The sequence below is a fragment of the Janthinobacterium sp. PC23-8 genome, from assembly GCF_002250505.1.
Classification (GTDB): Bacteria; Pseudomonadota; Gammaproteobacteria; order Burkholderiales; family Burkholderiaceae_D; genus Janthinobacterium.
This window is the reverse complement of record NZ_NJGY01000001.1, coordinates 3,451,046-3,492,051: the sequence shown is the minus strand read 5'-3', so window position 1 is coordinate 3,492,051 and position 41,006 is coordinate 3,451,046. Positions and strand designations below refer to the sequence as shown.

Annotated in this window: 41 protein-coding genes and 1 riboswitch (1 of these 42 cut by a window edge); of the genes, 25 read left to right on the top strand and 16 right to left on the bottom strand. The window is 63.7% G+C overall.

The genetic code is table 11. The features are described 5' to 3' along the window. The 14 genes from CD932_RS28860 to CD932_RS15080 all read left to right on the top strand — a co-directional run. Window positions 1-237: hypothetical protein (locus CD932_RS28860; RefSeq protein WP_217907264.1), on the top strand; the 237-nt coding region annotated here is incomplete at its 5' end. A gap of 44 nt (window positions 238-281) precedes the next feature. Continuing rightward, window positions 282-1,319 carry a nicotinate-nucleotide--dimethylbenzimidazole phosphoribosyltransferase gene (gene cobT / locus CD932_RS15140; protein ID WP_094443355.1) on the top strand — a complete coding sequence of 346 codons (1,038 nt, stop codon included), beginning with the start codon at window positions 282-284 and terminating at the stop codon, window positions 1,317-1,319. A gap of 1 nt (window position 1,320) precedes the next feature. Continuing rightward, complete coding sequence (locus CD932_RS15135; protein ID WP_094443354.1) at window positions 1,321-2,112, top strand: adenosylcobinamide-GDP ribazoletransferase; 792 nt, start codon at window positions 1,321-1,323, stop codon at window positions 2,110-2,112. Further along, on the top strand, window positions 2,109-2,690 hold the full coding sequence (locus CD932_RS15130) for a histidine phosphatase family protein (protein WP_094443353.1): 582 nt from the start codon (window positions 2,109-2,111) through the stop codon (window positions 2,688-2,690). Before CD932_RS15135 ends, CD932_RS15130 begins: the two co-directional genes overlap by 4 nt. A gap of 17 nt (window positions 2,691-2,707) precedes the next feature. After that, a riboswitch (cobalamin riboswitch) is annotated at window positions 2,708-2,943 on the top strand. Window positions 2,944-3,025: 82 nt separating this feature from the next. Beyond that, window positions 3,026-5,020 (top strand): TonB-dependent receptor, encoded by a 1,995-nt coding sequence (locus CD932_RS15125; RefSeq protein ID WP_176460958.1) that lies wholly within the window; start codon window positions 3,026-3,028, stop codon window positions 5,018-5,020. Between the two features lie 133 nt (window positions 5,021-5,153). Continuing rightward, entirely contained in the window at window positions 5,154-6,179 is a 1,026-nt protein-coding gene (locus tag CD932_RS15120; protein ID WP_094443351.1) for an iron ABC transporter permease, read from the top strand. 7 nt (window positions 6,180-6,186) lie between these two features. Further along, window positions 6,187-6,954, top strand: coding sequence for an ABC transporter ATP-binding protein (locus CD932_RS15115; protein ID WP_094443350.1), 768 nt, complete (start codon window positions 6,187-6,189; stop codon window positions 6,952-6,954). Window position 6,955: 1 nt separating this feature from the next. Further along, window positions 6,956-7,600 (top strand): cob(I)yrinic acid a,c-diamide adenosyltransferase, encoded by a 645-nt coding sequence (gene cobO / locus CD932_RS15110; protein WP_094443349.1) that lies wholly within the window; start codon window positions 6,956-6,958, stop codon window positions 7,598-7,600. A 7-nt stretch (window positions 7,601-7,607) separates the two neighbouring features. Beyond that, window positions 7,608-8,174 (top strand): bifunctional adenosylcobinamide kinase/adenosylcobinamide-phosphate guanylyltransferase, encoded by a 567-nt coding sequence (cobU, locus tag CD932_RS15105; RefSeq protein WP_094443660.1) that lies wholly within the window; start codon window positions 7,608-7,610, stop codon window positions 8,172-8,174. Further along, a complete protein-coding gene (gene cbiB / locus CD932_RS15100; protein ID WP_094443348.1) occupies window positions 8,168-9,130 on the top strand; it encodes an adenosylcobinamide-phosphate synthase CbiB in 963 nt (320 codons plus the stop codon). The genes cobU and cbiB overlap by 7 nt, the downstream gene beginning before the upstream one ends. Beyond that, window positions 9,123-10,115 (top strand): threonine-phosphate decarboxylase CobD, encoded by a 993-nt coding sequence (gene cobD, locus CD932_RS15095; protein WP_094443659.1) that lies wholly within the window; start codon window positions 9,123-9,125, stop codon window positions 10,113-10,115. The genes cbiB and cobD overlap by 8 nt, the downstream gene beginning before the upstream one ends. Further along, window positions 10,112-11,044, top strand: coding sequence for a cobalamin-binding protein (locus CD932_RS15090; RefSeq protein WP_094443347.1), 933 nt, complete (start codon window positions 10,112-10,114; stop codon window positions 11,042-11,044). Before cobD ends, CD932_RS15090 begins: the two co-directional genes overlap by 4 nt. Continuing rightward, complete coding sequence (locus tag CD932_RS15085; protein ID WP_094443346.1) at window positions 11,041-11,838, top strand: ABC transporter substrate-binding protein; 798 nt, start codon at window positions 11,041-11,043, stop codon at window positions 11,836-11,838. The genes CD932_RS15090 and CD932_RS15085 overlap by 4 nt, the downstream gene beginning before the upstream one ends. After that, entirely contained in the window at window positions 11,835-13,286 is a 1,452-nt protein-coding gene (locus CD932_RS15080) for a cobyric acid synthase (protein WP_094443345.1), read from the top strand. Before CD932_RS15085 ends, CD932_RS15080 begins: the two co-directional genes overlap by 4 nt. On the opposite strand, the gene CD932_RS15075 is transcribed toward CD932_RS15080, so the two are convergent. Continuing rightward, entirely contained in the window at window positions 13,283-14,470 is a 1,188-nt protein-coding gene (locus CD932_RS15075) for a hypothetical protein (protein ID WP_094443344.1), read from the bottom strand. The genes CD932_RS15080 and CD932_RS15075 overlap by 4 nt on opposite strands. Before the next feature lie 213 nt (window positions 14,471-14,683). Here CD932_RS15075 and CD932_RS15070 point away from each other — a divergent pair, with 213 nt between their 5' ends. The 8 genes from CD932_RS15070 to yacG all read left to right on the top strand — a co-directional run bounded on the left by CD932_RS15070 (window position 14,684) and on the right by yacG (window position 22,474). After that, complete coding sequence (locus CD932_RS15070; RefSeq protein ID WP_094443343.1) at window positions 14,684-16,156, top strand: DHA2 family efflux MFS transporter permease subunit; 1,473 nt, start codon at window positions 14,684-14,686, stop codon at window positions 16,154-16,156. 74 nt (window positions 16,157-16,230) lie between these two features. Then, window positions 16,231-17,427: a type II secretion system F family protein gene (locus CD932_RS15065; RefSeq protein ID WP_094443342.1), complete on the top strand. Its 1,197-nt coding sequence runs from the start codon at window positions 16,231-16,233 to the stop codon at window positions 17,425-17,427. Between the two features lie 179 nt (window positions 17,428-17,606). Further along, window positions 17,607-18,191, top strand: a complete 585-nt coding sequence (locus CD932_RS15060) for a LysE family translocator (protein WP_094443341.1) — start codon at window positions 17,607-17,609, stop codon at window positions 18,189-18,191. A 10-nt stretch (window positions 18,192-18,201) separates the two neighbouring features. Beyond that, window positions 18,202-19,671, top strand: a complete 1,470-nt coding sequence (locus tag CD932_RS15055; RefSeq protein WP_094443340.1) for a PLP-dependent aminotransferase family protein — start codon at window positions 18,202-18,204, stop codon at window positions 19,669-19,671. A gap of 252 nt (window positions 19,672-19,923) precedes the next feature. Further along, window positions 19,924-20,793 (top strand): A24 family peptidase, encoded by an 870-nt coding sequence (locus CD932_RS15050; RefSeq protein WP_094443339.1) that lies wholly within the window; start codon window positions 19,924-19,926, stop codon window positions 20,791-20,793. A gap of 11 nt (window positions 20,794-20,804) precedes the next feature. Next, a complete protein-coding gene (coaE, locus tag CD932_RS15045; protein ID WP_094443338.1) occupies window positions 20,805-21,452 on the top strand; it encodes a dephospho-CoA kinase in 648 nt (215 codons plus the stop codon). Window positions 21,453-21,515: 63 nt separating this feature from the next. Then, the gene (gene zapD, locus CD932_RS15040; RefSeq protein ID WP_094443337.1) at window positions 21,516-22,271 is read left to right on the top strand and encodes a cell division protein ZapD; all 756 of its coding nucleotides are present in this window, start codon (window positions 21,516-21,518) and stop codon (window positions 22,269-22,271) included. Between the two features lie 11 nt (window positions 22,272-22,282). Continuing rightward, entirely contained in the window at window positions 22,283-22,474 is a 192-nt protein-coding gene (gene yacG, locus CD932_RS15035) for a DNA gyrase inhibitor YacG (protein ID WP_094443658.1), read from the top strand. 236 nt (window positions 22,475-22,710) lie between these two features. Here the strand turns inward: yacG and CD932_RS15030 are convergent, their stop codons facing one another. The 5 genes from CD932_RS15030 to argJ all read right to left on the bottom strand — a co-directional run bounded on the left by CD932_RS15030 (window position 22,711) and on the right by argJ (window position 25,959). After that, complete coding sequence (locus CD932_RS15030) at window positions 22,711-23,121, bottom strand: hypothetical protein (protein WP_094443336.1); 411 nt, start codon at window positions 23,119-23,121, stop codon at window positions 22,711-22,713. 2 nt (window positions 23,122-23,123) lie between these two features. Continuing rightward, window positions 23,124-23,339 carry a hypothetical protein gene (locus CD932_RS15025; protein WP_094443335.1) on the bottom strand — a complete coding sequence of 72 codons (216 nt, stop codon included), beginning with the start codon at window positions 23,337-23,339 and terminating at the stop codon, window positions 23,124-23,126. 84 nt (window positions 23,340-23,423) lie between these two features. Further along, on the bottom strand, window positions 23,424-23,846 hold the full coding sequence (locus CD932_RS15020) for an NUDIX domain-containing protein (protein ID WP_094443334.1): 423 nt from the start codon (window positions 23,844-23,846) through the stop codon (window positions 23,424-23,426). After that, on the bottom strand, window positions 23,843-24,724 hold the full coding sequence (locus CD932_RS15015) for an ATP-binding protein (RefSeq protein ID WP_094443333.1): 882 nt from the start codon (window positions 24,722-24,724) through the stop codon (window positions 23,843-23,845). Before CD932_RS15015 ends, CD932_RS15020 begins: the two co-directional genes overlap by 4 nt. Then, window positions 24,721-25,959 carry a bifunctional glutamate N-acetyltransferase/amino-acid acetyltransferase ArgJ gene (gene argJ / locus CD932_RS15010; RefSeq protein ID WP_094443332.1) on the bottom strand — a complete coding sequence of 413 codons (1,239 nt, stop codon included), beginning with the start codon at window positions 25,957-25,959 and terminating at the stop codon, window positions 24,721-24,723. Before argJ ends, CD932_RS15015 begins: the two co-directional genes overlap by 4 nt. A 225-nt stretch (window positions 25,960-26,184) precedes the next feature. Here argJ and CD932_RS15005 point away from each other — a divergent pair, with 225 nt between their 5' ends. Continuing rightward, on the top strand, window positions 26,185-27,462 hold the full coding sequence (locus CD932_RS15005) for an alpha/beta hydrolase (RefSeq protein ID WP_176460957.1): 1,278 nt from the start codon (window positions 26,185-26,187) through the stop codon (window positions 27,460-27,462). 64 nt (window positions 27,463-27,526) lie between these two features. On the opposite strand, the gene secA is transcribed toward CD932_RS15005, so the two are convergent. Beyond that, a complete protein-coding gene (gene secA, locus CD932_RS15000) occupies window positions 27,527-30,298 on the bottom strand; it encodes a preprotein translocase subunit SecA (protein ID WP_094443330.1) in 2,772 nt (923 codons plus the stop codon). 274 nt (window positions 30,299-30,572) lie between these two features. On the opposite strand from secA, the gene CD932_RS14995 reads away from it, so the two are divergent. After that, on the top strand, window positions 30,573-31,082 hold the full coding sequence (locus tag CD932_RS14995; protein ID WP_094443329.1) for a DciA family protein: 510 nt from the start codon (window positions 30,573-30,575) through the stop codon (window positions 31,080-31,082). 1 nt (window position 31,083) lies between these two features. On the opposite strand, the gene lpxC is transcribed toward CD932_RS14995, so the two are convergent. From lpxC to CD932_RS14980, 3 genes are all read right to left on the bottom strand, one after another. After that, on the bottom strand, window positions 31,084-32,019 hold the full coding sequence (gene lpxC, locus CD932_RS14990; RefSeq protein ID WP_094443328.1) for a UDP-3-O-acyl-N-acetylglucosamine deacetylase: 936 nt from the start codon (window positions 32,017-32,019) through the stop codon (window positions 31,084-31,086). Window positions 32,020-32,079: 60 nt separating this feature from the next. After that, complete coding sequence (locus tag CD932_RS14985; RefSeq protein ID WP_094443657.1) at window positions 32,080-32,922, bottom strand: DMT family transporter; 843 nt, start codon at window positions 32,920-32,922, stop codon at window positions 32,080-32,082. 147 nt (window positions 32,923-33,069) lie between these two features. Next, entirely contained in the window at window positions 33,070-33,879 is an 810-nt protein-coding gene (locus CD932_RS14980; RefSeq protein ID WP_094443327.1) for a helix-turn-helix transcriptional regulator, read from the bottom strand. 103 nt (window positions 33,880-33,982) lie between these two features. Between CD932_RS14980 and CD932_RS14975 the strand changes: the two genes are divergently transcribed. Next, window positions 33,983-34,750 (top strand): class I SAM-dependent methyltransferase, encoded by a 768-nt coding sequence (locus CD932_RS14975; protein WP_094443326.1) that lies wholly within the window; start codon window positions 33,983-33,985, stop codon window positions 34,748-34,750. Window positions 34,751-34,795: 45 nt separating this feature from the next. Here the strand turns inward: CD932_RS14975 and CD932_RS14970 are convergent, their stop codons facing one another. The 6 genes from CD932_RS14970 to murC form a co-directional block, all read right to left on the bottom strand. After that, window positions 34,796-35,302 (bottom strand): peroxiredoxin, encoded by a 507-nt coding sequence (locus tag CD932_RS14970; RefSeq protein ID WP_094443325.1) that lies wholly within the window; start codon window positions 35,300-35,302, stop codon window positions 34,796-34,798. Window positions 35,303-35,469: 167 nt separating this feature from the next. Then, complete coding sequence (gene ftsZ, locus CD932_RS14965; RefSeq protein WP_094443324.1) at window positions 35,470-36,678, bottom strand: cell division protein FtsZ; 1,209 nt, start codon at window positions 36,676-36,678, stop codon at window positions 35,470-35,472. 149 nt (window positions 36,679-36,827) lie between these two features. After that, complete coding sequence (gene ftsA / locus CD932_RS14960; RefSeq protein WP_094443323.1) at window positions 36,828-38,060, bottom strand: cell division protein FtsA; 1,233 nt, start codon at window positions 38,058-38,060, stop codon at window positions 36,828-36,830. Between the two features lie 73 nt (window positions 38,061-38,133). Then, entirely contained in the window at window positions 38,134-38,952 is an 819-nt protein-coding gene (locus CD932_RS14955; RefSeq protein WP_094443322.1) for a cell division protein FtsQ/DivIB, read from the bottom strand. A 1-nt stretch (window position 38,953) separates the two neighbouring features. Continuing rightward, entirely contained in the window at window positions 38,954-39,922 is a 969-nt protein-coding gene (locus tag CD932_RS14950; RefSeq protein ID WP_094443321.1) for a D-alanine--D-alanine ligase, read from the bottom strand. Window position 39,923: 1 nt separating this feature from the next. After that, window positions 39,924-41,006 carry the 3' portion of a UDP-N-acetylmuramate--L-alanine ligase gene (murC, locus tag CD932_RS14945; RefSeq protein WP_094443320.1) on the bottom strand. 321 nt of this gene lie beyond the right edge of the window, so the window shows 1,083 of its 1,404 coding nt (coding positions 322-1,404); its start codon lies off the right edge, out of view; its stop codon occupies window positions 39,924-39,926.

The following is a 41,006-nucleotide window of genomic DNA, read 5'->3' as shown; positions in this document are numbered from 1 at the left end:
TATTCAGTGTTACGTTTCGCGCTATCGACAAAGCGTTGTGTTTGTCAGCTGCGAAGAAGGAAGATTATGAAGCATTTAAGCTACTTTGTCAACCCCGTTTTTCAGCGCATTGCGCTTAAAAACTTTCTCTACCTTACTCAGCATTTGCATGCATCGTTCAGCGAGGGGGCGAATTATAGCCCTGGCCTGGAAGGCCTGCAAGGGCTATTTTCAAGCGGGGTAAATATTGCCGTGTGATATCGTAACGCCAGCATCTTCGCGCCTCCCCTAACATGACTCCAATGCCTATTCATAACATTCCGGCCACTGCCAACACCACCCTGGCGGGTCAGCTCAACGACGCCATCAATCACAAGACCAAGCCGCTGGGCAGCCTGGGGCGATTGGAAACGCTGGCGCGCCAGATCGGCCTGATCCAGCAGAGCACGCATCCGACAATAACTCAGCCCGCCATTATCGTGTTCGCCGCCGACCATGGCATCGTCGCCGAAGGTATCTCGGCCTATCCGCAGGACGTCACCTGGCAGATGGTGGAAAATTTCCTGGGCAATGGCGCCGCCATCAATGTGTTTGCACGGCAGAACAACTGCGCGCTCCATATAGTCGATGCGGGCGTGAAGCACGACTTCGGCGTGCGCGACGGTTTGCTGGACCGCAAGCAAGGCCCGGGCACCCGCAACTTCGCGCAGGAAGCGGCAATGACACGGCAGGAATGCGCATCGGCCATGCAGGCCGGCATGGACCTGGTCGACACGCTGCCCGGCAATGTGCTGGGTTTTGGCGAAATGGGCATCGGCAATACCACCGCCGCTGCCGCGCTGATGCACAAGCTGACCGGCACACCGGTGGCGCAGTGCGTGGGCGCCGGCACGGGCTTGTCCACTGACGGTATCTTGCACAAGCAGCGCGTGATCGAAGCGGCCGCAGCCAAACATGCGAAAGCCATTGAGCCGCTCGATGTGCTGGCCACCTTTGGCGGTTTTGAAATCGCCATGATGGCCGGCGCCATGCTGAAAGCGGCCGAACGGCGCATGGTGCTCCTGATCGACGGCTTTATCGTCAGCAGCGCCCTGCTGGTGGCGGCGCGACTGCAGCCGGCCATCCTCGATTACTGCGTCTTTGCGCACTGCTCCGACGAGGCTGGCCATCGTCATCTGCTGGCCAACCTCGATGCACAACCCCTGCTGAAACTGGACCTGCGCCTGGGCGAAGGCACGGGCAGCGCGCTGGCCCTGCCGTTGCTGCAGGCGGCCGTCAATTTCCTGGCGCAGATGGCGACCTTCGGCTCCGCGCAGGTCAGCGAAAAATCGGTACCCTGACATGCGGCATCAGCTCCGTTTGTTCTTTACCGCGCTGCAGTTCTTTACGCGCCTGCCGACACCACGCTGGGTCGGCTACCAGCCCGAGTGGCTGCAGCAGTCGTCGCGCTATTTTCCGCTGGTCGGCGTGGTGGTCGCCGGCATCTGCGCCGCGCTATATATAATGGCGAGCACGCTGCTGCCGTCGCACGTCGCCGTGCTGCTGGCCGTGGCCGCCGGCATTTATGTGACGGGCGCCTTTCATGAAGACGGCTTCGCCGACATGTGCGACGGCTTCGGTGGCGGCCTGACGCGCGCGCGGGTGCTGGAGATCATGAAGGATTCGCGCATTGGCGCCTACGGCGCGATCGGCATCGTGTGCCTCCTGGCCGTCAAGGGTGCGGCGCTGGCGTCCTTGCCGCCGGCCGTGGTGGTGGCAGCGTTGTTTGTCGCCCATCCGCTGTCGCGCCTGGCGGCCGTATCGCTGATCTGGTGCATGGACTACGCGCGCGACGAAGGCAAGTCCAAGCCGATGGCGCAGGCCATGAGTACCCGTGAATTCGTGATCGCCGCCGTCTGCGCCCTGTTGCCGGCCGTCGTGTGCGCCCTGCTGGGCGTGATCGACTGGAGCGCGCTGGTGCTGGCCGTGCTGGCCGCCACCGCCAGCGCCTGGTTCCTGGGCCGCAAATGCCAGCGCCGCTTGCAAGGTTATACGGGCGACTGCCTGGGCGCGGTGCAGCAGGTGGCGGAGGTGGCGATCTACCTGGCCATCCTGTCCAGCTTGCAGCCCACCCTGTTTTTTACTCAACCATGAGACTGATACTGGTGCGCCATCCGCAGCCCGAGGTGGCCAGCGGCGTCTGCTACGGCAGCAGCGATGTTGCTGTCGCACCACATATTCTGGCCTCGACCCGTGCCCGCCTGCGCGCCAGTTTGCCGCCGCATCTGCCGCTATATACCAGTCCCCTGTGGCGCTGCGCCGAACTGGCATCGACGCTGGCGGACGATCTTCAGGCCAGCCGCTACACGCAGGACGCGCGCCTGATGGAGATGGATTTCGGCTGCTGGGAACTGCGCGCCTGGCACGATATCGCGCGCAATGAAATCGACGCCTGGGCTGCTGACCTGGCGCATTACCGGCCGGGCGGCGGCGAGAATGTGCTGGCGATGGCGACCCGGCTCTCAGCGTTTCTCGATGAACTGTTGCGCGAACAACACGCAGCAGCTATCGTCATTTGCCATGCCGGCACCATCCGCCTGCTGTCGGCCCTGCAGGCCGGCCTGCCATTGGCGCAAACGGCACAGCTGGCCGCATCGAGCGCACACAAAATCGGCTATGGCGAGATCGTCACGCTCGATTTTGCGCCACCAATCGTCACGCCGGCCGTTTGAGTCCGGCCCGGCTGCACGTATAATGGCGGGGTTTTGGTGCCCGCGTTCATGTCATGAATGCAGTTAAACGGGAAACACGATGCCGACCGAAGGCCAACGTGTGCTGCCCCCGCAACGGTAAACAAGTGTCGCCGCTTTCGACCAGAAAGTGCACGACAAGCTGTCCCTGACAACCACTGTGCCTTGATCGGCATGGGAAGGTAGGACAGCCTCACTTGCAGCCCGGATACCGGCCAGGACAGGTGGAAGTGCGGGCCTTGCTGGGCGCCGCGCCTTCCGTTGAATCTGGCTTGCGGGGACGCGAGCCGGGTGCTTTCTCCGAAGAAAACGATATCATGACTGCTCCTGTATTACACCGCCGCGCGCCGGCAATGGCGCCGCGCGCCCTGGTTTCCGCCATCTCCCTGTGCTTCATCGCCGCCGCTCCTGCATTCGCGCAAACCAATGGCATGATGCTGGACCAGATCGTCGTGACGGGTTCCCGCTTCAACAGCGACCCTGCACTGCAGCCGATCGGCGCCACCGTCATCACGGCCGATGAAATCCGCCGCGCGGGCATCAGCGATGTGAACCAGGCTATCCGCAAGATCGGTGGCGTCTATGGCCGTCAAAGCCTCACCGGTAGCCCTGACTTTACTCTCGATCTGCGCGGCTTCGGCGCCACCGCCAGCCAGAACACGGTCGTGGTCCTCGACGGCGTGCGCCTGTCCGAAAATGAACTGACCGATCCAGTCCTGGCCAGCATCCCCATCGATAGCGTCGAACGCATCGAAATCACGCGCGGCGGCAGCAGCGTCCTGTACGGCGACGGCGCCACGGGCGGCGTGATCAATATCGTTACCAAACGTCCAGGCAAGCAAGCTGGCCGCGGTACCGTCTTTGCCGAAGTTGGCCAGTTGGGCCAGCGCGAAGTGCGCGGCTCCGTTGCGCAGACCTGGAATAACGTTACCCTCGATGCCGCCGTCGGCAAGCAGGAAACCGATAACTATCGCGACAATAACGAATACAAGCAAACCAACTTCGGCGGTGGCGCGCAATGGCATGACAAAAATGTCCGCGCAGGTGTGCGTATCGACAGTACGCGCCAGGATAGCCGCTTCCCTGGCTCGATCACACTGGCCCAGTTTGAAGACAACCCGCGTCAGGCGAAAACACTGAAAGATTTCGGTTCGGTCGACAGCGACCGCTACACCGCCTTTGCTGAAGGCCGCCTGGGCACCATTGATCTGGCAGCAGAACTGTCGCATCGCGAAAAAACGGCCAAGTCCACTTATTTCGGCAGCTCCGGTCCTTCCGCATCGGAACGCAAAACCAAGCAAAACCAGTTCTCGCCACGCCTGCGCCACTTGGGCCAGTTCGGCGGCATGCTCAATGAAATCGTCGCCGGTGCCGACTTCATCAAGTGGGACCTGGCAGTCGACGCTTCGTACTCCCAAGCCAAGGCAAAGCAGAAATCGCAGGCATTTTATGTGCGCGATGAATTGAAATTCGCTGGCCCGCAAAACTTCCGCGTCGCTGCCGGCGTGCGCCACGAAACTTTCGACAAAGACTCCGTCGACCCGGTACCGTTCACTGCGGCCACCTACAAAATCAAGCAGAACTTCAATGCCTGGGATGTGCAAGGCAGCTTCGATGTCGTGCCGCAGGTAAATCTGTATGCCAAGGCCGGCCAGAGCTATCGCGTGGCGAACGCGGATGAAAACGGCTACACGCCGGTAGAAAACAAGCCATTGCAAGGGCAGACCTCGCATGATCTGGAACTGGGTGCGTCCTACAATAACAGTATCGTCAAGCTCGATGCTCGCGTCTTCCGCCACAAACTGACCAACGAGATCTATTACGATCCAACGGCAGGCGCTTTCGGTTTTGGTGCCAATACCAACCTTGATCCGACCAAGCATCAAGGGTTCGAACTCGATGCCATGGCGAATATCGCGGCTGACTGGCGCATCAGCGGCCACTACCAACACGTGAAGGCGACCTTCACCGAAGGCGTCAACTCGGGCAAGGAATTGACCCTGATTCCAAAGAACACCCTGTCGGCACGCCTGTCGTGGGTACCAAAAGACGGTCAAAGTGCCGACTTCGGCGCGCAATGGGTAGACAGCCAGCGCTACGGCAGTGATTTTGCCAATACCTGCAATGCCAAGGTGCCATCGTTCACCACCTTCGATGCACGCTATGCACGCAAGTTCGGCGCCTGGGAAATGGCGGTCAATGCCTTGAACCTGACCGACAAGCAGTACTTCACCAACGCATTTAGCTGCAAAGGTGGCATCTATCCTAGCAATGGCCGTCAGATGAAACTCTCGGCACGCTACGATTTCTAAATCGGCCCGTAGATGATTACAATGGCCCGTACGCGCAATCGCATGCGGGCCATTTTTTTTGTATACGTCCCATCAAGGCATCTGAAGCACTCCGTACCACCTTGCGTCACTCCCGTTCCACCTAAGGCAGTACATGCACCCATTTTTCCGCAATATGCGCCACCGTGCGACGGTGATCCTCACGACGCTCTTCGTGTGCGCACTTGCCAGCCTGATTTTCTCCGGCATGACCGGTTCGATTGCCATTGCGCTCGCCGAGCTGCCGTCCGCCCTGTTTCATCTCGTCCAGGGCCAGACCGATACCCTTGCCGCCACCCTGCTTGATTTGCGCCTGGGCCGCGCGCTGACCGCCTTTGTCACGGGCGCCGCGCTGTCGCTGGCCGGCGTGATGATGCAGGCGCTGCTGCGCAATCCGCTGGCCGACCCGTATGTGCTGGGCCTGTCCGCCGGCGCCTCCGTCGGCGCCCTGGCCGCGCTGCTGTTCATGTGTTCCCTGTGGGTGGTCGACGCGTCCGCCTTTGCCGGCGCCGTCGGCATATCCATGCTGCTGTACCTGTTTGCACGGCGCGACCTGCGCGGCGGTACGGCGGCCGAAGGCGGCGCCTCGCTGCTGCTGCTGACGGGCGTGATCCTGTCGTCGGCCTGCATGGCCCTGGTGTCGCTGATGCTGTCGATCGCGCCCGAAAGCCGCTTGCGCAGCATGGTGTTCTGGATGATCGGCGACTTGTCCGGCGCGCCGGCGCGTCTGATGCCCTGGCTGGTGCTGGCGGCGGCGATGATCTTCGCACTGCGCAGCGCCCGTTCCCTGAACGTCATGGCGCTGCATGCCGAAGCGGCCGCTACCCTGGGCGTGCGCGTGGGCGCGTTGCGCAAGGGCCTGTTTTTCTGTTCCGGCCTGCTCACGGCCAGCGCCGTCACCAGCGCCGGCAGCGTGGGCTTCGTCGGCCTGATCGTGCCGCACGCGCTGCGCTTTGCCTGCGGTCCCGACCATCGCCTGCTCATTCCCGCTGCGGCACTGGCCGGCGGCACCTTCCTGGTGCTGGCCGACACGTTGGCGCGCACCGTGCTGGCGCCCTTGCAACTGCCGGTCGGCGTGGTCACGGCCCTGGTCGGCGCGCCCGTGTTCCTGTACCAGCTGCACCGGCTGCGCCGCAAGTGAGGCATTGATGATACGCACCTACCAACTGGGCATGAACGCGGGCACCCGGACCTTGCTGGAGAACCTGAACTGGCACATCGGCGCGGGTCAATGCTGGAGCATCATCGGGCGCAACGGCGCTGGCAAAAGCACCTTGCTGCGCACCCTGGCCGGCCTGCGCGAACCCGATGCCGGCCATGTCACGGTGCAGGGCCGCGCCCTGCTCGACTGGCCGCTGCCGGAACTGGCGCGCGCGCGCGCTTTTCTGGCGCAGGCACGCCATGATGCGTTTTCCTACCGCGTGATCGAAACCGTGCTGTCGGCGCGCCATCCGTATCACGACAACCATTACTGGGAAGGCAGCGATGACCAGCGGATCGCCTTGGCCGCGCTGGCCTCGATGGAAGTGGCGCACCTGGCCGAACGCGACGTGCGCAGCTTGTCCGGCGGCGAGCGCCAGCGCGTGGCGATCGCCGCCATGCTGGCGCAGGATACCCCCATATTATTACTGGACGAACCGGCCAATGCGCTCGACCTGGCGCACCAGGTCAGCGTGATGGGATTGCTGTCGCGCCTGTGCCGCGAACAGAATAAAACCGTGGTGATGGTAAGCCATGACCTGAACCTGGCGCATGGCGTATCGACCCACGCGCTGCTGCTGATGGGCGACGGCAGCTGGCGCGCCGGCACTGTGGCCGAGGTAATGCAGGCGTCCATCCTGGGCCACTACCTGGGCCACCCGATCGAGATCATCGAACACGGCAAACGCAAGATATTCATACCGAAAGAGGACTGACATGAGCGACACCACCCAGAGCAACGACGAGACCGCAGCGAATACCGCAGCAATAAACCAACGCCACCGCGTGCGCATGGAGCGTAAAAAAGCCATTATCGACGCGGCGATCGCCAAGGCCGACAAGGAAATCGGCATCATCATCGTCAACACGGGCAATGGCAAGGGCAAGAGTTCGAGCGGCTTCGGCATGGCGATCCGCGCCATGGGGCACGGCATGAAGGTCGGCGTGGTGCAGTTCATCAAGGGTGCGATGTCGACCGGCGAAGAAAAATTCCTGCGCCGCTTTCCCGACGAAATCAGCTTTCATGCGATGGGCGAAGGCTATACCTGGGAAACCCAGAACCGCGAACGCGATATCGAAAAAGCCGAACTGGCGTGGGAACAGGCCAAGACCTTCCTGGCAGATCCGAGCTACGGCCTGGTGTTGTTCGACGAACTCAATATCGCCCTCAAGTACAACTACCTTGACGTGCACAAGGTGATCGCCGATTTGCTCGAGCGCCCCGCCATGCAGCACGTGGTGATCACCGGGCGCGGCGCGCCGGAAGAACTGATCGCAATTGCCGACACCGTCACCGAGATGGCGGTGGTCAAGCATGCGTATGCTGCCGGCATCGGCGCGCAAGCCGGTACAGAATGGTGAAGTGCGCATGACACGGACGCTGGTCTTCGGCGGCGCGCGCTCGGGCAAGAGCGCGTACGCCGAACAACTGGCCCGCGATTCGGGCAAGGAAGTGCTGTATCTCGCCACCGCGCAGGCCGGCGACGGCGAGATGGCCACCCGCATCGCGCACCACCGCGCCCAGCGCCCGCAGGCCTGGCCGACGCTGGAAGAACCGCTGCGCCTCGCTGCGGCGCTGCTGGCGCAAGCGCAGCCGGGCCGGCTGCTGCTGGTCGACTGCCTGACCCTGTGGCTCTCCAACCTGATGTTTTCGTCCGGCGAGGGCTACCCGGACGTCGGCGATATCGTTCTGCCTGAACTGTTCCACAACGAACGAGCGCAGCTGCTGTGTGCGCTGGCAGAACTGCAAGACGGCGACTGCGACATTATCCTGGTGTCGAATGAAGTGGGCATGGGCATCGTGCCGTATGGTGCCATCTCGCGCTGTTTTACCGATGAAGCGGGCCGCCTGAATCAGGCAGTCGCCGCCATCTGCGAGCGCGCCGTATTCGTTGCCGCCGGCCTGCCCTTGCATTTGAAAGGCGGCCCATGCTGAGCGGCTTTTCACTGCCGCTGCTGGCCGGCCTGATGACGGCTGGCGTGCTGTTTGACTTGCTGCTGGGCGAGACGCGGCGTTTTCACCCGCTGGTCGGCTTTGGCCGCCTGGCCGGCGCCATCGAACGTCTGCTGAACCGGGGCCGCGCGCGTTTCCTGCGCGGCTGTGTCGCCTGGATGCTGGCCGTGCTGCCGATCACCTTGCTCGCCGGCTGGCTATGCGCAGTAACTCCCTTGGCCGGCGCCGCGCTGCATGTGTTTTTGCTGTACCTGTGCCTGGGCCTGCGCAGCCTGCGCGACCATAACCAGCCGATCGCCGCTGCGCTGGCTGCCGGCGATCTGGACACCGCGCGCCTGCTGACGGCGCGCATCGTCAGCCGCGATACCAACCACGCCGACGCCGCCAGCCTGGCCAAGGCCAGCACCGAGTCCCTGCTGGAAAACGGCAACGACGCCGTGTTTGGCACCCTGTTCTGGTTTGCCATCGCCGGCGGCCCAGGCGCCGTGTGTTTCCGGCTGGCCAATACGCTGGACGCCATGTGGGGCTACCGCACGCCGCGCTATGACTGGTTCGGCTGCTGCGCCGCGCGCATCGACGATGTGCTCAATTACCTGCCGGCGCGCCTGACGGCTCTGTCTTACGTCGTGCTGGGCAAAACCATGGCCGACAAACGGCGCGCCTGGCGCTGCTGGCGCGCGCAGGCGCCGAACTGGGGCAGCCCGAACGCGGGGCCGGTGATGGCCAGCGGCGCCGGCGCCCTCGGCCTGGCGCTGGGCGGCGACGCCGTCTACGATGGCAAACTGGAACAGCGGCCAGCCCTGGGCAGCGGCCGCCCGGCTGGTGCCCGCGATATCGACCGCGCCTGGCGCCTGGTGATGGCAACCACCGTGCTGTGGCTGATCTGGATCGGCTTGGCGGCCGGCCTGTCTTATCTGCGAGGGTGCCATGTTGCTTGAACACGGCGGCAATCTGCGCGAGGCCGCGCGCATTCATGGCCGTCCGCTGGACCAGTGGATCGACCTGTCGACCGGCATCAATCCGCACTGCTACCCGGCGCCGGCCACCACTGCGCATGCCTGGCACCGGCTGCCGGAAACCGACCCGGCGCTGGTCGCTGCCGCCTGCGCCTGTTACGGCGCGCCAGCCATGCTGCCGGTGGCCGGCACCCAGGCCGCCATCCAGGCCCTGCCCCGCTTGCGCGCGCCTTGCCGCGTGGTCGTCGCCGCGCCGTCCTATGCCGAACACGCGCATCACTGGGGCCAGCATGGCCACCAGTTGCGCCAGGTGCCCTACTCTGAATTGAACGATGCGGTCGAGGACTGCGAGGTGCTGGTGGTGTGCAATCCGAACAACCCCACCGGTGCATGCATCGCGCCTGAAAAGCTGCTGGCCTGGCGCGCCAGGCTGGCCGCGCGCGGCGGCTGGCTGGTGGTCGACGAAGCGTTTGGCGACACGGAAGATGCGGCCAGTCTTGGCGCCCATGCGGATCAAGCTGGCCTGATCGTCTTGCGCTCGGTCGGCAAGTTCTTTGGCCTGGCGGGACTGCGCCTGGGTTTTGTTGCCGCCCAGCCTGCGCTGCTGCGCGCGCTGGCCGCCATGCTGGGACCGTGGACCGTCAGCGGCCCGGCGCAGCAGGTGGCGCTGGCGGCCTTGTGCGACACGCACTGGCAGCAGGACATGCGCGCGCGGCTGAAAATCGAGGGGCAACGGCTGCGCCAGTTGCTGGCCTCGCACGGCGTTGCCGGCAGCGGCTGCGCGCTGTTTCAATGGTGGCCGGAAACACGCGCCGAAGAATTTCACCGCCATATGGCCGCACGCGGCATCTGGGTGCGGCTGTTCGGCCAGGCCGCGCGCGGCATCCGCCTGGGACTGCCGCCCAATGAACCGGCCTGGCAGCAGCTGGAACTGGCATTGATTGCATGGAACAAGGAAAACACATGAAACACTTTACGATCACGCTGCTGGCTACTGTGCTTGCCGCTCTGCATGCGTTACCGGCCCACGCCGCCATTACCGTGCGCGACGACGATGGCAATGCCGTCACCGTCGCCAGGCCGGCGCAGCGCATCCTGGCGCTGGCGCCCCACATCACCGAACTGCTGTTCGCGGCCGGCGGCGGCGACAAGATCGCCGGCGTGGTCAGCTACAGCGACTATCCGGAAGCGGCGAAAAAAATTGCGCAAGTGGGCGACAACCGCCAGTACGACATGGAGCGCATTATCGCCATGAAGCCGGACCTGATCGTGGTGTGGATGCATGGCAGCGCCGAGCGCCAGATCGCCATGCTGCGCCAGCTGAAAGTGCCGATTTACCACAGCGAGCCGAAAAAGCTGGCCGATATCCCCAACAACATCGAGCGCCTGGGCCAGCTGATGGGCACGGAAAAAGTGGCCGCGCCGGCCGCCGCCCAGCTGCGCGCGAAACTGGCCAGCTTGAGCGCCCAATACGCGCAGCGCCCGCCCGTGCGCCTGTTCTACCAGGTGTGGGACAAACCGCTGTACACGATCAGTGGCGCCAGCATTATCAGCGACGCCATGCGCATATGCGGCGGCCAGAATGTGTTTGCTGCGATGAAAATCGTGGCGCCCGTCGTCACACAAGAAGGCGTGCTGCAGGAAAATCCGGAAGCGATTTTTGCCACCAGCGAAAAGAGCGACAGCGACAGCGAAGGGGGGCTCGCCATGTGGCGCGCGTTTCCATCCTTGAGCGCGGTGCGCAGCAATAATCTGTTCCGTTTGAATGGCGACTTGCTGAACCGGGCCGGCCCGCGCATGGTCGACGGCGCGGCCGCCATGTGCGAAAAACTCGAGCTGGCGCGCCAGCACCGCACGACGCCAGCGGCGAATCCGGCGGCGAAGGCGGTGAAATGAGTCACTACCAGCGCATCGCCTGTCTGTCGACGGAAGCGGTGGAAACCTTGTATGCACTGAAAGCCGAGGAGTTCATCGCCGGCATCTCGGGCTTTACCGTGCGCCCGCCCCGCGCGCGCGCAGAAAAGACCAGGATCAGCGGCTTTTCCTCGTCCAGCCTGGAACGTATTCTGGCCGTGCGGCCGGACCTGGTGATCGGCTTTTGCGACATGCAGGCCGATATCTGCCGCGACCTGGTCAAGGCCGGCGTGGAAGTGCACCAGTTCAACCAACGCACGGTCGAGGGCATCTTGCGCATGATCGCCGTGCTGGCCGCGCTGGTGCAGCGCGACGAAGCGGGCCGCGCCCTGATCGCCGGCCTGCGCGCCGATATCGCCCGCGCACAGCAGCGTGCGGCGCCATGGACGCGCAAGCCGGTCATCTATTTCGAAGAGTGGAATGATCCTTTGATGAGCGGCATCGGCTGGGCGGCGCAGCTGATCGAACTGGCCGGCGGCGTGGACGCGTTTCCCGAATTATCCAGCCAGCCCGGTGCGAAGGAGCGCATTATCGCCGAGCCCCTGGAGGTGGTGCGGCGCGCGCCCGACATCATTGTCGCCAGCTGGTGCGGCAAGAAGTTCCAGCCGGCGCAACTGGCTTCGCGCCCGCAATGGGACACCATCCCGGCCGTGCGCGAGCAGATGCTGTTCGAGATCAAGTCGCCCGATATTCTGTCGCCAGGCCCGGCGGCGATCACCGAAGGGCTGCGCCAGCTCGGCGATATCGTCGCCCACTGGCAGGCGGCGCAGGCATGAACGCCCCCTTCCCCGTCCTGATGGTGCAGGGCACCACCTCGGACGCCGGCAAGAGCACCATCGTCGCCGCCCTGTGCCGGCTGTTGAAGCGCCGTGGCGTGACGGTAACGCCCTTCAAGCCGCAGAACATGGCGCTCAATAGCGCGGTGACTGCCGACGGCGGCGAGATCGGCCGCGCCCAGGCGCTGCAGGCCATGGCTTGCGGCATCGCGCCGCACACCGACATGAATCCGGTGCTGCTCAAACCCTCGTCGAACACGGGCGCGCAGGTGATCATCCACGGCAAGGTGCGCGCCGAGATGGATGCGCGCGACTACCAGCAATACAAGACCATCGCCATGGGTGCGGTGCTCGATTCCTATGCGCGGCTGCGCCAGCAGTACCAGGCCGTGATCGTCGAAGGCGCAGGCAGTCCGGCCGAAATCAATCTGCGCGCGCGCGATATCGCCAACATGGGCTTTGCCGAAGCCGTCGACTGCCCGGTGATTTTAGTGGCCGATATCGACCGCGGCGGCGTGTTCGCCCATATCATCGGCACCCTGGCCTGTTTGTCGGACAGCGAACGCGCGCGCATCGCCGGCTTTGTCATCAACCGCTTTCGCGGCGATATCTCGCTGCTGCAGCCGGGCGTGGACTGGCTGGAACAGCAGACGGGCAAACCGGTGCTGGCCGTGCTGCCCTACTTGCAAGGCTTGTTCCTCGACGCGGAAGACGCGGTCGAAGCGATGCAGGCCGAGCGCGGCGCGTTTACCGTAGTGGTGCCGCAACTGCCGCGCATCAGCAACCATACGGATCTCGACGCCCTGCGCGCCCATCCGGGCATCGACCTGCGCTTTATCAAGCAAGGCCAGCCGATACCGCCGGCCGACCTGGTGATCCTGCCTGGCAGCAAGAACACGCGCGGCGACCTGGCCTGGCTGCAGCACCAAGGCTGGCCAGGCTACCTGGCAAAACACTTGCGCTACGGCGGCAAGGTGATCGGCATTTGCGGCGGCTTCCAGATGCTGGGCGCCAAAGTGCGCGATCCGCTGGGCGTGGAGGGCGCGGCGGGAGTATCGACCGCGCTGGGACTGCTCGAGATGGACACGGAACTGACGGCGGACAAGCGCTTGCTGCAAGTTGCCGGCCAGTGCGTGTTTGACGGTGCAAACGCTGCGCCCGTGAACGGCTACGAGATCCACATGGGCGTATCGCACGGCGCGGCGCTCGATGCGCCAGCGTTCATCATCGATGGCCGGCCGGAAGGGGCGGTGTCAAGCGACGGGCAAATCCTGGGCAGCTATTTGCACGGCATGTTCGACACGCCCGACGCCTGCTCGGCGCTGCTGCGCTGGGCCGGATTGACATCGGATCATGTAGTCGATACCGGCGCGCTGCGCGAAGCGAGCCTGGAGCGTATCGCCGACGCGGCCATCCCCCTGATGGCCGCGCTGGAACGTTTTACCTAATTTTTCAGGCAGGTCCCCATGTAGCTGCGGTCGGTCGAGAACTCGACCGCCATGCTCGACGAGACCGGCATGAACATCGAGTAATCGGCCGGCACGTCGGCCGGGTCCTTGAACACGGCGATGCCATCGAAGTCGACCGCTTGCACACCCAGGCCCAGCTTGTTGACGGTGATGGTCTCGGCATGCGTCTTGCCGGCGGTGTTGTTGGTGATGGTGGCGGTGCTGCCGGCTACCACGATGCTCGCGCTGATGCCCGGCGCCGCGCAGGCGTAGCTGCCGGCGATCTCGCTGCCGATCTTTTGCTGTTTGGCCGCCACGATGGTGCCCACGCGCAGCACGTTCTCCTGGTTGCGGCCGTAGCGGTCGATGAACAGCGCCAGCCCGCGGTCGCCCGCATGCACGTGGACGATGCCGAAATCCTGCTGGCCCTGGCGGGCGATGATCAGCCCACGCGCGCTATCACGGACCAAAGTGAGGCTGGCGTTTTCCGCTGCCAGCTGCGGCGACACGGCCGTGCACGCGCCTTGCGCATTGAACACGCCGCCATTGCACAGTTGCGCGCTGCCATCGGCCGCCACTTTCAGGCTGCCTTTCGGATTGAAGGGGAAGGCGCCATTCGAGGCGTTGCGCATGGTGCCGAGGAAAATATAGTTGCCGGCCAGCTTGGCCACGTCGGTGGCGGCATAACCAGTGCCGCTGACATTCGAGCTCATGCTGCCCAGCTTGATGGTTCCCGTCAACAAACGCGTGCGCGCGTCGATGGTGAGGTTGAGGTCGGTACCGGTATAGGTGGTGATATTGCCCTTGGTAACAGCCGTATAGCTGCCGCTGCGGTCGGTGAGGCCAAACTGCGTCGCCAGCACCTTGACGCTGAAGGTTTTCTTCGCGTTATCAAAGGTGATGCGCCAGGTGTCGCCGATCTCGGCCGCCACGTCGTAGACCGTCTCGTCGGCACTGGCGCCGGCGATCACGGCCAGGCCAGCCTGGGTGGCGACCGCCTGCGAGGCGGCCGTCACGGCATCGGGGGCCGGCGTGACTGGCGCGGTCACTGGCGGGGTGACCACGGGCGGCGTCACCACCACCGGCGGCGTGACGGGAGCGGCCGCAGTAGCGGCGTTGTCGCTGCCGCCGCCGCAAGCGGACAGGGCAGTACCCAGCAGGACGATGGTGAAGGCATTTTTCATAGTGGTTTTCCAGGAGAGGGGTGACGCGACGGTCAATGGCCGCGATGGCAACAACCATGCTAGCGTGCACCCCAGGCCTTGACCATGGAACAACTGTTCCATGGACTGGAAGCGGCGACCATGGCACGCATGCAGCCTGTCGGCGCGGACGCGCCATTTATGTGACAATTCCATACTGTCGGCTCCGTTCCACCCTCCTCCAGGTTTGCATCCATGTCCAGTTCCGCCGTTAAAAGCTATCTTCCGTGGGTCGTCGCCACTGCCCTCTTCATGGAGCAGCTCGACTCGACCATCGTCAATACCGCCATTCCCAGCATGGCCGCCAGTCTCAATGTCACGCCGCTGAGCCTCAAAGCCGTCGTCACCAGCTATATTCTGAGCCTGGCCGTGTGCATTCCGATCAGCGGCTGGATGGCCGACCGCTTCGGCACGCGGCGCGTGTTTTCCGCCGCCGTCGCCATCTTTACCATCGCCTCCGTCCTGTGCGGCCTGTCCGTCAACTCGCCGATGCTGGTGGCCTCGCGCCTGCTGCAGGGTGTCGGGGCGGCGATGATGATGCCGGTCGGCAGGCTGACCATCATCCGCACCTTTCCCAAGTCGCAATTGCTGGCGGCAATGAATTTCGTCATCATCCCGGCCCTGATCGGCCCGCTGCTCGGTCCCACCGTGGGTGGGCTGATCGTGTACTGGCTGTCGTGGCGCGAGATTTTCTTCGTCAATGTGCCGGTCGGCCTGGCGGCCTTGTACCTGGCGCACCGCTACATGCCCGACTATTACGGTGACAAGCCGCGTCCGCTGGACCTGATCGGCCTGGTGCTGTTCGGCACCGGCATCGCCCTGCTGTCGTGGCTGCTGGAAGTGTTCGGCGAACATCGCGTCGATCCCACCTCGTTTGCCGTGCTGCTGGTCATTTCCATCAGCTTGCTGGCGGCCTATGCCTGGCATGCGAGCGAAGTGCTGCACCCGCTGCTGCGCCTGGTGCTGTTCAGGGTACGCACCTTCCGCGTATCGGTGCTCGGTGGCTTTGTCACGCGCCTGGGCGTCGGCGGCCTGCCGTTCCTGTTGCCGCTGCTGTATCAGCTGGGTCTGGGCTTGCCCGCCTGGCAGTCGGGCCTGTTGATGATGCCGTCGGCGGCCGCCGCGATGGGCATGAAATTCATTTCCGCGCGCGTGCTGGCGCGCTTCGGCTACCGCCAGGTGCTGATCGTCAATACGGTACTGATCGGCGTGACCATCGCCATGTTTTCACTGGTGGGCGCCGGCACGCCCCTGTACGTGATCGTCGCCATCAGCCTGTGCCTGGGATTTTTCAATTCGCTGCAGTTTTCCAGCATGAACACGATCGCCTACGCCGATCTCGACAAAGGCGACTCCAGCATGGCCAGCACGATTGCCAGTTCGATGCAGCAACTGTCGATGAGTTTTGGCCTGGCGTTCGGTTCACTGATCACCGGCTGGTATCTGGGCGACATGCCGCAGTCGAACCGCGTCATGCTGACCACCGCCCTGCACCATGCGTTCCTGACCCTGGCGGCAGTGACGATCCTGTCTTCGCTGACCTTCTGGACCTTGCGCCGCACCGATGGCGAAAGCATCAGCAAGGGCAGCGATATCGATGAGGATGAAGACGACGCGGACCAGGTCAAGGCCGTGCTCCAGACGACGGCGCAGACCGGCAAACACTGAGCGGCCTCAAGCCGCGCCCGCGCCGCGCTGGCGGCCCACTCTGCGCCGGTGCTACTGTGTAGCGGGAGGCGCAGATGGCGATCGAGCGGCAGTTCGCATGGGAAGGCACAGATCGCCACGGCAAGCGGGCAGAAGGCGTGCTGCGCGCCACCGACGCCGCCGCCGCCAGCTTGCTGCTGCGCCGCCAGGGCATCCTGGCCACCCGCGTGCAAGAGCGCCGCGCCGCGCCCGGCAAGGCTCTCACCCACAAGGATATCGCGCTGTTCACGCGCCAGCTGGCCACCATGATGGGCGCCGGCGTGCCGCTGTTGACCGCCTTCGAGATCGCAGGCAAGGGCCATGCCAAGCCGGCCATGACGCAGCTGATGCACGACTTGCGCCACGATATCGAAGCGGGCGGCAGCCTGCAGCAGGCCTTTCGCCAGTTTCCCCACCTGTTTGATGAACTGTATTGCAGCCTGGTGGCGGCCGGAGAGCAGGCTGGCATCGTGCAGGAACTGCTGGCGCGCCTGGCCACGCACCAGGAAAAAGCCATCGCCCTGCGCCGCCAGTTGCGCGGCGCGCTGATGTATCCGCTGGCCATCGTGACCGTCGCCATTGTCGTCACCACCATTATCCTGGCCGTGGTGGTGCCGGCCTTCCGGCAGGTGTTCGACAGCTTCGGCGCGCCGCTGCCCCTGCCCACCGTGCTGGTGATGGAACTGTCGCGCCTGCTCGTGCAATCGTGGTACTGGCTGCTGGCCGCGCTGCTGGCGCTGGTATTGCTGCTGCGCCTGGCCTGGCGCCGCCTGCCGCGATTGCGCCGCGACGTGCAGTTGCAAGCGCTGCGCATTCCCCTGTTCGGCCCGCTGCTGCGCCGCGCGGCGATCGCCCGCTGGACGCGCACCCTGGCCGCCATGTACGCCGCCGGCGTGCCCCTGCTCGATGCGCTGGCCCTGGTCGGCGCCGCCGCCGGCAATATCGTGTACCAGGAAACGACCTTGCGCATCGAGCGCGAGATCCGCGCCGGCGGCAGCCTGGCGCTGGCCATGGGCCACAGCGGCGTGTTTCCCGCGCTGCTGACGCAACTGGCCCTGATCGGCGAAGAGTCCGGCGCGCTCGACGCCATGCTCTCGCGCGCGGCCGACATCATCGAAGCGGAGATCGACGCCACCGTCACCATCCTCACCTCCTTGCTGGAACCGGCGCTGATGCTGGTGCTGGGCGTGCTGGTGGGCGGCCTGGTGATTGCCCTGTATTTGCCGATTTTCAGGCTGGGCGCGGTGCTGTAACGAGCCGGGTACAGGTTCACGGAATAGCCGCTGCATGCAGGTCGGGCCGGGCGGCCTGTATCGCCGCTGTAGCAGTGCTTCGACTGATACAGCATGTGCCTGTGCGCCGCGCCTTGTGCCTTGTCCCTGCCGTGCCACGCTTCTAGACTAGAGGCTTCTCCACCCTGCGACTGCCTGCCATGACCGAACTACTGCCCCTGATCAGCTATTGCTTTGTGATGTCCGCCACGCCCGGGCCAAACAACGTCATGCTGGCCACCACCGGCGCCAACTTCGGCTATCGCGGTGCGCTGCCGCTTATCCTCGGCATCCAGGTCGGCATCTTTGTACAGACTTTGCTCATGTGCGTGGGGCTGGGCAGCGTGTTCGTCGCGTACCCGATGGCGCAGCAGGTACTGCGGATCGTGGGCGCGCTGTACCTGATGTTTTTGGCCTGGAAGCTTGCCGGCGCCTCGGTGGCGGGAACCAGCGCACCGAAGGCCGTGTCGTTTGCGCAGGCGGCGCTGTTTCAGGCGCTGAACCCGAAGAGCTGGCTCAAGGCGATCACCATGGCCTCGGTCTTCATGCCTTCGCAAAGCAACATGCTCACCAGCGCGCTGCTGGTGTCCGTGATCGGCACCGTGGTCAGCATGCCATGCAACGCCATGTGGGCGCTGTTCGGCGTCGCGATCCGCAGCATGCTGAAAGCGCCCCGCAACCAGCGCCTGTTCAATCTGGCGATGGGTGCCATCCTGCTGGTCCTCGCCGTGATGTTTTTACGCTAAACTTGCAGCCATGTTCGCCATCGACCGCTCCTCACCCATCGCCCTGTTCAAGCAGATCGAGGCCGCATTGCGCCAGCAGATCGCGCAACGCGTCCTGCCTGGCGGGGCCAGGCTGCCGTCGATCCGCCAGCTCGCCACGCAGCTCGCCGTCAGCACCAACACGGTGGTGGTCGCTTATGACAGGCTGGTGGCCGCAGGCGTCATCGATACGCACGGCACGGCGGGCTTCTTCGTCTGCGCTGCAACTGAGGCCAGCCGCGCCGTTCCCGACGAGGTGGCGCTGGAGGCGGGCCAGGAGCAGGAGCCGGTCTGGCTGAGCCAGCAAGTGAACGACCAGCGGCCGGGCGTGCTGCTGGCCAGCAGCGGCGCCTTGCCGCCCACCTGGCTGCAGGACGCGCTGCCGGCGGCAGCCGTGCAACGTGGCCTGGCGCGCAGCGCGGCCGGCATGGCCTCGCGCTGTCCGCCACAAGGGCTGGCCGAACTGCGCGAGCAGATCGCGCTGCTGCTGCGCGGCATCGGCATCGCTGCGGATGCCAGCCACATCCTCACCACTTCCGGCGGCACCCATGCCATCGATCTGATCTGCCGCACGTTTCTACAGCCCGGCGATACGGTGCTGGTGGAAGACCCCGGATACTTCCTGATGTTCGGCAGGCTGCGCCAGGATGGCGTGCGCCTGGTGCCCATCAAGCGCCGCCCCGATGGCCTCGACCTGGACGAACTGGAAGCGGCCTGCCGCGTGCACCGTCCGCGCCTGCTGTTCGTGCAGACAGCTTTGCACAATCCCACCGGCTGGAGCAGCAGCGCCGCCAACCTGCACAAGGTACTGATCATGGCGCAGCAATATGGCTTCCTGATCGCCGAAGACGACGTGCACGGCCATTTCCAGCACGGGCATAGCACGCGACTGGCATCGCTGTCCGGACTGGACGGCGTGATCTACTACTCCAGCCTGTGCAAGGCGCTCAGCCCGGCCCTGCGCATGGGCTACCTGGCCGCAGCGCCCGCCCTGCTCAAGCTGCTGATGCGCACCAAGATCCACGCCATCATGACTTTGCCGGCGCTGAACGAATACGTTCTGCTCGAAGCGCTCAAGGCCGGCAACCTGCGCAAGCACCTGGAGCGGCTGCAACGCAAGATCATGGTGGCGCGCAACGCCAGCACGCAGCAACTGAGTGCGGCCGGCGTGCTGTTCGAACAACCCGGCGACGCAGGAATTTTCCTGTGGGGCAGCATGCCCGCAGGGCTGGACGTGGACTTGCTGGTGCAGGACGCTTACCGCAACAAGATCCTGCTGATGCGCGGCGCCGTGTTCTCGGCCAACGACACGCCCGACCAGCACATCCGCTTCAACGTCGCCTTCAGCCAGCATCCCCGCGTGAGCGCCTACCTTGAAGAACGCCTGCGCGCGGTGGCCGGCGCGCGCTCCAGCCTGGCACGCGCCAGCGGCACGGCCAGCATCGTCAAGCCGGAACACTGAAAGCTGAGGCTGCAGGCTATTGCTTGCTCTTTCTCCTTGATTGCCTCTACCGCTGAGTTTGTTCAATGCGGAGATACAGGTCCATGCCCTGGCCGCTATCCTGTACCTCCATCAGCCTGGCAAGTTGATCTGGCAGGGGCATGTCGGAGAACGCGTGGCCTGCCGAAAGTTCCCCGGAAGGGTGAGGATGTTTTACACTGCGCAGTGCCGGCATCTGTTTGCACGGCAACATCCCACCCTGACAAGACCACCATGCCGCAAGATACCCTGTTGTTCGCCGCGCCCGGCAATCTGTTCGTCACGCTCGTCGCCGCCCTGTTCGGCCTGATCGTGGGCAGCTTTCTCAATGTCGTGATCCATCGCATGCCGAAGATGATGCAGCGCGAGTCCGACAATTACGTCGCCGTCGAAAGCGGTTTGCCGCCGCCCCACACCGACAAATACAACCTGATGCTGCCGCATTCGCACTGCACCGCCTGCGGCCACCGCATCACGGCACTGGAAAACATTCCCGTCCTCAGCTACCTGGCCTTGCGCGGCAAATGCAGCGCCTGCAAGGCGCCCATTTCACCGCGCTACCCGCTGGTGGAAATCCTGACCGGTGTGCTGTCGGCCTTGCTGGTCTGGCATTTCGGCAGCGGCTGGACCGGGCTGGCGGCCTTGCTGTTTGCCTTTTTGCTGATCGCCATGACGTTTATCGACGCCGACACGCAAATGCTGCCCGACGACCTGACGTTTCCCCTGTTGTGGGCTGGCTTGTTGGTCAATATCCATGGCACCTTCGTGCCGCTTGCCGACGCCGTGATCGGTGCGGCCGCCGGCTACCTGGCCCTGTGGAGCGTTTACTGGGCCTTCAAACTGGCGACAGGCAAGGAAGGAATGGGGTATGGTGACTTCAAATTGCTGGCGGCCCTGGGCGCCTGGCTGGGCTGGACCATGCTGCCGACGATTATTTTATTGTCGTCCATCGTCGGCGCGCTGGTCGGCATCGCGCTGATCGTGTTTGCAAAACGCGGGCGCGACAAACCGATACCCTTCGGTCCCTACCTGGCCGCCGCCGGCGTGATCGCCCTGCTGTATGGCGCGCCGCTGTCGCAGCTGACCCTGGGCCTGGTGGGCTGATGAGGGAACCCATGACACAAGCGGCAACACCCTGTTTCAGCATCGGCCTGACCGGCGGCATCGGCTGCGGCAAGAGCACGGTGGCCAGTCTGTTTGCCGCGCGCGGCGCCAGCGTCGTCGATACCGACGAGATCGCCCATAGCCTGACTGCCCCGGGCGGCGCGGCCATGCCGGCACTGCTGGCCGAATTCGGCACGCAGTTTGCCGATGCGCGCGGCGCCATGGACCGCGCAAAAATGCGCGAGCTGGTATTTTCCGACGGCGCCGCCAAAGCCAGGCTGGAAGCGATTTTGCATCCGCGCATCCGCGCCGCCACCCTGGCCGCTGCCGCCAGCGCCAGCGGCAGCTATGTGATCTTTGCCGTGCCGCTGCTGGTCGAATCGGGTGGCTGGGTGGAGCGGGTCAACCGCGTGCTGGTGATCGACTGCCTGGAAAGCCTGCAGGTGACGCGCGTCATGCAGCGCAACGGCCTGTCGGAAGCGCAAGTGAAGGCCATCATGGCCACCCAGGCAACGCGGGCCATGCGCCTGGCGGCGGCCGATGATGTGATCGATAACAATGGCGACCTGGCGGCCCTGGAGCCGCAGATCGCCGTCTTGCATGAGGTCTATCTGGCATTTTCAAAAAGAATGGCTGGAATGGCCTCGCAGCATTTGTAATTTGTCGACGCTTGGTTCAGAATCACGGGATTGCTTGCCGGTCCATATTTAAGGGATGTTATTTTGATTGTCTACGAATATCCTTTCAACGAACGCATACGTACCCTGCTGCGGCTGGAAGACCTGTACGACAAATTCAAGTTCTTCGTCCAGCAAGAACATGCGATGCAGCACCATGTTGCTCTGGCCACCATCTTTGACATGCTGGAAGTGGCCGGCCGCGCCGACCTGAAGTCCGATCTGCTGCAGGAGCTCGAACGCCAGCGCCAGAGCCTGCTGGGCTACCGCAGCAATCCGAACGTGGAACCGGAGACCCTCGATGCCATCCTCGCCGAACTCGACAGCGTCAGCGGCACGCTGGTGGCGGCGCAAGGCAAGACCGGACAGAATATCCGCGACAATGAATGGCTGATGAGCATACGGGGACGCACCATCATCCCCGGCGGTGCCTGCGAATTCGACCTGCCGTCCTACCATGCCTGGCAGCAGCGCAGCTCGGAACACCGGCGGGCCGATATCGACGCCTGGTTCGCGCCGCTGGCGCCCCTGTTCGATGCGCTGGCGCTGGTGCTGCGCCTGCTGCGCGATTCGGGCGGCCCCGTCAAATTGATCGCCAACGCCGGCAGCTTCCAGCAAATGCTGCAAGGGAAGGTCTACCAGATGCTGCGCCTGAGCCTGGACGAGTCCAGCGGCGCGATTCCCGAAATCTCCGCCAACAAATACATGCTGTGGGTGCGCTTTACCACCCAGGGCGGCGACCTGAAACCCAAGCCGCTCGAAGAAGACGTCCCATTCGAGCTCACGCTCTGTAATTTTTAATGATTCTTGCCATGACCGTTGTTAACTGCCCCACCTGCGCCGCCAAAGTCGAATGGACCGAGGCCAACAAATTCCGCCCCTTCTGCTCCGATCGCTGCAAGCAGATCGACCTGGGCGCCTGGGCCGAAGAGAAATACACGATCCCGGCCGCCGACCCGCTCGACGATCCCCTGGATGATGAAGAAAACCAGCCGCAGCACTAAGCAAGTACGCATAAATTCTTGTGGATTCTGACTTCCATAACCGGCGCTCTGCAAGGTGGCCGACGAGGCTTGCCCGCCGCTAGCAGTGCTCGCACTGCGTCGCATCGGGCGCCTTTGCGGGAGTATCGCCTTGCAAGGCGATACCGTTGCGCAGGCGCGGGACAGGTCCCGCGAATTCCCTGCTCCGCCATCCGATTCTGTTCGTCATAATTTCACAATAATTTCTTGTCACTTACTTAACTGAACGGGTTTTCCAGCCGCAAACCCGTTTGTGCATAGCGGTCCAGCCTTCCGCTGACCACCGTCAGGCCATGGGCGATGCCCATCGCCGCGATCTGGCCATCGATGGCCGAGCCATGCTGCGGCAAACGGGACCAGACCAGCGCGCAATCGAGATCGAACTCGAGCAGACGCGCCGCATAGTCGCGCAAGACCGCCTCCAGCCAGCTTTCCATCGCCAGCGCTTCCATGCTGGCGCCGCGCCGCCACAGTTGCCCGATACCGGCGCGCCACTGCGCCACCACCTGCACCGGCAGATAGCGCTCGTCGGGCGCCACCCGCTCGAACCAGGCCTGCACGCCGGCCGGCGCCTGTTTTCCCTTGCGCGCGGCATGGACCACGTCGGCGTCCAGCAGGTAGCCGGGCATGATCAAAGGTCGCGGCCAAACTCGGCGTCGCTGCCGACATCGGGCATGCCGCGCAGGATATCGTCGAGCGTTCGCTTGGGCAGCGGGCGCAGCACGCTGCGCAGGATCTCGCGGTGTTCTTCCTCGATGCTGCGGCCGTGGGCGCGGGCGCGCTTGTGCAGCGCGGCCAGCAGCAGTTCATCGGCGTCATTGAAAGTGAGGGTCAGGGTCAGCGCCATGCGGGTCTCCCGCTATCGTCAGTCAATCACTTTAGCGGAAAGACCCGGCAATGCAAGGCGCGAGGAGAAATCAGGCGACGGCCGTCAAGCCGCCGCGGCGCTTTCGCGGCGCACCACGTCCAGCCATTCCAGCAGCGGAATGGTGGCGGGCAGCAATGGTTCCACGCCGACCGCGCCCTGCCATGCAAACGCCTGGCCTTCCAGGCTTTGCGGCTCGCCGCGCCAGTGGCGGCTGATATAGAAATGCAGGCGCACATGCGCGTGCGGATAGACATATTCCACGCCGCACCAGGCTTCGGCGCTGTCGATCTGCAGGCCCAGCTCCTCGACAAACTCGCGCTTGAGCGCATCGAGTATCGCCTCGCCAGGCTCGACTTTACCACCGGGAAACTCCCAATAGCCGTCGTAGGGCTTGCCGGCCGGGCGCTGGCCCAGCAGCACATCGCCGTTCGGTTTCATCAGGATGCCAACGGCGACGTCGACCGGTTTGACTTTCACCTCGCTCATTGCGGCAGCGTTCCCGCAGGAAGTTTCCCAGCATAATCGCGCGCGAACTGCCACGCCACCCGGCCCGAACGCGAACCGCGCTGCAAGGCCCAGCGCAGGGCGTCGCCGCGCGCCTGCGCAATCTGTTCAAGGGTGCAGCCAAACGAAGCGAGCCAGTGCGCCGTGATATCGAGGTAGTCGTCCTGCTTGAACGGGTAGAACGACAGCCACAGGCCAAACCGTTCCGACAAGGAAATCCTTTCCTCCACCGTTTCGCCCGGATGCAGGTCGCCATCGTCGTCGGTCTTGTAGCTGCTGTTGTCCGACATGCGCTCCGGCATCAGGTGGCGCCGGTTCGAGGTCGCATAGATCAGCACATTATCGGACTGCGCGGCGATGCTGCCGTCGAGCGCCACCTTCAGCGCCTTGTAGCCGCTCTCGCCTTCCTCGAACGACAGGTCGTCGCAAAAGATGATGAAGCGCTCGGGCCGCGCCGCCACCAGGTCGACGATATCGGGCAGGTCGGCCAGATCGGCCTTGTCGACTTCGATCAGGCGCAGGCCCTGTCTGGCAAACTGGTTCAGGCAGGCCTTGATCAACGACGACTTGCCGGTGCCGCGCGCGCCCGTCAGCAGCACATTGTTGGCGGGACGGCCAGCGACGAACTGGCACGTATTTTGCTCGATCTGGGCTTTTTGCGTGCCGATATTGTGCAGGTCATCGAGCGCGATGTTCGACACATGCGCCACCGCCTGCAGGTGGCTGGCCGCACCCTGCCGGCGGCGCCAGCGAAAGGCAAAGCCGCTCCAGTCGATGGCCGGGGTGGCCGGCGGCAGGATCGCTTCCACGCGCGCGAGCAAGCTTTCCGCGCGCAGCAGGAACTGTTCGAGGCCGGTCATGAACGGTAGTCGGCGTTGATCGACACGTAGTCATGCGACAGATCGCAGGTCCAGACGGTGGCCGCAGCGTCGCCGCGCGCCAGTTTGACGCGGATGGTGATTTCGCTTTGCTGCATCACGCGCTGGCCGTCCTGTTCCTGGTAGTCGGGATTGCGCCCGCCATTCCTGGCCACCCACACATCGTCCAGGTACAGGTTCAGCAGGCTGACATCGAGGTCGTCCACGCCGGCGTAGCCGATGGCGGCCAGGATGCGGCCCAGGTTCGGGTCGGAGGCAAAGAACGCCGTTTTCACCAGCGGCGAATGGGCGATCGAATAGGCGATCTTGCGGCACTCTTCCATGCTGCGGCCGTCTTCCACGGTCACCGTCATGAACTTGGTCGCGCCTTCGCCGTCGCGCACGATGGCTTGCGCAAGAAAAGTCGACAGTTCGGTGACGGCGGCAGCCAGTGCGGCGTAAGCGGGCGAATCGACCGAGTCGATCACCAGGCTGCCGGCGCCGGTGGCCACCAGCATGAACGAGTCGTTGGTGGAGGTGTCGCCGTCGATGGTGATGCAGTTGAACGATTTGTCGGCCGCCTGTTTCACCAGTTGATCGAGCACCGGCTGGGCCACGGTGGCGTCGAACGCCAGGAAGCCCAGCATGGTGGCCATGTTCGGCTTGATCATGCCGGCGCCCTTGCTGATGCCCGTCAGGGTGACCGCATGGCCGTCGATGGTGACGGTGCGCGAACCGGCCTTGGGCTGGGTGTCGGTGGTCATGATGGCTTCGGCGGCCGAGAACCAGTTATCCTGCGTGAGCGCGGCGACGGCTTGCGGCAGGCCGGCGACCAGACGCTGCACCGGCAGCGGTTCGAGGATCACGCCGGTGGAAAACGGCAGGATCTGCTGCGGCGTGCAGCCCAGCAGTTCGGCCAGTGCGGCGCAGCTGTCCTGCGCGGCGGCCAGGCCCGATTCGCCCGTGCCCGCATTGGCGTTGCCGGTATTGACCAGCAGCGCGCGGATCGGCGCGGCGCCGGCGGCGACGGCCGCCAGGTTGGCTTTCGCAATTTGTACCGGCGCGGCGCAGAAGCGGTTCAAGGTGAACACGCCGGCCACGGTGGCGGTCGGTGCCAGCTTCAATACCAGCAAATCCTTGCGGTTCGGCTTCTTGATGCCGGCTTCGGCAACACCGATTTCAATACCGGCGACGGCTTTCAGGTCGGCGGCGACGGGCTTGGGAGAATTGACGGCCATATGAGTTCTTCTGCGAGGGGAAAAGGAAGCGCTATTGTAGCGCCTTCGCGGCGGCGTTGACCATGCGGCGCGTGATCAGTAGCAGTCTCATCCGTATCCAAGCGCAGCAATCCAGGTGCATCTCCTGCTTGCGCTTGATCAAAGCACAGGCAGGTAGCAAGGTTAAGGTATCAGCATACCCATCCGCGCTTTCTGACCGCCATGGGCCTGCTTCGGGAGCGTGCCATGCAGCACTATTTGAACCTTCCTGCCCGGCGCTGGCGTAATAGCGCCACCATTGCAGGAATCCTCGTGCTGTGCTGCCTGGGCGCCTGCACGGTGCCCGACCACCATGCCCCGGACGGCAACGCGGCGCTCACGTCGGCAGAGCCAGCGCAACAACCCGACGCAGCGGTCACGCCACGGCCGTCCTCGAATGCGGCAGGGGCAATCGTGGGCAGCCTGCTGGGCAAGCTGTTGGGCGGCAAGAGCACAGCAGGAAGCGCCGTCGGCGCCCTCAGCGGCGGCAAGATCGACGGCGCACTGGGCGTGACCGTCTACTATGCCACGGACCGCGAATTTCGCCCCCGCGAAAACAGCTACGGCTGGCAGCCGAACCGCAAGGCACCACACCTGAGCTATGGCAGCGTGCTGGTCAGCATTCCCGAAAAACGTGCGCCCGGCGAATTGCCACTGGCGCCCTGGTACGATTTCATCAGCAGCGACGACGCGCAGCAATATGTACTGATTGAAGGCATGCAGCGCTGGTCGCGTGCCGATTTTTTTGCCACCATCAAGAATATCAACGCCACCGCCCCTGACCGGCGCGCCGCGTTTATCTATATCCACGGCTACAGCAATACGTTCGATGATGCGGCGCGACGCACTGCCCAGATGGCAGTCGATCTCGATATCGGCGCCCTCCCCGTGTTCTACAGCTGGCCTTCGAAAGGCACGCTGGCAGGCTATGAATTCGACCAGAATTCCACCCAGTGGACGCAAACGCATCTGCAGGACTTCCTGGCCGATTTTGCGGAACAGTCACTGGTCACCGATATTTACATCATTGCGCACAGCATGGGCAATCGTCCGCTGACGCTGGCACTGGCCGGGCTGCTTGAAACACGGCCTCAATTGCGCCCGCTGTTCAAGCAGGTGGTGCTGGCGGCGCCCGATATCAACGCCGACGTGTTTCGCGAACAGATCGCGCCGCGCTTTGCCAGCCTGAAACTGCCGACCACCCTGTATGCCTCGGCCAATGACAAGGCGATCCGCGCTTCCTACGGCTTTGCCGAATGGGACCGCATCGGCGACATACGCGGCCCCGTGGTCGCCATTCCCGGCATGGAACTGGTCGATGCCTCGACGGTGGTCATGAACTTCATGGGCCACGATTATTTTGCCAGCAACCGCGTGCTGCTGACCGATATCGCCACCATGATCAAGACGGGACAGCGGGCCGGCAAGCGCGGCGGGCTGCGCGGCGTTCCCGCACGCGCCCCCCAGTACTGGGCTTTCCCCTGATTTCCTTGTACCCATAAAAAACGGAGACCGCAGTCTCCGTTCTTGTTCAGGCTGTCAAACCGCCTCAGGCCAGTTTCCCATGGCACGCCTTGTACTTCTTGCCGCTGCCGCAAGGGCATGGGTCGTTGCGGCCGACCTTGACGCCCATGCTCACGCTCATGTCGTCGACGTACTGGTCGCCGCTGTTGGTGGCGGTCGGCGCCAGCAGTTCTTCGGGCGCGGCGTTCGGATCGAAATCGGCATGCTGGTAGTGCACGTTTTCCACGTGCGACTGCTGCATCGCCGCTTCGGCCGCATCGACTTCCTCGCGCGACTGGATGCGTACCGTCATCACGTGTTTGGTGACGTCGTTCTTGATCATGTCGAGCATCTGGCCGAACAGTTCAAACGCTTCGCGCTTGTATTCCTGTTTCGGGTTCTTCTGCGCATAACCGCGCAGGTGGATACCCTGGCGCAGGTGGTCCAGCGCGGCCAGGTGTTCACGCCAGTGGCTGTCCACGCTTTGCAGCATGACATTGCGCTCGAAGCCGCCGAACGATTCCTTGCCGACGATATCGATCTTCGACTGGTACACGGCATCGGCCGCCAGCAGCACTTTTTCGGCGATCTCTTCGTCCGTCAGGGTCGCATCGGCTTCAAGCAACTGCTGCAGCGGCATGTCGAGCTGCCACTCGCTGGCCAGCACCGCTTCCAGGCCCTTGATGTCCCACTGCTCTTCGACCGATTCCTGCGGCACGTAAGCGTGCACCAGTTCGGTGAACACGCCGTGGCGCAGGGAGGCGATCATTTCCGAGATATCGGTCGTTTCCAGCAGCTCGTTACGCTGCTGGTAGATCACCTTGCGCTGGTCGTTGGCGACATCATCGTATTCCAGCAATTGCTTGCGGATGTCGAAGTTGCGCGCTTCCACCTTGCGCTGGGCCGATTCGATCGAGCGCGAGACGATGCCCGCTTCGATCGGTTCGCCTTCCGGCATTTTCAGGCGGTCCATCACGGCGCGCACGCGGTCGCCGGCGAAGATGCGCAGCAGCGCGTCGTCGAGCGACAGGTAGAAGCGCGACGAACCCGGATCGCCCTGGCGGCCGGCGCGGCCACGCAATTGATTGTCGACGCGGCGCGATTCATGGCGCTCGGTGCCGATGATGTGCAGGCCGCCCGCACCCACCACGTGGTCGTGCAGCGACTGCCATTCATCGCGCAGCTTTTGCGACTGGCCGGCCTTGTCGGCGTCGGCAAGCTCCGCGTTCGCTTCGATGAATTTGATCTGGTTTTCGACGTTACCGCCCAACACGATGTCAGTACCGCGACCGGCCATGTTGGTGGCAATCGTGATGGCTTTCGGACGGCCTGCCTGGGCGATGATTTCCGCTTCGCGCGCATGCTGCTTGGCGTTGAGCACATTGTGCGGCAGCTTGGCTTTCTCGAGGATGCCGGACAACAGTTCCGAGTTCTCGATCGAGGTGGTGCCGACCAGCACCGGCTGGCCGCGCTCGTAGCAGTCGCGGATATCGATCAGCATCGCATTGTATTTTTCCGCCGACGATTTATACACCTGGTCCTGGCGGTCCTTGCGCTGCAGCGGACGGTTTTGCGGAATCACCACCGTTTCCAGGCCGTAGATCTCCTGGAATTCGTAGGCTTCGGTATCGGCCGTACCGGTCATGCCGGCCAGCTTGGCGTACATGCGGAAATAGTTCTGGAAGGTGATCGAGGCCAGGGTCTGGTTCTCGTTCTGGATGTTGACGCCTTCTTTCGCTTCGACGGCCTGGTGCAGGCCATCGGACCAGCGGCGGCCCGTCATCAGGCGGCCCGTGAATTCATCGACGATCACCACTTCCTTGTTCTGCACCACATAGTGCTGATCCTTGAAGTACAGCGCATGGGCGCGCAGCGCCGCATACATGTGGTGCACCAGCGAGATATTGGCCGAATCGTACAGCGAGGCGCCTTCGGGCAGCAGGCCCAGTTCGGTCATGATGCGCTCGGCCTTTTCGTGGCCGGCTTCGGTCAACAGCACCTGGTGCGCTTTTTCATCCTTGGTGTAGTCGCCCGGCACGTCGACCTTGCCCTTGCCGTCCGGCGTTTCTTCGCCGATCTGCAAGGTCAGCAAACCTGGCACTTGATTGATCTTCTGGTACAGATCGGTGTGGCTCTCGGCCTGGCCGGAAATGATCAACGGCGTGCGCGCTTCATCGATCAGGATCGAGTCGACTTCATCGACGATGCCGAAGTTCAGCGTGCGCTGCACGCGGTCGCGCGCTTCGTACACCATATTGTCGCGCAGGAAGTCGAAACCGAATTCGTTGTTGGTGCCGTAGGTGATGTCGGAGTTGTAGGCCTGCTGCTTGGCGCTGTGCTCCATCTGCGACATGTTCACGCCCGTTGACAGGCCCAGCCAGGCGTACAGGCGGCCCATGGTCTCGGCGTCGCGCTGTGCCAGGTAATCATTGACGGTGACGATATGCACGCCCTTGCCCGACAGGGCGTTCAGGTAGGCTGGCAGAGTTGCCATCAGGGTCTTGCCCTCGCCCGTGCCCATCTCGGCGATCTTGCCATAGTGCAGGACCATGCCACCGATCATCTGCACGTCGAAGTGGCGCATGCGCAGCACGCGCTTGGACGCTTCGCGGCAGACGGCAAACGCTTCCGGCAGCAGCGCGTCGAGCGACTCGCCAGCGGCAATGCGTTCCTTGAAGGCAGGCGTCTTCGCTTGCAGCTCGGCATCCGACAGCTTTTCGATGACCGGCTCGAGCGCGTTGATCTCGCGTACCGTTTTTTGGTATTGCTTGAGCAGCCGCTGGTTGCGGCTACCGAAAATCTGGGTCAGTAATGACATGCTTGAATTCTTGAAAAAACGCCGTTAAAAAAAGCTCGGTAGCTGACAGCGAGGTGACCATCGCGTGACCGCACGGAGTTCGACTATGGCAAAAGACGATGATTTTATCATGCGTTCCCCCCAAGGTTGGGATCATGCACTATATAACAATAGCTTTAAGACAAACAATCACGGGAAATTGCCGACATTGTCTGTGCATGATGGCGCATGGATGGCGCCATCAGCGGCGGCTGCCGCCCTCGCCATGCGCGGGCGAGTGTGCTATGTTTCGGCCATGCGAAATCCCACTTACTCGCCGGCACCGCGCCGCAGCTACGGCTTTGCCCGCTCCGGCCCGCCAGTCACGGGCGCGACCGACTTCTTGCGCGGCAACGCGACGATGGCGTCCCTGATGCCCACCGTCAAGCGCCTGGCCGCCCTGCAAAAAGATTGCGCCAAAGCCCTGCCCGCCATGTTCGAACACTGCGATATCCTGCAATTCGAAGCGGGCCAGCTGGTGCTGGCCACGCCCAACGCGGCGCTGGCGGCCAAGCTCAGGCAGCAACTGCCGAAACTGCAGGGAGAACTGGAAAGAAAGGGCTGGCAGATCGCCGGCATCAAGCTCAAGGTGCAAGTGATCAGGAGCATCGCGCCCATCGTCCACACGCGCGCCCTGGTGCTGCCCGAAAAAGCCATGTCGGCGCTGGAAGAGCTGAGCACGGCGCTGCCGGCGTCGAAACAGAACGATCAGCTGATCGCGGCGCTGCGCACACTAGTGCGTCATCACCGCGAACCGAGGGACTGACTCAGGTCAAAGACCACTCGCGCTCCATTTGGCGCAGATAGGATTGCGGCGCCGCTGCATTGGTGGCAAACGAGACGATCTCGTATGACTCCGGCTGCTCCAGCAGCGCCAGCAGCAGCTGGTTGTTCAGCGCATGGCCCGATTTATGGGCCGTGTAATAGGCCAGCAGCGGATGGCCCACCAGATACAGGTCGCCAATCGCGTCGAGGATCTTGTGGCGCACGAATTCGTCTTCATAGCGCAAGCCATCGGCGTTCAGGATGCGGTATTCATCCATCACGATGGCGTTTTCCAGCGAGCCGCCACGGGCCAGGCCCATGCCGCGCAGGCTTTCCACGTCCTGCATGAAGCCGAAGGTGCGCGCGCGCGCCACGTCGTGAATGTACGACACGTCGCCAAAGTCGACCGAGGCGCGCTGCATGGTGCCGTCCACGGCCGGATGGTTGAATTCGATGAAAAAATCCAGCTTGAAGCCGTCGTAGGGCGACAGGCGCGCCCATTTTTCGGCCGCGCCCGTGCCGTGACGCACTTCGACCGGCTTGATCACCTTGATGAATTTCTTGGCCGCCGCCTGCTCTTCCACGCCAGCTTGTTGCAGCAGGAACACGAACGACGAGGCGGAACCGTCCATGATGGGAATTTCTTCCGCATTCACGTCGATCACCATATTGTCGATGCCGAGACCGGCCGCGGCCGACATCAGGTGTTCCACGGTCGACACGCGCGCGCCGTCCTTGATCAGCACGGACGCCATGCGCGTATCGCCGACCGCCATGGCACTGGCGGGAAACTCCACCGCCGGCACCAGGTCGATGCGGCGAAACACGATGCCCGTGTCGATGGCGGCCGGACTCAGGGTCAGCTCGACCTTGGTGCCGGAGTGCAAACCGACGCCGACGGTGCGGATCGATTGTTGGATGGTGCGTTGTTTTAACATTCCCAGATTATATCCAGTTGCAGCCTAAAATGCTGGCAGGCAAAAGATTTGCTCGGCGACTCAAGGATGCTCGCTTTCCACATGCACCGCCTCCTTGCGCACCAGATAGATGCCGCTGGCAATGATGATGGCCGCGCCCAGCATCGTATATTCGTCAGGCAAGGTGCGCCACAGCAGCCAGTCCAGGCCCATGCCCCAGGCCAGGGCCGAATATTCGAACGGCGCCACGCTGGACGCCTTACCACTACGAAACGCTTCCGTGATCGCCAGCTGGCCCAGAAAGCCGCTGACCGACAGGCCGGCCAGCAACAGCCAGTCCTCGCGCCGGATCGCCACCCACTCATGGTACGACAGCGCCACGCCGCCGGCCGCCATCATGACCATCAGCCAGAACACCATGCTTTCGCTGGCGTCGCTGCGGCTGAGGATGCGGCCCGTAATGGCCGAGACGGCATAGCAGGCGGCCGCGCCCAGCACGGCCAGTCCGGCCAGCGACAGGAAGTCGCCGCCTTGCGGACGCAGCACCACCAGCACGCCGCCGAGGCCGACGGCGATCGCGCACCAGCGCGCCAGGTCGACCCGCTCTTTCAGGATCAACACCGACAGCGCCGTGATCAACAGCGGCGCGATAAAAAACAGCGAATACGCTTCGGCCAGCGACAGGCGTTTCAGGCCATAGGCGAACAGGGTAAGCATGGCGACACCGAGCGCGCCGCGCAAACAGTGCAGCGGCCAGCGCACTTGCAACAGGTTTTTGAAGGCGCCCCGGTACAGCAGATACAGGCATACCAGCGGCAAGGACGACAGGGCGCGCAAGGCCGTTACCTGCATCGCGGGATAGATTTCGGACAGCAGCTTCATCGCTGTATCCATCAGCGAAAACAGGCCGGCGGCGGCCAGCATCGCATAGATGCTGCGCAGATTGGGATTATGGGAAGGCAAAACAACTCCTGGCAGGAGAGAAACCGTCATCATGGCGACAGCCGGAGCCAGGACCGGCGGCGGTTGCGGCGCAGCGCACGGTCGCCCGGATTATAGCAAGCGCACTTGTCAGGCTGACGAGGCTGACAACACCGGCAACAGCATCACCAGTTTGACCTCATGCTGGCGCGCCAGGTGCAAGGTCACCTGATTGAAGCTCAAAGCTCCCTGCAGCGGATGCTGGAAGCGGCGCAGTCCGCCGTCGCGGCCCAGCACCTGCTGCGCGCCCCACCACTGGCAGAACTCCACGCTGGCGCCGGCCAGTTCCGCGATCAGGCCGGCCAGCGGCGCCTGGTCGGCATGGCGGCCCACGTCGGCGCGAAACTCGGCCACCAGGCGCTGCGCGCGCTCGGGCCAGCCGGCGATCAGCGTGCGCGCCTGCGGCGACAGGAACATGAAGTGCAGCAGATTCGGCAGCTGCTTGCAGGCCTCGTCCTCGGCGTGCGGAGCATCGAGCCAGCCGGCAAACAGGGCCGCCGCCTGCGCATTCCAGGCCAGCGCATTCCACTGCCGGTCCAGCAGATAGGCCGGCGCATCGATGGCGGCCACGATGGCCGCCAGTTCGCTTGAGGCCGCGCCGCCGCCTGCGGCCTCGCCATGCTCGGGGTCGGCCTTGTCGGCCACGTCGAACAGATATGCGCGCTCGGCCGCGCTCAGTCGCAGCACCTGCGCCAGGCGCGCCAGCATCCTGCTTGATGCCGATACCGGCCTGCCCTGCTCCAGCCAGGTCAGCCAGGTGGGACTGACCTCGCACAACTGCGCCAGCTCTTCGCGGCGCAGGCCCGGCGTGCGGCGTCGCCCGCCACCGGGCAGGCCGGCCATGGCGGGGGTGACGGCTTCGCGCCGGGCGCGGATGAATTCGGCAAGCTTGTGCGACATGGCGTTCCTGGGTAGTAGTCAATATACCAGTATAACTTCTTGTCTTGTTACAGGATAAAACGAGGACTATTCTGCCTGTACACCAACACTCAAGGAGCAAACCATGCAACAGCACGATGTCATTACCGCGCAGTTCGGCAAGACCGCCAGCGCCTACCTCAGCAGCGCCATCCACGCGCAGGGCGCGGACCTGGTGCTGATGCAGGAAGCGGCGCGCCGCCATGGCCGCCCCGAAGTGCTGGACCTCGGTTGCGGCGCCGGCCACGCCAGCTTTGCCATCGCGCCGGTGGCCGCCTCGGTGGTGGCCTACGACCTGGCGCAGCCGATGCTCGACGTGGTAGAACATGCGAAAGTGCAGCGCGGCCTGGACAATATCCGCACGCGGCGAGGCGACGTGGCCAGGCTGCCGTTTGCCGACGCCAGCTTCGACATGGTCGTCACGCGCTTTTCGGCCCACCACTGGGGCGATGTGGCAGCCGCCCTGGCGGAAAGCTGGCGCGTGCTGCGCCCGAACGGCATTTTATTGGTGGTCGATATCGTGGCGCCGAAGACCGCCCTGTACGACACCACCTTGCAGGCGGTGGAACTGCTGCGCGACGGCTCGCATGTGCGCGACTACCGGACCTGCGAATGGGGCGCCAAGTTCAACCATGCGGGTTTCACGCACAGCTTGCGCAGCGTGTGGAAGCTGACCATGCAATTTGACGAATGGGTGGCGCGCATGCGCACGCCAGGCGAGCGCATCGCCGCCATCCGCAACCTGTTCGACGCGGCGCCCGAAGAAGCGCGCCAGTACTTTGCGCTGCAGGATGATTACTCCTTCGATATCGACGCGGCCATGTTCGAGGCGACGAAACCGGTGGTGCAATAAAAAACGGCGCCTGCAAAGGCGCCATTTTTTCAGCGGACAGCACTATTATTTCAGCTGGCCCAGCAAGGTCTCGGCATTCGATACTTCAAACTTGCCGCCCTGCTCGATGTTCAGTTGCGTCACCACGCCGTTGTCGGCCAGCAGCGAGTAGCGCTGCGAGCGCGTGCCCATCCCGTGCTTGGAGAAATCGGCGTCCAGGCCCAGGGCGCGGCTGTAGTCGGCATTGCCGTCGCCCATCATGCGCACGATGCCGGTGGCCTTCTGGTCACGGCCCCAGGCGCCCATCACGAACGCGTCGTTGACGGAGATGCACCAGATTTCATCGACGCCGGCCGCTTTCAGGGCCTCGGCATGCTGCACATAACCCGGCACGTGCTGTGCCGAGCAAGTCGGCGTGAACGCGCCTGGCAGGCCGAAAATGGCGATCTTCTTGCCCTTGGCCAGGTCCTGCACGTTGAACGTGTTCGGTCCCAGCGCGCAGCCTTCGGTTGCGGTTTCGATAAATTCAGCCAGGGTGCCTTCGGGCAGGGTATCGCCGATCTTGATCGTCATGGTGACTCCTTTTTATACGGTATTGGGGAAAGCCGGCCGTCAGCCGGTACTGCGCGACAGTATGCCTGACTTGCCGCATTTGTGCAGAAATCCCCCCTGAAAGCAAAGCCTGATATCAAAAAAACGGCGACCCGCAGGCCGCCGCTTGCATCAGTCTGGCGTGCTGATCAATCTGCCTGTTTGCGCAGGAACGCCGGGATGTCATACGTCTCCATGCCGTTCTTTTCCATCGCGCGCACCTGCTCTGAGGCGGTCTCGCGGCGCCAGACGGCGGGCGCCTTCATGCCGTCAAAGCCGGCCGCTGGCGTGGCCACGCCGGCGCTGGCGGCCACCGTTTGCGCGCCGCCCATGGCGGCCGATGGGGTCAGGGGGCTGTTGTGGGTACCGGTGCGCAGCACTTGCTGCGGTACCAGCTGGATGTTTTTCTTGGCGCGGCCCAGGCCGGTCGCCACCACGGTGACGCGGATATCGTCGCCCATGGCGTCGTCGTAGGCGATGCCTTGCGCGATCGACGCATCCGGTGCGGCAAAGGCGCGCACGGCCGCCATGACTTCCTTGATCTCCTTGCCCTTCAGGCCACGGCTGGCCGTGACGTTGACCAGCACGCCGCGCGCGCCGGACAGATCAATGCCATCCAGCAGTGGTGAAGCGACCGCCTGTTCGGCCGCGATGCGCGCACGGTCCACGCCGGAAGCGGTAGCGGTGCCCATCATGGCCTTGCCCTGCTCGCCCATGATGGTTTTCACGTCGTTGAAGTCGACGTTGATATGGCCCGGCACGTTGATGATCTCGGCAATGCCGGCCACCGCGTTGTTGAGCACATCGTCGGCGTGCTGCATCCATTCAAGCATGCTTTCGTCTTCGTAGATCTCTTCCAGTTTTTCGTTCAGGATGATGATCAGGGAATCGACGTGCAAGGACAGCTGCTCCAGGCCTTCGTCGGCGATGTCCATGCACTTCTGGCCTTCGTACGAGAAAGGCTTGGACACCACGGCCACCGTCAGCGCGCCCAGTTCCTTGGCCACTTCGGCGACGATGGGCGCGGCGCCCGTGCCGGTGCCGCCACCCATGCCGGCGGCAATGAACACCATGTGCGCGCCGCGCAGCGAATCGGCGATGCGCGCACGCGATTCCTCGGCCAGCTGGCGGCCGACGGCCGGCTTCATCCCGGCGCCCAGGCCAGTATCGCCGATCTGGATGATGTTGTGCGCCTTGGACGTCGACAGGGCTTGAGCGTCGGTATTGGCGGCAATGAACTCCACGCCCTGCATGCCTTTGTTGATCATGTGTTGCACTGCATTTCCACCCGCACCGCCGACGCCGACTACCTTGATGACGGTACCTAAAGCTGTGTTATCGACCATATCGAACTCCATGATGTGCTCCTATCAGAATGCGGTTTCCAAGCGCCAGGCCTCATTTAGTCAGGAGAGCTGGAGATTGAAAACTGCGGTTAAATGTAAAATAAGTTGTGTGTACCTGCGCCGCCGCCAAAAAACCTGTCTTGCCGGGTCACCGCAGGCTGTTAAAAATTCCCTAAAAACCATTCCTTCATGCGCTGCCAGACTGCCTTCACGGAGCCATCCTGACGCGTCACGATATGCCCGCGCAGGTATTGCTTTTTCGCTTCCAGCAGTAGTCCCAGCACGGTCGCGTAGCGCGGACTGCGCACCACGTCGGCCAGCTGGCCGCGATACTCCGGCGTGCCCAGGCGCGCCGGTTTCAAAAAGATGTCTTCCGCCATTTCCACCATGCCGGGCATGATGGAGGTACCACCGGTCAGCACGATGCCCGACGACAGCACGCCTTCGTAGCCCGACTCGCGCACCACCTGGTGCACCATGGCGAACAGCTCTTCCACCCGCGGCTCGATCACGGCCGCCAGCGCCTGGCGCGACAGGTTGCGCGGACCACGGTCGCCCAGGCCCGGCACTTCCAGCGATTCGCCCGGATCGGCCAGCACCTGCTTGGCCACGCCGTAGCGGATCTTGATCTCTTCCGCTTCCGCGGTCGGGGTGCGCAGGGCCATCGCGATGTCGTTGGTGATCTGGTCGCCGGCAATCGGGATCACTGCCGTATGGCGGATCGCGCCATCGGAAAACACCGCCACGTCGGTGGTACCGCCGCCGATGTCGATCAGGACCACGCCCAGCTCTTTTTCATCCGCAGTCAGTACCGCGTCGGCCGAAGCCATCGGCTGCAAGATCAGGTCCGACACTTCCAGGCCGCAGCGGCGCACGCACTTGACGATGTTCTGCACGGCCGACACGGCCCCGGTCACGATATGCACCTTGACCTCCAGGCGGATGCCGCTCATGCCGATCGGCTCGCGCACATCTTCCTGGCTATCGACGATGAATTCCTGTGGCACCGTATGCAGCAATTGCTGGTCGGTCGGAATGTTAACCGCTTTCGCCGTCTCGATGACGCGCGCCACGTCGGTGGCCGTCACCTCCTTGTCCTTGATGGCCACCATGCCGCTCGAGTTGAAACTGCGGATATGGCTGCCCGCGATGCCGGCGTACACGTTGCGGATCTTGCAGTCGGCCATCAGCTCGGCTTCCTCGAGCGCGCGCTGTATCGATTCCACCGTCGCCTCGATATTGACGACCACGCCTTTTTTCAGGCCTTTCGATTCGTGCTGGCCCAGCCCGATCACTTCGTGGCGTCCGTCGGACATCACTTCGGCCACCACCGCCACCACTTTCGAGGTGCCGATGTCGAGGCCGACGATCAGGTTTTTCGCGTCTTTTGTCATTTCTGTCGCCTAATTTTTTGGGCTATTGCTAAATTATTTGGTTAATTACTTGCTTGCTTCACTGATTATTCAGTCAAGCGGGTTTCTTGGTCGCACTGCTGGTTTTCTTCCTGATGGCCGGCGCCGGCCGGCCATCCTTGCCTTCGGCCGGTATCACCAGTCCGGCCGAACTCAGGGCCAGGCCATTCTGGTAGCGCATGTCGATGGTGTCGATATTGTCCAGGCGGCTGGCCAGCTGCGGGTAAATCCCCACCAGCCGGTCGACGCGCGCCTTCAGTATCGTGTGATTCTGTTCGCGCCCCAGCGCCACGCTCATGCCGTTGTTCAGCTTGACGGTCCACGCATAGCGGCTCGACAGCGACAGCGCTGCTGGCGCCATCTTCAGCGGCGCAAACCATTTTGCCAGGTTCACATAGGTCGCCAGCACGTCCTTCTCGCTGCCGTCCGGGCCTGAAAACGCGGGCAACTCATGATCGTCCTCGGCTTCGGCCACGTTGGCGGTAAACACATCGCCCTTGACCGACAGCAGCCGCCCATCCTCGCCCCAGGTGCCGAGCGCCTCGTGTTCTTCCAGCGACACGATCAGCTGGTTCGGCCACTCGCGGCGCACGCTGGCGCGGCGCACCCACGGTACCGATTCGAACACGCCGCGCACGCTGTCGAGGTTACTGGTGAAGAAATTGCCCTTGATGCGGTTCTGCGTGCCGGCGCGCAGGGTCAGGTAATTCACGTGGCGCAGTCCCTTCGCCTCGACGCTTTCCACCTTGATGGTGCGCAGGTCGAACATCGGGCGCTGCGACACCCACCACACGCCGGCGGCCACGCACACGACCAGGACAAAGGCCATCAGGCCGTTGGCGGTCGTATTGAGGCTTTTAGCGTCGTGCCACATGTCAGCGCTGTCCCTGCTTGATTTTCAGACGTGCCGAAGCGACGATTTCCAGGCACAGGTCTTCATAGCTGACGCCCACCGCGCGCGCCGCCATCGGCACCAGCGAGTGGCTCGTCATGCCGGGCGAGGTGTTCACCTCGAGCAGGAACAGCGCACTGTCGGCATTGCGCATCAGTACATCGACCCTTCCCCAGCCTTCGCAGCCCAGCGCGCGGTAGGCGGCCAGCGCGATGCGCTCCATTTCGGCCAGAATCGCCGGGTCGAGCTTGGGCGGGCAGAAATACTGGGTCACATCCGTGAAGTATTTGTTCTGGTAGTCGTAATTGCCTTGCGGCGCGACGATCTCGATCGGCGGCAGCGCGCGCGCCGTGGCGCCCTGGCCCAGGATCGCGACGGTAAATTCGCGGCCGGTAATGAATTGCTCGACCAGCACGCAATCATCGAGACCGGCGGCGATGTTGTAGGCGGCCTGGAAAGCCGACGCCTCACGCACGGTGGTGATGCCGATGCTCGAACCCTCGTGCGGCGGCTTGACGATCAAAGGCAGGCCCAGTTCAGCTGCTACCTGCGCCAGGTCGGAGCTGTCGTCGAGCACCGCGTACTTCGGCGTCGGCAGCTGGTGCATCAGCCAGATCATCTTGGTATAGACCTTGTCCATGCCAACCGAGCAGGCCATCACGCCGCTGCCGGTGTACGCAATGCCCAGTTGCTCCAGTGCGCCTTGCAAGCTGCCGTCTTCGCCGAAGCGGCCATGCAGCGCAATGAAGACGCGGTCAAATTGTTCAGCGGCCAGCTCGGCCAGCGAACGCTCGCCCGTGTCGAAGCCATGCGCGTCGACGCCACGGCTTTGCAAGGCGGCCAGCACGCCGGCGCCCGACATCAGCGACACTTCGCGCTCGGCCGAGCGGCCGCCGAACAGCACGCCGACCTTGCCCAATTGTTTCACATCGATAGCTGAAGCTGCGTTCACGTCAGGCCTTTGCAGTGTTGGTTGTATAGGTTGTCAGTTGTTGCGGGATGCCGCTGATCGAGCCCGCACCCATGGTCAGCACCACGTCGCCGTCGCGCGCCACGCTCATGATGGTGTCGGCCATGTCCTGCATCGACTCGACGAAAATCGGTTCGATCTTGCCGCGCGCGCGCAGCGCATGGGCCAGCGAACGGCCGTCGGCGGCGACGATCGGCGCTTCGCCGGCCGCATACACTTCCGACAGCAGCAGCACGTCGGGCGCGCCGAGCACCTTGACGAAATCTTCGAACAGGTCGCGCGTGCGGCTGTAGCGGTGCGGCTGGAAGGCCAGCACCAGGCGGCGGCCCGGATACGCGGCGCGCGCGGCGGCCAGCGTGACTTCCGTTTCCACCGGATGGTGGCCGAAATCGTCAACCAGCGCAAAGCTGCCGCCGTTGGGCAGCGCCACGTCGCCATAGCGCGTGAAGCGCCGGCCCACGCCGGAAAACTCCGCCAGACCCTGCTGGGTGGCGCTGTCGGCAATGCCGATCTCGCGCGCGATCGCAATGGCCGAACAGGCGTTCTGCACATTGTGCATGCCGGGCTGGTTCAGCACCACGTCGAGATCGGGATAGCCTTCCTGCAGCACCGTGAAATGCATTTCCAGGCCGACGGCGCGCGCATTGATGGCGCGCACTTCGGCGTCTTGCGCAAAACCGTAGGTGGTGACCGGCTTGGTGACGAACGGAATAATGGCGCGCACGTGCGGATCGTCCACGCACAGCATGGCGCGGCCGTAGAACGGCAGGCGGTGCGTGAACTGCACGAAAGCCTGCTTGAGCTTTTCAAAATCGTGCTCGTAGGTGTCCATGTGATCTGCATCGATATTGGTGATGACTTCGATCATCGGCGTCAGGTTCAAAAACGAGGCGTCCGATTCGTCCGCTTCGGCCACCAGGTAGTCGCCAGAGCCCAGTTTGGCGTTGGCGCCGGCGCTGGTGAGGCGGCCGCCGATCACGAAAGTGGGATCGAGGCCGCCCTGCGCCAGCACCGAGGCGACCAGGCTGGTGGTGGTGGTCTTGCCGTGGGTGCCGGCAATCGCGAT

What these genes read in the sequence shown, in the direction of transcription:
- cobT (WP_094443355.1), top strand. Translation starts at nt 282, where the DNA reads ATGCCTATTCATAACATTCCGGCCACTGCCAACACCACCCTGGCGGGT.
- CD932_RS15135 (WP_094443354.1), top strand. Translation starts at nt 1,321, where the DNA reads ATGCGGCATCAGCTCCGTTTGTTCTTTACCGCGCTGCAGTTCTTTACG.
- CD932_RS15130 (WP_094443353.1), top strand. Translation starts at nt 2,109, where the DNA reads ATGAGACTGATACTGGTGCGCCATCCGCAGCCCGAGGTGGCCAGCGGC.
- CD932_RS15125 (WP_176460958.1), top strand. Translation starts at nt 3,026, where the DNA reads ATGACTGCTCCTGTATTACACCGCCGCGCGCCGGCAATGGCGCCGCGC.
- CD932_RS15120 (WP_094443351.1), top strand. Translation starts at nt 5,154, where the DNA reads ATGCACCCATTTTTCCGCAATATGCGCCACCGTGCGACGGTGATCCTC.
- CD932_RS15115 (WP_094443350.1), top strand. Translation starts at nt 6,187, where the DNA reads ATGATACGCACCTACCAACTGGGCATGAACGCGGGCACCCGGACCTTG.
- cobO (WP_094443349.1), top strand. Translation starts at nt 6,956, where the DNA reads ATGAGCGACACCACCCAGAGCAACGACGAGACCGCAGCGAATACCGCA.
- cobU (WP_094443660.1), top strand. Translation starts at nt 7,608, where the DNA reads ATGACACGGACGCTGGTCTTCGGCGGCGCGCGCTCGGGCAAGAGCGCG.
- cbiB (WP_094443348.1), top strand. Translation starts at nt 8,168, where the DNA reads ATGCTGAGCGGCTTTTCACTGCCGCTGCTGGCCGGCCTGATGACGGCT.
- CD932_RS15090 (WP_094443347.1), top strand. Translation starts at nt 10,112, where the DNA reads ATGAAACACTTTACGATCACGCTGCTGGCTACTGTGCTTGCCGCTCTG.
- CD932_RS15085 (WP_094443346.1), top strand. Translation starts at nt 11,041, where the DNA reads ATGAGTCACTACCAGCGCATCGCCTGTCTGTCGACGGAAGCGGTGGAA.
- CD932_RS15080 (WP_094443345.1), top strand. Translation starts at nt 11,835, where the DNA reads ATGAACGCCCCCTTCCCCGTCCTGATGGTGCAGGGCACCACCTCGGAC.
- CD932_RS15075 (WP_094443344.1), bottom strand. Translation starts at nt 14,470, where the DNA reads ATGAAAAATGCCTTCACCATCGTCCTGCTGGGTACTGCCCTGTCCGCT.
- CD932_RS15070 (WP_094443343.1), top strand. Translation starts at nt 14,684, where the DNA reads ATGTCCAGTTCCGCCGTTAAAAGCTATCTTCCGTGGGTCGTCGCCACT.
- CD932_RS15065 (WP_094443342.1), top strand. Translation starts at nt 16,231, where the DNA reads ATGGCGATCGAGCGGCAGTTCGCATGGGAAGGCACAGATCGCCACGGC.
- CD932_RS15060 (WP_094443341.1), top strand. Translation starts at nt 17,607, where the DNA reads ATGACCGAACTACTGCCCCTGATCAGCTATTGCTTTGTGATGTCCGCC.
- CD932_RS15055 (WP_094443340.1), top strand. Translation starts at nt 18,202, where the DNA reads ATGTTCGCCATCGACCGCTCCTCACCCATCGCCCTGTTCAAGCAGATC.
- CD932_RS15050 (WP_094443339.1), top strand. Translation starts at nt 19,924, where the DNA reads ATGCCGCAAGATACCCTGTTGTTCGCCGCGCCCGGCAATCTGTTCGTC.
- coaE (WP_094443338.1), top strand. Translation starts at nt 20,805, where the DNA reads ATGACACAAGCGGCAACACCCTGTTTCAGCATCGGCCTGACCGGCGGC.
- yacG (WP_094443658.1), top strand. Translation starts at nt 22,283, where the DNA reads ATGACCGTTGTTAACTGCCCCACCTGCGCCGCCAAAGTCGAATGGACC.
- CD932_RS15030 (WP_094443336.1), bottom strand. Translation starts at nt 23,121, where the DNA reads ATGCCCGGCTACCTGCTGGACGCCGACGTGGTCCATGCCGCGCGCAAG.
- CD932_RS15025 (WP_094443335.1), bottom strand. Translation starts at nt 23,339, where the DNA reads ATGGCGCTGACCCTGACCCTCACTTTCAATGACGCCGATGAACTGCTG.
- CD932_RS15020 (WP_094443334.1), bottom strand. Translation starts at nt 23,846, where the DNA reads ATGAGCGAGGTGAAAGTCAAACCGGTCGACGTCGCCGTTGGCATCCTG.
- CD932_RS15015 (WP_094443333.1), bottom strand. Translation starts at nt 24,724, where the DNA reads ATGACCGGCCTCGAACAGTTCCTGCTGCGCGCGGAAAGCTTGCTCGCG.
- argJ (WP_094443332.1), bottom strand. Translation starts at nt 25,959, where the DNA reads ATGGCCGTCAATTCTCCCAAGCCCGTCGCCGCCGACCTGAAAGCCGTC.
- CD932_RS15005 (WP_176460957.1), top strand. Translation starts at nt 26,185, where the DNA reads ATGCAGCACTATTTGAACCTTCCTGCCCGGCGCTGGCGTAATAGCGCC.
- secA (WP_094443330.1), bottom strand. Translation starts at nt 30,298, where the DNA reads ATGTCATTACTGACCCAGATTTTCGGTAGCCGCAACCAGCGGCTGCTC.
- CD932_RS14995 (WP_094443329.1), top strand. Translation starts at nt 30,573, where the DNA reads ATGCGAAATCCCACTTACTCGCCGGCACCGCGCCGCAGCTACGGCTTT.
- lpxC (WP_094443328.1), bottom strand. Translation starts at nt 32,019, where the DNA reads ATGTTAAAACAACGCACCATCCAACAATCGATCCGCACCGTCGGCGTC.
- CD932_RS14985 (WP_094443657.1), bottom strand. Translation starts at nt 32,922, where the DNA reads ATGCTGGCCGCCGCCGGCCTGTTTTCGCTGATGGATACAGCGATGAAG.
- CD932_RS14980 (WP_094443327.1), bottom strand. Translation starts at nt 33,879, where the DNA reads ATGTCGCACAAGCTTGCCGAATTCATCCGCGCCCGGCGCGAAGCCGTC.
- CD932_RS14975 (WP_094443326.1), top strand. Translation starts at nt 33,983, where the DNA reads ATGCAACAGCACGATGTCATTACCGCGCAGTTCGGCAAGACCGCCAGC.
- CD932_RS14970 (WP_094443325.1), bottom strand. Translation starts at nt 35,302, where the DNA reads ATGACGATCAAGATCGGCGATACCCTGCCCGAAGGCACCCTGGCTGAA.
- ftsZ (WP_094443324.1), bottom strand. Translation starts at nt 36,678, where the DNA reads ATGGAGTTCGATATGGTCGATAACACAGCTTTAGGTACCGTCATCAAG.
- ftsA (WP_094443323.1), bottom strand. Translation starts at nt 38,060, where the DNA reads ATGACAAAAGACGCGAAAAACCTGATCGTCGGCCTCGACATCGGCACC.
- CD932_RS14955 (WP_094443322.1), bottom strand. Translation starts at nt 38,952, where the DNA reads ATGTGGCACGACGCTAAAAGCCTCAATACGACCGCCAACGGCCTGATG.